Origin of the sequence: Mesorhizobium sp. B2-3-10 (assembly GCF_006442275.1) — a bacterium.
GTDB classification, from domain to species: Bacteria; Pseudomonadota; Alphaproteobacteria; order Rhizobiales; family Rhizobiaceae; genus Mesorhizobium; species Mesorhizobium australicum.
The window spans coordinates 164,930-220,986 of sequence record NZ_VFVT01000008.1 but is presented as its reverse complement, the minus strand read 5'-3'; the positions used below and the strand labels follow the sequence as shown (position 1 = coordinate 220,986).

At 65.5% G+C, this 56,057-nt stretch carries 53 protein-coding genes and 3 pseudogenes (2 of these 56 running past the window's edge); 27 read left to right on the top strand and 29 right to left on the bottom strand.

Translation table 11 applies throughout. From position 1 onward, the window contains the following. The 9 genes from FJ943_RS23460 to FJ943_RS23420 all read left to right on the top strand — a co-directional run. On the top strand, nucleotides 1-136 hold the end of the coding sequence (locus FJ943_RS23460; RefSeq protein ID WP_140725306.1) for a MurR/RpiR family transcriptional regulator. The gene continues 758 nt to the left of window position 1, outside the view; only the last 136 of its 894 coding nucleotides appear in the window; its start codon lies off the left edge, out of view; it ends in the stop codon at nucleotides 134-136. A gap of 78 nt (nucleotides 137-214) precedes the next feature. Then, complete coding sequence (locus FJ943_RS23455) at nucleotides 215-997, top strand: SDR family oxidoreductase (RefSeq protein WP_140725304.1); 783 nt, start codon at nucleotides 215-217, stop codon at nucleotides 995-997. Then, nucleotides 994-2,526, top strand: a complete 1,533-nt coding sequence (locus tag FJ943_RS23450) for a mannitol dehydrogenase family protein (protein ID WP_140725301.1) — start codon at nucleotides 994-996, stop codon at nucleotides 2,524-2,526. The genes FJ943_RS23455 and FJ943_RS23450 overlap by 4 nt, the downstream gene beginning before the upstream one ends. Before the next feature lie 35 nt (nucleotides 2,527-2,561). After that, nucleotides 2,562-3,476, top strand: a complete 915-nt coding sequence (locus FJ943_RS23445) for a sugar phosphate isomerase/epimerase (RefSeq protein ID WP_140725298.1) — start codon at nucleotides 2,562-2,564, stop codon at nucleotides 3,474-3,476. A gap of 89 nt (nucleotides 3,477-3,565) precedes the next feature. Next, nucleotides 3,566-4,600: an ABC transporter substrate-binding protein gene (locus FJ943_RS23440; RefSeq protein WP_015316972.1), complete on the top strand. Its 1,035-nt coding sequence runs from the start codon at nucleotides 3,566-3,568 to the stop codon at nucleotides 4,598-4,600. A 207-nt stretch (nucleotides 4,601-4,807) separates the two neighbouring features. Then, nucleotides 4,808-6,355, top strand: a complete 1,548-nt coding sequence (locus tag FJ943_RS23435; RefSeq protein WP_140725295.1) for a sugar ABC transporter ATP-binding protein — start codon at nucleotides 4,808-4,810, stop codon at nucleotides 6,353-6,355. Beyond that, nucleotides 6,352-7,326 (top strand): ABC transporter permease, encoded by a 975-nt coding sequence (locus FJ943_RS23430; protein ID WP_015316970.1) that lies wholly within the window; start codon nucleotides 6,352-6,354, stop codon nucleotides 7,324-7,326. Before FJ943_RS23435 ends, FJ943_RS23430 begins: the two co-directional genes overlap by 4 nt. Nucleotides 7,327-7,417: 91 nt before the next feature. Then, nucleotides 7,418-8,416 (top strand): ABC transporter permease, encoded by a 999-nt coding sequence (locus tag FJ943_RS23425; protein WP_140725293.1) that lies wholly within the window; start codon nucleotides 7,418-7,420, stop codon nucleotides 8,414-8,416. A gap of 60 nt (nucleotides 8,417-8,476) precedes the next feature. Further along, nucleotides 8,477-9,451 carry a nucleoside hydrolase gene (locus FJ943_RS23420; RefSeq protein WP_140618010.1) on the top strand — a complete coding sequence of 325 codons (975 nt, stop codon included), beginning with the start codon at nucleotides 8,477-8,479 and terminating at the stop codon, nucleotides 9,449-9,451. A gap of 114 nt (nucleotides 9,452-9,565) precedes the next feature. Here the strand turns inward: FJ943_RS23420 and FJ943_RS23415 are convergent, their stop codons facing one another. The 7 genes from FJ943_RS23415 to FJ943_RS23380 form a co-directional block, all read right to left on the bottom strand. Next, entirely contained in the window at nucleotides 9,566-9,874 is a 309-nt protein-coding gene (locus FJ943_RS23415) for a DUF1236 domain-containing protein (protein ID WP_140725290.1), read from the bottom strand. 69 nt (nucleotides 9,875-9,943) lie between these two features. Further along, nucleotides 9,944-10,168: a hypothetical protein gene (locus FJ943_RS23410; RefSeq protein WP_023782864.1), complete on the bottom strand. Its 225-nt coding sequence runs from the start codon at nucleotides 10,166-10,168 to the stop codon at nucleotides 9,944-9,946. A gap of 771 nt (nucleotides 10,169-10,939) precedes the next feature. Next, the gene (locus FJ943_RS23400; protein WP_140725287.1) at nucleotides 10,940-11,515 is read right to left on the bottom strand and encodes a cupin domain-containing protein; all 576 of its coding nucleotides are present in this window, start codon (nucleotides 11,513-11,515) and stop codon (nucleotides 10,940-10,942) included. A 105-nt stretch (nucleotides 11,516-11,620) separates the two neighbouring features. Beyond that, a complete protein-coding gene (locus FJ943_RS23395; protein WP_015316965.1) occupies nucleotides 11,621-11,929 on the bottom strand; it encodes a DUF982 domain-containing protein in 309 nt (102 codons plus the stop codon). 138 nt (nucleotides 11,930-12,067) lie between these two features. After that, nucleotides 12,068-12,292: a hypothetical protein gene (locus FJ943_RS23390; protein ID WP_015316964.1), complete on the bottom strand. Its 225-nt coding sequence runs from the start codon at nucleotides 12,290-12,292 to the stop codon at nucleotides 12,068-12,070. A 60-nt stretch (nucleotides 12,293-12,352) separates the two neighbouring features. Then, complete coding sequence (gene groL / locus FJ943_RS23385) at nucleotides 12,353-13,984, bottom strand: chaperonin GroEL (protein WP_140725284.1); 1,632 nt, start codon at nucleotides 13,982-13,984, stop codon at nucleotides 12,353-12,355. 59 nt (nucleotides 13,985-14,043) lie between these two features. Beyond that, the gene (locus FJ943_RS23380; protein ID WP_015316962.1) at nucleotides 14,044-14,358 is read right to left on the bottom strand and encodes a co-chaperone GroES; all 315 of its coding nucleotides are present in this window, start codon (nucleotides 14,356-14,358) and stop codon (nucleotides 14,044-14,046) included. Between the two features lie 386 nt (nucleotides 14,359-14,744). Here FJ943_RS23380 and FJ943_RS23375 point away from each other — a divergent pair, with 386 nt between their 5' ends. Beyond that, nucleotides 14,745-15,023 (top strand): usg protein, encoded by a 279-nt coding sequence (locus FJ943_RS23375; protein ID WP_015316961.1) that lies wholly within the window; start codon nucleotides 14,745-14,747, stop codon nucleotides 15,021-15,023. Between the two features lie 88 nt (nucleotides 15,024-15,111). Here the strand turns inward: FJ943_RS23375 and FJ943_RS29710 are convergent, their stop codons facing one another. From FJ943_RS29710 to FJ943_RS23365, 3 genes and pseudogenes are all read right to left on the bottom strand, one after another. Then, nucleotides 15,112-15,252 carry a hypothetical protein gene (locus FJ943_RS29710; protein WP_181174613.1) on the bottom strand — a complete coding sequence of 47 codons (141 nt, stop codon included), beginning with the start codon at nucleotides 15,250-15,252 and terminating at the stop codon, nucleotides 15,112-15,114. A 64-nt stretch (nucleotides 15,253-15,316) separates the two neighbouring features. Continuing rightward, on the bottom strand, nucleotides 15,317-16,819 hold the full coding sequence (locus FJ943_RS23370) for an ATP-binding protein (protein WP_015316960.1): 1,503 nt from the start codon (nucleotides 16,817-16,819) through the stop codon (nucleotides 15,317-15,319). Between the two features lie 340 nt (nucleotides 16,820-17,159). Continuing rightward, nucleotides 17,160-17,866: pseudogene (locus tag FJ943_RS23365) on the bottom strand (glutathione S-transferase family protein). 198 nt (nucleotides 17,867-18,064) lie between these two features. Here FJ943_RS23365 and FJ943_RS23360 point away from each other — a divergent pair. After that, nucleotides 18,065-18,373, top strand: coding sequence for a hypothetical protein (locus tag FJ943_RS23360; protein WP_015316958.1), 309 nt, complete (start codon nucleotides 18,065-18,067; stop codon nucleotides 18,371-18,373). 21 nt (nucleotides 18,374-18,394) lie between these two features. On the opposite strand, the gene FJ943_RS23355 is transcribed toward FJ943_RS23360, so the two are convergent. The 3 genes from FJ943_RS23355 to FJ943_RS23345 all read right to left on the bottom strand — a co-directional run bounded on the left by FJ943_RS23355 (nucleotide 18,395) and on the right by FJ943_RS23345 (nucleotide 21,199). After that, the gene (locus FJ943_RS23355; protein WP_140725281.1) at nucleotides 18,395-19,225 is read right to left on the bottom strand and encodes an aldo/keto reductase; all 831 of its coding nucleotides are present in this window, start codon (nucleotides 19,223-19,225) and stop codon (nucleotides 18,395-18,397) included. Between the two features lie 86 nt (nucleotides 19,226-19,311). Then, nucleotides 19,312-19,944 carry a PQQ-binding-like beta-propeller repeat protein gene (locus FJ943_RS23350; RefSeq protein ID WP_140725278.1) on the bottom strand — a complete coding sequence of 211 codons (633 nt, stop codon included), beginning with the start codon at nucleotides 19,942-19,944 and terminating at the stop codon, nucleotides 19,312-19,314. Nucleotides 19,945-19,978: 34 nt separating this feature from the next. Then, on the bottom strand, nucleotides 19,979-21,199 hold the full coding sequence (locus FJ943_RS23345; protein ID WP_140725275.1) for a helix-turn-helix domain-containing protein: 1,221 nt from the start codon (nucleotides 21,197-21,199) through the stop codon (nucleotides 19,979-19,981). Between the two features lie 115 nt (nucleotides 21,200-21,314). On the opposite strand from FJ943_RS23345, the gene FJ943_RS23340 reads away from it, so the two are divergent. From FJ943_RS23340 to FJ943_RS23330, 3 genes are all read left to right on the top strand, one after another. After that, nucleotides 21,315-21,494, top strand: a complete 180-nt coding sequence (locus FJ943_RS23340; protein ID WP_140725273.1) for a hypothetical protein — start codon at nucleotides 21,315-21,317, stop codon at nucleotides 21,492-21,494. Next, nucleotides 21,491-22,237 (top strand): thioredoxin family protein, encoded by a 747-nt coding sequence (locus FJ943_RS23335; RefSeq protein WP_140663351.1) that lies wholly within the window; start codon nucleotides 21,491-21,493, stop codon nucleotides 22,235-22,237. The genes FJ943_RS23340 and FJ943_RS23335 overlap by 4 nt, the downstream gene beginning before the upstream one ends. Nucleotides 22,238-22,336: 99 nt before the next feature. Continuing rightward, the gene (locus FJ943_RS23330) at nucleotides 22,337-22,600 is read left to right on the top strand and encodes a hypothetical protein (protein WP_140663353.1); all 264 of its coding nucleotides are present in this window, start codon (nucleotides 22,337-22,339) and stop codon (nucleotides 22,598-22,600) included. A gap of 42 nt (nucleotides 22,601-22,642) precedes the next feature. Here the strand turns inward: FJ943_RS23330 and FJ943_RS23325 are convergent, their stop codons facing one another. After that, entirely contained in the window at nucleotides 22,643-23,641 is a 999-nt protein-coding gene (locus tag FJ943_RS23325) for a bestrophin family ion channel (RefSeq protein ID WP_140725270.1), read from the bottom strand. A gap of 481 nt (nucleotides 23,642-24,122) precedes the next feature. Next, complete coding sequence (locus FJ943_RS23315) at nucleotides 24,123-25,496, bottom strand: MFS transporter (RefSeq protein WP_181174612.1); 1,374 nt, start codon at nucleotides 25,494-25,496, stop codon at nucleotides 24,123-24,125. A gap of 116 nt (nucleotides 25,497-25,612) precedes the next feature. Here FJ943_RS23315 and FJ943_RS23310 point away from each other — a divergent pair, with 116 nt between their 5' ends. After that, nucleotides 25,613-26,566 carry a LysR family transcriptional regulator gene (locus FJ943_RS23310; RefSeq protein ID WP_140725267.1) on the top strand — a complete coding sequence of 318 codons (954 nt, stop codon included), beginning with the start codon at nucleotides 25,613-25,615 and terminating at the stop codon, nucleotides 26,564-26,566. Between the two features lie 130 nt (nucleotides 26,567-26,696). Here the strand turns inward: FJ943_RS23310 and FJ943_RS23305 are convergent, their stop codons facing one another. Further along, entirely contained in the window at nucleotides 26,697-27,314 is a 618-nt protein-coding gene (locus tag FJ943_RS23305; protein WP_140716329.1) for a TetR/AcrR family transcriptional regulator, read from the bottom strand. A gap of 253 nt (nucleotides 27,315-27,567) precedes the next feature. On the opposite strand from FJ943_RS23305, the gene FJ943_RS23300 reads away from it, so the two are divergent. The 6 genes from FJ943_RS23300 (at nucleotide 27,568) to FJ943_RS23275 (ending at nucleotide 35,405) form a co-directional block, all read left to right on the top strand. Continuing rightward, entirely contained in the window at nucleotides 27,568-28,098 is a 531-nt protein-coding gene (locus FJ943_RS23300; protein ID WP_140725265.1) for a (2Fe-2S)-binding protein, read from the top strand. After that, on the top strand, nucleotides 28,095-29,153 hold the full coding sequence (locus tag FJ943_RS23295) for a xanthine dehydrogenase family protein subunit M (RefSeq protein WP_140725262.1): 1,059 nt from the start codon (nucleotides 28,095-28,097) through the stop codon (nucleotides 29,151-29,153). The genes FJ943_RS23300 and FJ943_RS23295 overlap by 4 nt, the downstream gene beginning before the upstream one ends. Then, nucleotides 29,143-31,401: a xanthine dehydrogenase family protein molybdopterin-binding subunit gene (locus FJ943_RS23290; RefSeq protein WP_140725259.1), complete on the top strand. Its 2,259-nt coding sequence runs from the start codon at nucleotides 29,143-29,145 to the stop codon at nucleotides 31,399-31,401. The genes FJ943_RS23295 and FJ943_RS23290 overlap by 11 nt, the downstream gene beginning before the upstream one ends. Nucleotides 31,402-31,630: 229 nt before the next feature. Further along, nucleotides 31,631-32,113, top strand: a complete 483-nt coding sequence (locus FJ943_RS23285) for a (2Fe-2S)-binding protein (protein ID WP_015316943.1) — start codon at nucleotides 31,631-31,633, stop codon at nucleotides 32,111-32,113. Beyond that, nucleotides 32,110-33,093: a xanthine dehydrogenase family protein subunit M gene (locus tag FJ943_RS23280; protein WP_140725256.1), complete on the top strand. Its 984-nt coding sequence runs from the start codon at nucleotides 32,110-32,112 to the stop codon at nucleotides 33,091-33,093. Before FJ943_RS23285 ends, FJ943_RS23280 begins: the two co-directional genes overlap by 4 nt. Beyond that, entirely contained in the window at nucleotides 33,090-35,405 is a 2,316-nt protein-coding gene (locus FJ943_RS23275; RefSeq protein WP_140725253.1) for a xanthine dehydrogenase family protein molybdopterin-binding subunit, read from the top strand. Before FJ943_RS23280 ends, FJ943_RS23275 begins: the two co-directional genes overlap by 4 nt. A 94-nt stretch (nucleotides 35,406-35,499) precedes the next feature. Here FJ943_RS23275 and FJ943_RS23270 read toward each other — a convergent pair whose 3' ends face one another. Beyond that, complete coding sequence (locus tag FJ943_RS23270; RefSeq protein WP_140725250.1) at nucleotides 35,500-36,510, bottom strand: NAD(P)-dependent alcohol dehydrogenase; 1,011 nt, start codon at nucleotides 36,508-36,510, stop codon at nucleotides 35,500-35,502. A gap of 92 nt (nucleotides 36,511-36,602) precedes the next feature. Here FJ943_RS23270 and FJ943_RS23265 point away from each other — a divergent pair, with 92 nt between their 5' ends. Beyond that, on the top strand, nucleotides 36,603-37,532 hold the full coding sequence (locus tag FJ943_RS23265; RefSeq protein WP_015316939.1) for a LysR family transcriptional regulator: 930 nt from the start codon (nucleotides 36,603-36,605) through the stop codon (nucleotides 37,530-37,532). A 35-nt stretch (nucleotides 37,533-37,567) separates the two neighbouring features. Here FJ943_RS23265 and FJ943_RS23260 read toward each other — a convergent pair whose 3' ends face one another. Further along, nucleotides 37,568-38,941: a PAS domain-containing protein gene (locus FJ943_RS23260; protein ID WP_224596809.1), complete on the bottom strand. Its 1,374-nt coding sequence runs from the start codon at nucleotides 38,939-38,941 to the stop codon at nucleotides 37,568-37,570. Here FJ943_RS23260 and FJ943_RS23255 point away from each other — a divergent pair. Together FJ943_RS23255 and FJ943_RS23250 are read left to right on the top strand one after the other, a co-directional pair. Further along, nucleotides 38,917-39,873: an AraC family transcriptional regulator gene (locus FJ943_RS23255; protein WP_140725226.1), complete on the top strand. Its 957-nt coding sequence runs from the start codon at nucleotides 38,917-38,919 to the stop codon at nucleotides 39,871-39,873. The two genes, FJ943_RS23260 and FJ943_RS23255, sit on opposite strands and share 25 nt — an antisense overlap. 221 nt (nucleotides 39,874-40,094) lie before the next feature. After that, nucleotides 40,095-40,661: an autotransporter domain-containing protein gene (locus tag FJ943_RS23250; protein ID WP_348642098.1), complete on the top strand. Its 567-nt coding sequence runs from the start codon at nucleotides 40,095-40,097 to the stop codon at nucleotides 40,659-40,661. A 60-nt stretch (nucleotides 40,662-40,721) separates the two neighbouring features. On the opposite strand, the gene FJ943_RS23245 is transcribed toward FJ943_RS23250, so the two are convergent. The 7 genes and pseudogenes from FJ943_RS23245 to FJ943_RS23210 all read right to left on the bottom strand — a co-directional run bounded on the left by FJ943_RS23245 (nucleotide 40,722) and on the right by FJ943_RS23210 (nucleotide 49,308). Beyond that, nucleotides 40,722-41,603, bottom strand: coding sequence for a DMT family transporter (locus tag FJ943_RS23245; RefSeq protein WP_140725540.1), 882 nt, complete (start codon nucleotides 41,601-41,603; stop codon nucleotides 40,722-40,724). A gap of 413 nt (nucleotides 41,604-42,016) precedes the next feature. Further along, nucleotides 42,017-43,098 (bottom strand): annotated as a pseudogene (locus FJ943_RS23235) (histidine kinase dimerization/phosphoacceptor domain -containing protein). A 251-nt stretch (nucleotides 43,099-43,349) separates the two neighbouring features. Continuing rightward, a pseudogene (locus FJ943_RS23230) lies at nucleotides 43,350-43,514 on the bottom strand (RND transporter); the annotation flags it as partial. A gap of 46 nt (nucleotides 43,515-43,560) precedes the next feature. After that, nucleotides 43,561-46,716 (bottom strand): efflux RND transporter permease subunit, encoded by a 3,156-nt coding sequence (locus FJ943_RS23225; protein WP_140725223.1) that lies wholly within the window; start codon nucleotides 46,714-46,716, stop codon nucleotides 43,561-43,563. Between the two features lie 4 nt (nucleotides 46,717-46,720). After that, a complete protein-coding gene (locus FJ943_RS23220; protein WP_140725220.1) occupies nucleotides 46,721-47,995 on the bottom strand; it encodes an efflux RND transporter periplasmic adaptor subunit in 1,275 nt (424 codons plus the stop codon). Nucleotides 47,996-48,273: 278 nt separating this feature from the next. Beyond that, nucleotides 48,274-48,504 (bottom strand): hypothetical protein, encoded by a 231-nt coding sequence (locus FJ943_RS23215; protein WP_224527071.1) that lies wholly within the window; start codon nucleotides 48,502-48,504, stop codon nucleotides 48,274-48,276. Between the two features lie 102 nt (nucleotides 48,505-48,606). Beyond that, nucleotides 48,607-49,308, bottom strand: a complete 702-nt coding sequence (locus FJ943_RS23210; RefSeq protein ID WP_140725217.1) for a hypothetical protein — start codon at nucleotides 49,306-49,308, stop codon at nucleotides 48,607-48,609. Between the two features lie 220 nt (nucleotides 49,309-49,528). Here FJ943_RS23210 and FJ943_RS23205 point away from each other — a divergent pair, with 220 nt between their 5' ends. Next, nucleotides 49,529-50,257 (top strand): response regulator transcription factor, encoded by a 729-nt coding sequence (locus tag FJ943_RS23205; protein WP_140725214.1) that lies wholly within the window; start codon nucleotides 49,529-49,531, stop codon nucleotides 50,255-50,257. Next, on the top strand, nucleotides 50,254-51,495 hold the full coding sequence (locus tag FJ943_RS23200; RefSeq protein ID WP_140725211.1) for an ATP-binding protein: 1,242 nt from the start codon (nucleotides 50,254-50,256) through the stop codon (nucleotides 51,493-51,495). The genes FJ943_RS23205 and FJ943_RS23200 overlap by 4 nt, the downstream gene beginning before the upstream one ends. 75 nt (nucleotides 51,496-51,570) lie before the next feature. On the opposite strand, the gene FJ943_RS23195 is transcribed toward FJ943_RS23200, so the two are convergent. After that, the gene (locus tag FJ943_RS23195; protein ID WP_140725208.1) at nucleotides 51,571-53,031 is read right to left on the bottom strand and encodes a hypothetical protein; all 1,461 of its coding nucleotides are present in this window, start codon (nucleotides 53,029-53,031) and stop codon (nucleotides 51,571-51,573) included. Nucleotides 53,032-53,257: 226 nt separating this feature from the next. Here FJ943_RS23195 and FJ943_RS23190 point away from each other — a divergent pair, with 226 nt between their 5' ends. Further along, nucleotides 53,258-53,905 (top strand): sulfotransferase family protein, encoded by a 648-nt coding sequence (locus tag FJ943_RS23190; RefSeq protein WP_246687316.1) that lies wholly within the window; start codon nucleotides 53,258-53,260, stop codon nucleotides 53,903-53,905. Nucleotides 53,906-53,990: 85 nt separating this feature from the next. On the opposite strand, the gene minE is transcribed toward FJ943_RS23190, so the two are convergent. The 3 genes from minE to minC form a co-directional block, all read right to left on the bottom strand. Then, nucleotides 53,991-54,263, bottom strand: a complete 273-nt coding sequence (gene minE, locus FJ943_RS23185) for a cell division topological specificity factor MinE (protein ID WP_023774842.1) — start codon at nucleotides 54,261-54,263, stop codon at nucleotides 53,991-53,993. Next, complete coding sequence (gene minD, locus FJ943_RS23180) at nucleotides 54,260-55,075, bottom strand: septum site-determining protein MinD (protein WP_015316922.1); 816 nt, start codon at nucleotides 55,073-55,075, stop codon at nucleotides 54,260-54,262. The genes minE and minD overlap by 4 nt, the downstream gene beginning before the upstream one ends. Nucleotides 55,076-55,245: 170 nt before the next feature. After that, a protein-coding gene (gene minC / locus FJ943_RS23175; RefSeq protein WP_140725205.1) for a septum site-determining protein MinC crosses the window boundary here: on the bottom strand, nucleotides 55,246-56,057 show its 3' portion. 52 nt of this gene lie beyond the right edge of the window; the window shows 812 of its 864 coding nt (coding positions 53-864); its start codon lies off the right edge, out of view — the gene reads right to left on this strand; its stop codon occupies nucleotides 55,246-55,248.

Genomic DNA, 56,057 nt, shown 5'->3' with positions numbered 1-56,057 from the left:
CTCGCCGCTGATCCGGCTGTCGGACAGCTGGCTGGAAGTGGTGGAATCCGACTTCGCCGGCTTCCGCTCGCTGGCGGCGTCGCTGGCGGTGGGCATGGCGCTGGTCCAAGGCGTCGCGGCGCGCCGCGGCACATGAGGCGCCGCTGGTACAATTGACTATCGGGAATTGGCATTCCATATTTCAGGAAATAGAAACTTTGTTCCGGGAGGAGGAATGGAGATCAGGCTCGAAGGCAAGGTGGCGCTGGTCACCGGGTCGACGCAAGGCATCGGCCGTGCCATCGCCGAGACGCTGGCGCGCTCCGGCGCTGCCGGCCTGCTGATCACCGGGCGCGACAGCAAGCGCGGCGAGGCCGTGGCTGCGGAACTGTCGGCCATCGGTACGCCGACGCTCTTCGTCGCCGCCGACCTTGGAGACCCGGAAACTCCCGCCCTCTTGGCGCAGGCCTGCATCGGGCGTTTCGGCCGCATCGACGGCCTCGTCAACGCCGCCGGCCTGACCGACCGTGCCTCCTTCCTCGACGCCACGCCGGACGACTGGTCGGCGCTGTTTGCCGTCAACGCCCGTGCGCCCTTCTTCCTGATGCAGGCCGCGATCGCCGACATGAAGAAGCGTGGCCAGGGCGGCGCGATCGTCAACATCCTGTCGATCAACGCCCATTGCGGCTCGCCGGAACTCGCCGTCTATTCCGCCACCAAGGGTGCGCTGGCGACGCTGACCAAGAACGCCGCCAACGCCCACCGCTTCGACCGCATCCGCGTCAACGGCATCAATGTCGGCTGGACCGACACGCCGGCCGAACGCATCATGCAGGCGCGGACGCTGGGCAATGGCCCGGGATGGCTCGACGCCGCCAATGCCGCGCAGCCCTTCGGTCGGCTGCTCAAGCCGGACGATATCGCCAATCTCGCCGTGTTCCTGCTTTCCGACGCGGCCGGGCCGATGACCGGCGCGGTGATCGATCAGGAACAGTCGGTGATCGGGGCGAACCGGTGAACGCCATCGAAAGGCTCGGGCCCAGACTGCTGGAGCGGCTCCCCGCGGCCGTGCAAAAGCCGTCATACGACCGCGCGGCGCTCTCACCAGGCATGGCGCATCTGGGCGTCGGAGCCTTCCATCGCTGTCACCAGGCCGAATACACCGACGACCTGCTTTCGCGACGGTTCGACCGCTGGGGCATCGTCGGCATCAACATTCGCCCGCCCGCCCTGGCCGAGACGCTTGGCCGGCAAGACGGCCTCTACACAAGGCTGATCCGCGAGAACGATGATGTCGAGGCACGCGTCATCGGCAGCATCGTGAAGGTGGTCGACAGCCAGGACAGCGCCGCACCGGCGCTCGAGGTGCTCGTCTCCGCCGACATCGAGCTGGTGACGATGACGGTGACCGAAAAAGGCTATTGCCATGTGCCCTCGACTGGCGCGCTCGACCTCGATCATCCCGACATCGTCCACGACCTCGCCAACCCGGAAGCGCCCCGCAGCGTGCCCAGCATCCTCACGCGGGCGCTGGAGCAACGCAGGGCCACGCATGGCCGGAAGCTGACGCTGCTCTCCTGCGACAACATTCCGACCAACGGCGTCATCCTGGAAAATGTCGTGCGGAGCTTTGCCGAACGGCGCGGCAATGGCCTGGCCGACTGGATCGCGGCCAATGCCGCCTTCCCCTCGGCCATGGTCGACCGCATCGCTCCGGCGGTGACACAGGACGATCTCGACGGCGTCGAGCGACGGTTCGGCTATCGCGACGCCGCCGTCGCTGTCGGCGAACCCTTCCGGCAATGGGTGATCGAGAAAAAGTTCGCCGGCCGCATGCCGCGCTGGGACCTGGCCGGCGCGACCTTTGTCGACGACGTCACCCCGTTCGAGCATCTCAAGATGCGGGTGCTCAACGGCGCCCAGACGACACTCGCCACGCTCGGCGTACTGGCCGGCCTCGAACACACGTCGGATGCCATCGCCGACCCGCTGCTTTCGGTCTTCGTCAGGCGCATGCTGGTCGAGCAAACCCTGCCGACACTGATGCCGGTGGCTGGCATGAATCCATCTGCTTATGTCGAGCAGAGCCTTGGCCGGTTGAAGAACACCGCGATCCACCATCGCAACCACCAGATCGCCACCGATGGCTCGCAAAAAATCGTGCAGCGCCTGCTCAACCCGATCCGCGACCGCCTGAACCTGGGGGCCAGCATCGGCCTGCTGTCGGTGCCGGTCGCCGGCTGGATGGCTTATCTGATCCTGGCCTCGGCGCGCTTCGGCAAGCGCTGGCCGGTGTCGGATCCCTATGCCGGCAAGGTCGCCGCGATTGCGGACGAAACCGGCCACGATGCGCGGGCGCTGGCTTCCGCCATCCTGGCCATCGACACGATATTCGACCCGGGCCTTGCCGCGGACGAGACGTTCCGGCGGGCCGTCACGTCAGCGCTTGGCGAACTGCTTTCGGGCGATCCGATGGCGGCAGTCCGTCACAGTCTCGAACAAGATGAGGTCGCGAGGTTGAAGCGATCCAAACAATCGGCATTATAGGAATCGATCGCGGGTTCGCGGCCAGGGGAGGCATGATGAAACTTGGACTGCTCACCGCACCGTTCGCGGACACGCTGCTTGGCGAGGTCGCCGGCTGGGCAAGCTCTGTCGGCTTCGAGGCACTGGAAATCGCCTGCTGGCCGAAAACCTCCGGCGCGACCCGCCGCTATGCCGGCACCAGCCATATCGATGTCGATGGCACTTCGGCCTCGCGGGCGAAAGAAATCGTTGCATCGCTGGCGGAAAAGAACCTCACGGTCTCCGGTCTCGGTTATTACCCCAACCCGCTGCACCCGGATACCGCCCATCGCGAGGCGGTCATCGGCCACCTGAAGAAGGTCATCGTCCTGGCCGCCAACATGGGCGTTCCCCTGGTCAACACCTTCTGCGGCGGCGATGCCTCCAAGACAGTCGACGTCAACTGGCAGGACGCGCTGAAAGTCTGGCCGGAAATCGTTGCCCATGCGCGCGGCCACGGGGTAAAACTCGCCTTCGAAAACTGCCCAATGATCTTCAGCCATGATGAATGGCCGGGCGGGCACAACATCGCCTATTCGCCGCAGGTCTGGCGTCGCATTCTCGAAGCCTGGGGCGGCGATGTCGGCATGAATTTCGACCCCTCGCATCTGGTCTGGCAGATGATCGACCAGGCCCGCTTCATCCGGGAATTCGGCCCCTATATGCTGCATGTCCACGCCAAGGACCTGATGATTGATCATGATGGTTTGTACGAGCGCGGAATTCTGTCGGCGGGCATAGGCTGGCAGGTGCCGCGCATGCCGGGGCTGGGCGATGTCGACTGGAGCGGCTTCTTCTCGGGCCTCTACCGCGCCGGTTATGACGGATCGGTCATCATCGAACACGAGGACAGGCGATTTGAAGGCAGCGACGAGCAGGTGAAGCGGGGCTTTCTGCTCGCCCGCGACGTGCTGCGTCCCTTCGTCAAGTAACGGCAAAGCGAGCCACTTGACTCTGATTGTGAGTGGCGCGGCCCAACAGGTTAAAACTGAACTGAAAAACAATGTGGAGGAAGACTGAAATGAAGAACTATCTGACCATGGTCCCGCTGCTTGCCAGCGCGGCGCTGCTGGCCTCGGTGGGCGTGTCGTCCGCTGCCGGCAAATACACGATCGGCATTTCCAACACCGTGCAGGGCAATGGCTGGCGCGAGGAAATGGTTTGCGCCATGAAGGCGCAGGCGCTCGCCTCCGGCGAAGTGACCAAGCTCAACATCGCCCACCGCAACACCGATGCCGCCGGCCAGCTGGAAGACATCCGCAACCTGATCAGCGCCAAGGTCGACGCCATCGTCGTCAACCCCGCCGACCCGGCCGGCATCAAGGCCGGCCTGGAAGAAGCCACCAAGGCCGGCATCGTCGTCGTCGCCGTCGACCAGGCGGTCACCGAGCCGTCGGCTTACATCATTTCCAACAACCAGGAGCAGTATGCGTATCTCGGTGCCAAATGGCTGTTCCAGCAGATGGGCGGCAAGGGCGAGGTGTTTTACATGCGCGGCGCGGCGGGCGCTTCGGCCGATAGCGATCGCGACAAAGGCTTCAAGAAGGCACTGGCCGAATTCCCCGACGTGAAGGTGGCGCAGGAGGTCTTCACCGGCTGGCAGCAGGACCAGGCCAAGCAGCAGATGCTGTCTTTCCTGGCCACCGGCACGCCGTTCAACGGCGTGTGGACGTCGGGCATCGATAACGTCATCGTCGACGCGCTGGTCGAATCGCAGGCGCCGCTGGTGCCCGTGGTCGGCGCCGACAATGCCGGCTTCGTCGGCCAGCTGAGCTCGGTCAAGGGCCTCGTGGGTGCCGCCGTCACCAACCCCGGCTCGATCGGTGGTGCCGGCGTGACGCTGGCGCTGCAGATCCTCGACGGCAAGAAGCCGGCCCAGCAGACCGTGCTGGTCGACCCGCAGCTGTGGGAGAATGCCACCGAGGAAGGCAAGGCCAAGCTGAAAGCCGCCGCCGACCCGTCGCTGAGCCCTGAATGGCCGGTCTCGATCATGATCCCCGACTGGACGACGTATACCAAGGACCAGATCGTGGCCTGCAAGGGCCCGGGCGAGTAAGCAGCGGCTTTGCTGACCATGGTCGGCGCCGCCCCTCACTGTCCTGCCGGACATCTCTCCCGGTAAAACGGGGCGAGAGAAGCTGGCCGCAACGCCGGAGGCAAGCCCCTCTCCCCGTCTCTATACGGGGAGAGGATGCCGGCAGGCAGGTGAGGGGCGGCGCTGACATTCGCGGTTATTAGGCACATAAATCGAGACCCAAATCATTTGACCACCAGTCCCCTCCTCGACGCGTCAGGCGTCGCCAAGAACTACGGCGCGGTCGCGGCTCTCCGCGATGCGTCGCTCTCCGTGCTGCCGGGCGAGGTGCATGCGCTGATGGGTGCCAATGGCGCCGGCAAGTCGACGCTGGTGAAGATCCTGACCGGCGCGATATCAGCCAATGCCGGACGCATCCTGATCCGTGGCGAGGCGCGCGACATACGCTCGCCGGCCGCCGCGCGCCGGGCCGGGCTGCTGCCTGTCTACCAGGAGCCGTCGCTGATCCCCGATCTCGATGTGCTGTCCAATCTGCGGCTGACCGGCACGCCGGTCGAGCCGTTCCGCGCCTGGGTACGCGAACTCGGCATACCTGACCTCGACCTGCGCGACACCGCGCGCGACATCCCGCTCGCCATCCTGCGCGTGCTCGACCTGGCCCGCGCGCTGGCCGTCGAGCCCGACGTGCTGCTGCTCGACGAGATGACGGCCGCACTCCCCGCCAACCTTGCCGAAAAGGTGCTGGAAGTGGTGCGCCGGCAGGGCGACGCCGGCCGCGCCGTGATCTTCATCTCCCACCGCTTCGTCGAAATCTCGGCCCTTTGCGACCGCGCCACGGTGCTGCGCGACGGCGCGACCGTCGGCGTCGTCGACATCGTGCCGGGCGTCGAGGAAAAGATCGTCGAGCTGATGCTCGGCACTCGCATTGTCAAGACCCATGTCGCCGCCCGCGGCGCCAGCGAAGAGGCCCGCCCCCCTGCTCGCCCGCGCATCGCCGTGCGAAACCTGCGCGTCGGGACCAAGCTCAGCGATGTCTCCTTCGATCTCCGCGATGGCGAGGTGGCCGGCGTCGTGGCGCTGGAAGGCCAGGGCCAGGACGAACTGTTCGCCGCCCTTGCCGGCTCGATCAAACCATCGGGCGGCACGATCGAGGTCGACGGCAGCCCGGTGAAATTCGCCCACCCGATCGACGCCATCCGATCGGGGGTCGCCTATGTGCCGGGCGACCGTTCCGAGGCGCTCGCCATGCAGCGCTCGGTGCGGGAGAACATTGCGCTCCCCTTCAGTGCCGCCCTGCGCAACTGGGGGCCTATTCGTATGCGCAAGGAGCGCGCCACCGTGGCGAGCGCCATCCAGCGCCTGCAGATCGACACCCGCGCTCAAGGCGAGGTGCAGCGCCTGTCCGGCGGCAACCAGCAAAAGGTCACCATCGCTCGCTGGATCGCGGCCGACGCGCGCACCATCCTGTGTTTCGACCCGACGCGCGGCATCGATGTCGGCACCAAGCAGGAGATCTATCGTCTGCTGCGCGAGCTCGCCGGCAACGGCAAGTCGGTTCTGTTCTACACCTCCGAACTGGAAGAAGTGCAGCGCGTCTGCGACCGCGTCATCGTCATCTTCGGCGGCCGCCTGGTCGATATTTTCCCTGTCGAGGAGGCCGACGAGCCGACGCTGATGCGCGCCGCCTACGGCCTGCCGCGCGGCGTCAAGGCGGATATCGGTATTTTGGCCGCACCCACGGCGAATGCTTCCGATGCGCCGGAGGCAACGCCATGAGCCATTTCCTGCGCCGGCAGGGCTGGGTAACAGGCCTGTTCGCCCTCCTCGTCATCCTGTTCATCGCCACCAAGATCATCCAGCCCGGCTATGGCAGCGGCGATTTCGGCTCGCTGGCGCGGGCCGTGCTACCCTACGCCTTTGCCGTCGCCGCGCAGACGGTCGTCGTCATCGCCGGCGGCATCGATCTCTCGGTCGCAGCCATGATGGCGTTGACCAGCGTCACCGCCGCCTCGATGATGGCGGGCGCGAGCGAGGAATACGCGCTGTTCGTGGTGCCTTTCGTGCTCGCCATGGGGTTCGTGCTGGGCGCCGTCAACGGGATGCTCATCGTCGTCACCCGCGTGCCGGACATCGTCGTCACGCTGGCCATGCTGTTCGTGCTGCAAGGCGCGGCCCTTCTGGTGCTCGGCGCCCCGGGCGGCGCGGCGGCCGAATGGCTGAAGGCGCTGATCTCGGGCACCGTGCCGATCCCGGGCCTGCCCGACGCCGTCGACGCGTGGCTGCCCAAGGCGCTGCTGGTGCTGATCGTCTGCCTCTGCATCGTCTGGATACCGCTTCGACGGTCGCGCCTCGGCCTTTCCATCTACGCCATCGGCTCCAGCGAACTGGCGGCGTTCCGCAGCGGCGTGCCTGTCGCCCGCACCAGGGTCATCGCCTACGCGCTGTCAGGCCTGTTCGCGGCCATGGGCGGGTTGGCGCTGACCATGAGCACGGGCATCGGCGCGCCGATCCCCGGCCCCTATCTCCTGGCCAGCGTCGCCGCGGTCGTGCTGGGCGGCGTGGCGCTCGGCGGCGGCAAGGGCGGCCTGCTCGGCCCCATCGTCGCCGTCTTCGTGCTGCGGCTGGTGCGCACGGATCTCACCTTGCTCGCCATCGACCCCAACGTCACCGCCATCATCGAAGGCCTGATCATGGTCGCCGTGGTGATGTTCGGCGCCTTCATCACGATGCGAGGGCGGCAATCATGAAATTCACCCGCAGCGCTGTACGGCGCCGTAGAGCACCATCCCTCCAGAACACCACCACCAAGCCCCCCTCCTCGCGAACGGGAGCCACTCCATGAGCACCACCGCGATCACGCCCGCGCCGGTCTCCTTCGGCCGCCGCATAAAACGCTTCATGGCCGACCGGCCCCTCATCCCGCTGATCATCCTGCTGGTTATCCTGGTGGTGATCCTGCAGATCCTGCGCCCCGGCATCGTCAACGAGCGCTGGATCGCCAACACCATCAAATTCGCCATTCCGCTGGCGATCCTCGCCGGCTGCCAGACCATGACCATGCTGACCGGCGGCATCGACCTTTCGGTCGGCACGGTGGCGACGATGAGCGCCTTCATCATGGCAACGCAGATCGTCAGCCAGGACCCGGCTGTGGCCTTCCTCCTGGCGATGATGCCGGCGGTGCTGATCGGCCTCGTCAACGGCATCGGCGTCGGTGTCTTCCGCGTCCACCCGCTGATCATGACGCTGGGCACCAGCCTGATCGGCACCGGCTGCCTGCAGGTCTACCAGCGCACGGTGATCGCGTCCGGCGCCAAGATCCCCGACTTTCTCGCCTGGCTGGGTACCGCTGTCACCCCTGTACTCGGCTTTGCCTTCCCCAACGCCCTGCTGCTGTTCGTGCCGCTGGCGGCCCTCATCGTCTTCACGCTTGCCCGCACCGGCTTCGGCCGCCTGCTCTACGCCGTCGGCGACAATGAGCGCGCGACGCGCTTGTCGGGCGTGCAATACTGGCAGGTCATCACGGCGCTCTACGTCACCTCCAGCGTGCTCGCCGGCGTCACCGGCCTGCTCTATATCGGCCTGATCAAGGCGCCGTCGCTGTCGCTCGCCGAACCGCTGGTGCTGCCCTCGGTGGCGGCGGCCGTCATCGGCGGCACCTCCATCTTCGGCGGCCGCGGCGGCTACACCGGCACCATCATCGGCGCGCTGATCCTCACGGTGCTGACGACGCTGCTGACGATTTTGCAGATGCCGGAGGGAGCGAGGCGGATACTGTTCGGGTTGATCGTCCTGTTCGTGACGGCGGCCTATCTGCGCATTGTCGAGGACAAGTAGGCGCGGGCCGACTATTGGCACGGGGCAGCCACAGGCTTTGGCGACAAGGGAGACGAAATCATGGAAAAAATCATCCTGGACTGCGATCCGGGGCACGACGACGCCATCGCCATCCTGCTTGCGGCGGGAAACCCGAATATCGACCTTCTCGGCATCACGACGGTTTCGGGAAACCACAATGTCGAGAACACCACGCGCAATGCTCTGGCCGTATGCACCGCCTACGGCATCAAGGTGCCGGTGGCGAAGGGCTCACCCGGCCCGCTCATCGGCGACCAGGTGCTGGCCGTCGAAATCCATGGCGATACCGGGCTCGACGGCCCCGTCCTGCCGCCCGCCTCGTTCGAACTCGACAAGCGGCATGCCGTCGACTTCATCATCGACACGGTCATGGCACACGAGCCGAAAACCATCACGCTGGTGCCGGTCGGTCCCTACACCAACATCGCGCTCGCCATCCGCAAGGACCCACGCATCATCGATCGAGTGAAGGGCGTCGTCGCGATGGGCGGAGCCTACACGCGCGGCAACATCACGCCAGCGGCGGAGTTCAATGTCTATGGCGACCCCGAGGCCGCAGACGTCGTGTTCCGCGCCGATTGGGATGTCACCATGGTCGGCCTCGACCTCACGCACCAGGCGCTGGCCACTCCGGACCTGCAAAACAGGGTGCGCGCCGTCGGCGGCCCGATCGCCAAGTTCATCCTCGATATCTGGGAGTTCATAGCGACCACGCATGGCGGCCTCCTGCAGATCGAGTATCCAGCCGTCCACGACGCGTGCTGCGTCGCGGCCATGATCGACCCGACCGTCTTCACCACCGAGAAGGCCGATATCCGCGTCGAAATCGCCGGGCGGTGGACCAAGGGCATGACGGTGTGCAATTTCGAGAAGATGGGCGGGATGCACCATTTTGGCGGCACTGCGAGCGAGCAGGTCGACTTCCGCCATACCGTGGCGATGAAACTTGACCATCCGAAATTCTGCGGCCTGATCGTCGATGCGCTGGAGCGGCTAACCCACGCCAAGGCCTGACGGGTGAAGGTTTCGGCGATGTTCACAGGGATTAAGTGGCTCCGCATAGAAAGCCCGCCGCGCCATTTGCGGCACGGCGGGCCGCCCCCGTTGGCCAGGGGCAAGCTACCAGCATCACTCGATGATCTGCACGACCCTGCGTGTATCGGGATCAACCAGAACCGCATGATCGCCGACAACAGTGTATTTGTATCTGACGTCGGGGACGTCGATTGTATGAAGCTCGACAGTGTCAGGGAGAGCGGAGCCGACGTTGAGTTCGACGCCGAGCAGGCTGACTGACGCGAGTTTTTGCTTGTGGATGTATTCGCGAACGACCGTCTGCTGCTCAGGCTTGAGAATTACGACGTCTCCCGCGAAGGAAGCACCAATTCCAGCCACAAGCGCGAGGGCCGCGACAGCGCCGACAAGATACCTTTTCATGACAAGTCCTTTTGTGAACTAAGACACATTTTCAGAGGCCAGAACAATTCTGGCCTCTGCCGCAGCCAATCAGCCACCATTGGCAGGTGCCGCTGGCTTCGCGGGCGCTGAAGTGGCCGGAGCTTCCACCTTTGGCGCCTCAACCTTCACGTTGATGTCCTTCCCGCCGCCGCCGCCGATGTTGATGACACCGGTAAATATCAGCAGGACAACGATGGCGATTATCGCAAGAACAATAGCGACCGCAGTGCCGCCGCCACCTCCAGAGTTAACAACAGTTGGGCCGTCAGCCATGACTTTCTCCTCTCCTATTCTTTGAGTTGTCACCGGTCAGCAACGGCTCCCGCTGCATTGCGTTCCCAGGCAAGGCTTAGGTCTAATAATTGGCAAGACTGAAGTCGTATGCGGCAACCCATTTCTTGCCGATACGTTGGGTTTCGCGCCGGAGCAACGCAGCCAATCACCCATCATCGCGGAATCCAGCTCGACCGCCGGATATTCTGAGAGCGAGGCAAGCAGTGACATCAGCCCAGAGACCGAGCATCCACGACGACAATCGCCCCGCAAATGACAATGATGTTCAGGCCCCGGAAATCCCGTCGGGCCCGCCCGTCTGTCTGAGTGAGGACGCCAACATGGTCGATCTTGTCAGGCGAACCGAGCGCTTGGCCATCGCCGTTGTCGTGGGAATGGCGATCTGCCTGACGCTTATCCCGGCGATCTATGTTGCCCTCACCTACGGAATGTAGACGGTATCAGTCGTCTGTCCGCTCCGAGGCAGGCGCAATCTCTTCACCACCTGCTTTCTCCAGGCTTGCTCCCATTGCGCCTGGCATGCCGGACATGTTCCCGCGCGCCATCAATCCCGAGAATCTCAGACAAAAAAGAACCCGCCCCGGCGTCAACCGAAGGCGGGCTCTCTCCGTTTTCCAGTCCGTTGATAAAGCATTCGACGGCTATCAACCTCCAATGCCCGAGAGCGTTCCACCGGAGTGATGAACTATGCTTCGATCTGCCCGTCGATCGTTCCGAGGCAGGGCCTGCTCTCTTTCGCCTTCGGCGAACTCAATCTTTCTTCCACGCCGCCAGCAGCGGGCCCTTGCTTCCATAGACGGGGTCCTTGCGCGGACGGCCGACCTTGGGGATCGTCACCACCGCCTTGGCGTGGTCGGCGGTGGTCGTGCATTCGTCATAGGTACCGGCCGGCGGATAGGCGCCAACGACGAGAAAGTCGTCCGAAGCGGAGATGCGCTGGTGCCCCGTGCCGGCCGGAAGAACCGCGACATCGCCGGCCTTCAGCGCCAGCGTTCGGCCCTTCTTGCCGCCAAACCGGACCTTCGCCGTGCCACGCGCCACGCCGAGCACTTCGTGGATGCGCGAATGGTAGTGAACATAATCGTAGATGCCGTTGCGCCAGCTGTCTCCCCAGCCATTGGCCGAGAAAAGCGCCTCTAACACGGCCGCGGGATCGAAGTCTTCCGGCAATCTCACTGCGCCGCGATAGACGACCAGCGGCCAGGACGGATGATTGGGCACCAGGCCATCATCGCCAAACCTGAACTCGTTCGCTTTGCGCGGCCTGACAAGGTCGGCCGCATGACGGCTGTCCGGTCTTGCGGCACCGGTCACCTGTTCGGCCACGACGTCGCCTCGCCTCGGGGAACCAACGCTGATTCAACCCGATGGCCATCGCTTGGTTCCCCGCGGGCTCGCGCCCGCCACCGCCGCGAGGCGGATCGCTGAAGATCAGGCGGACCTGCCGCCTCGCCCTGCCTGCAGCGCATTGTCCATCGCAGCGGCCGGCGAAACCATATCCGGCAGCAATATGTCGTTGCGGCGTGCGAAGGTGACCAGCGTCGCGCGCACCGTCTCCGGGTCGATCTCACCGGCGATGCCCGCCTTGCAGGCATTGAGGGCGACGGCATGAGCGCCGTTGCGGCTGGCGGCCGGCCAGTCCTGCAACAGCGCGTAGGCTTCCATCACGCTTTCGATCTTCCTCGGAAAGCCCATTCCGACCAGAATGGTCACCGGTTCTTCAAACTGCCAGCGATTCATGGCTTGTGCCTCCTCTCGATTGTGCGGACCCGCGGCGGGCCGAACACCGGAAGGCGCGGCCCGCCGCGTAAGGTTCATGGGACTGCCCGTAAGGTTCATGGGACTGCCCGTAAGGTTCATGGGACTGAACGTCAGCGCTCAGCCGCCGGCCGAGGCCTCGGACGCCTCCGACACCTGTTGCGCGGCCAGAAACATCAGCGTCGCGGCAACGGTCCGCCGCTTCCAGCCGGCGGCTTCGGCCCTGTCGAGCAGTTCCGCCAGCAGCGGCTTCAGCGCACCGCGGCATTCGCTTTCATAGGCCAGGAACTCCTTTGCCTGATGTGTCGGCGCGGGCACGGGCCCAAGGTCAGCAAGCGCATCCATATCTCTCTCCCTTCAACCGATGCCCGCTCCCTGTCGAGGAGCGGGCGGACTGGTCGGACCTCAGAAGTCCATGCCGGCGCCGGCCGGCATTGCCGGGCTGGCGGCTTCCTTCTTCGGCTTCTCGGCCACCATTGCCTCGGTGGTCACCAGCAGGCCGGCGACCGACGCGGCATCCTGCAGCGCGGTGCGCACCACCTTGGCCGGGTCGATCACGCCCTGGCCATAGAGATCGCCGAACTCGTTGGTCTGAGCGTTCCAGCCCCAGCCGAATTCGCCCTTCTCGCGCAGCTTGCCGACGATGATCGAGCCTTCAGCACCGGCATTTTCCGCGATCTGGCGGACCGGCGTCTCGATGGCGCGGCGCACGATCTCGACACCGGTCTTCTGGTCGGCATTGTCCGTCTGGACAGCATCGAGCGCCTTGGCGGCCCGAAGCAGCGCGACGCCGCCGCCGGGCAGCACGCCTTCCTCGACAGCCGCGCGGGTCGCGTGCAAGGCATCGTCGACGCGGTCCTTGCGCTCCTTGACCTCAACCTCGGTCGAGCCGCCGACGCGAATCACCGCGACACCGCCGGCAAGCTTGGCCAGCCGCTCCTGCAGCTTCTCGCGGTCATAGTCGGAGGTGGTCTCCTCGATCTGGGCCTTGATCTGCACGACGCGGCCCTGGATTTCTTCCTTGCGCCCGACGCCGTCGACGATGGTGGTGTTTTCCTTTTCGATCACCACCTTCTTGGCGCGGCCCAGCATCTCCAGCGTCACATTCTCGAGCTTGATGCCGAGATCCTCGGAGATCGCGGTGCCGCCGGTGAGGATCGCGATGTCTTCCAGCATGGCCTTGCGGCGGTCGCCGAAGCCCGGCGCCTTGACGGCCGCGACCTTGAGGCCGCCGCGCAGCTTGTTGACGACCAGCGTCGCCAGCGCCTCGCCCTCGACATCCTCGGCGATGATCAGCAGCGGCTTGCCCGACTGGACCACCGCTTCCAGCACCGGAAGCAGCGCCTGCAGGTTGGCGAGCTTCTTTTCGTGGATCAGCACGTAGGGCTCGTCAAGTTCGACGCGCATCTTGTCCTGGTTGGTGACGAAATAGGGCGAGAGATAGCCACGGTCGAACTGCATGCCTTCGACGACTTCCAACTCGGTCTCGGCGGTCTTGGCTTCCTCCACCGTAATGACGCCTTCATTGCCGACCTTCTCCATCGCTTCGGCGAGGAAGCGGCCGATCTCGGCGTCGCCATTGGCAGAGATGGTGCCGACCTGCGCGATCTCGTCGTTGCGGGTCACCTTGCGGGCGTTGGCCTTCAGCTCGGCGACGACGGCGTCCACCGCCTTGTCGATGCCGCGCTTCAGGTCCATCGGGTTCATGCCCGAGGCAACGGCCTTGGCGCCCTCCTTGACGATGGCCTGGGCCAGCACGGTCGCGGTGGTGGTGCCGTCGCCGGCAAGGTCATTGGTCTTGGAGGCGACTTCGCGCACCATCTGCGCGCCCATGTTCTCGAACTTGTCCTCAAGCTCGATTTCCTTGGCGACGGTGACGCCATCCTTGGTAATGCGCGGCGCACCGAACGACTTTTCAATGACGACATTGCGCCCCTTGGGGCCGAGCGTCACCTTCACCGCATTGGCCAGGATATCGACGCCGCGCAGCATCTTCTCGCGCGCTTCGGTATGGAATTTTACCTCTTTGGCAGCCATTGGATCACTCCTCTATCTCTAGGCAGCATTCGTTGACTGGTGGATTTTCTAAGAAGCCGTCAGGCGGCCTTCTTCACTTGCGCGGTCTGTTCGATCACGCCCATCACGTCACTTTCCTTCATGATGAGCAGGTCCTCGCCATTGAGCTTGATCTCGGTGCCGGACCATTTGCCGAAAAGGATACGGTCACCCACCCTGACATCCAGCTCGGTCAGTTTGCCGCTGTCGTCGCGCGCGCCGGGACCGACGGCGATGACTTCGCCTTCCTGCGGTTTTTCCTTGGCGGTATCGGGAATGATGATGCCGCCGGAGGTCTTTTCCTCGGCCTCGATGCGGCGGACCAAGATACGGTCATGCAATGGACGGAACGCCATGTCGTTCTCCTCTTGGGACAAACAGGTTTTCAGCTTCCTCCACACCGGACCGGCAATTCGGGCCGATGCGGAATGCGGCGACCCTTTGTCAGGCATCGCGCGCGCATATCGAGCTAGTTTTCCCTTTTTTCGGTTTCAAGAGGCCGGCCAGAAAATTTTAGCACTCACGCCGGCGGAGTGCCAACGTTATGGCGGTCTTATTCGCTCTGCGTCGGGAGCCGCCGCTTGAATTTACGCCTAGATCCGGCAAAATTATCCGAGCCGGTACCATCGCCGGCGCCGGAACCGCTCACCCTCTGAAGGAGTTGTTTGCCGACGGCGCACATCGATGGGCCGAGAGACTTTTTCGCCGTTACGGCCACGGCTGCCGCCGAAAGGAGACACGAATGATCGCAAGCGTCAGCAAGGAGTTCCGCCTCCAGATGGAAGGCTATGGCCTGACCACCGCACAAATCCATTACCGTCTGCCTGACCATCGGAGCCTGCTGCAGCTTTATGTCTGGCAGGACTACGACCTGGCGCCGGAGTTCCCCGAACTCAAGGGCTTTCTCTCCTATTGGGAGCGCGAATTGGACGGGCCGCTTCACTCCGTCCACATCGCCCACCACCGGCTCATCACCCCATCGGAATGGCGGGCGGTCGACGGTGTCATCACGGTCCAGTAAGGGCGGCGTCATCGCGCGGTGCTGACCTTACCAGAAGCCGACCAGCGACCTCAGCATCGCCTTCGCACCCGCCGTCTGCAAGCAAGCTTCAGATACGATGGTTGACCAGCGTCACGCCGAGCCCGGCAAGGATCGAGCCGCGGGTTCCCGGCACCAGCCACCCGGCGCCGCTTGCCGGGGACCGCGCAAGCGCCAGCGAGGCGATGCCGACCGCCGCCAAGTTCGTCATCGAGAACCAGCGGATCAGCGTTTGTCGATGAGATCGCGATGCGCCACGGCCGCCATGGCCGCCCTCACAGCGCCAAACTCCCCTGCTCCGCCCCCTCGGCATTGGGATCGCCGGGCGCCGTTGCCCAGGCGAGTTCGACCAGCGTCACGGTGCGCTTCCCCGTGCCGTCGACCTGGCAGACGATGAGGCCCTGCTCCTCGATATAGGTGAGCAGCCGCCGGGCGCGGCGCATGGAATGCGAGCCGTAGGCGCGGGCAATCGCGCCATCGCTCGGGCACGGCCAGCCCTCCTTCGCCGCGCGCGCGATCATCATGAACACGCCTTGCATGTCCTCCGGCAGCAGCGAAGCGCGCACCGAGACGTCGCGCCACACATCGTCCTCGCTGGCTTCGGCCCCCAGCCCGGCACGGGCGCGCGTCAACATGCGCCGGAAGGCGGGCAGATCAGGCACGACCGAGGCGAGGCCCTCGATGCGGCAGCGCACGACAAACTCCTGGTAGAGCACCCCGATCACGCGGAAGCCCGCGTCAGGTTGTGCAAGAATGGCGCGCAGCACGCGGTCCACCCGCTCGCGCCGCTCCGCCAGATCCTCGGCGCTGACTTGCGGCTCCGCCGGTTCGGGGCGGATTTCCAGCGCAGCCGACTTCGCCGCCATCAACTGGTCGAGCAGGTCCGGCGACGCCACCCGGCGCGGCGCACGCATCGTCTCGGGCGGCGGGGCGGCCAGGATGATGGCGCGGGCATCCTCGAGCGCCGCCTCCGGCAGCGGCATCAGCTTGGGCGTGCCGTTGCGCGGGCTGGTGTCGGTCGGGCCGATGCGCAGGCCGAGCGGCCGGCGCGACAGTGCCGGCCCCAGCGCCATGAACTGGCCGCGCTCCAGATCGCGGAACGCCTCCGCCTGCCGCCGCTCCATGCCTAGGAGATCGGCCGCGCGCGCCATGTCGATATCGAGGAAGGTGCGGCCCATCAGGAAATTGGAGGCTTCCGCCGCGACGTTCTTGGCGAGCTTGGCCAGCCGCTGCGTGGCGATGATGCCGGCAAGCCCGCGCTTGCGGCCCCGGCACATCAGGTTGGTCATGGCGCCGAGCGAAAGCTTGCGCGCCTCGTCCGACACCTCGCCGGCCACCGCCGGCGCGAAAAGCTGAGCTTCGTCGACCACCACCAGCATCGGGTACCAGTGGTCGCGCGCGACCTCGAATAGCCCGCCGAGAAAAGCGGCGGCGCGCCGCATCTGGTTCTCGGCATCGAGGCCTTCGAGGTTGAGCACGGTCGAGACACGGTGGATGCGCGCCCGCTCGCCGGCCGCCTGCAAGCCGCGCTCGGTATGCTCCTCGGCATCGATCACCAGATGGCCGTAGCGTTCGCCCAGGGATACGAAGTCGCCTTCCGGATCAATGATGGTCTGCTGCACCCAAGGCGCGCTCTGTTCCAGGAGACGCCGCAAGAGGTGCGACTTGCCGGAGCCCGAATTGCCCTGCACCAGAAGGCGGGTCGCCAGCAACTCCTCGAGATCGAGTTTCGCCGGCGCGCCCGCTGTCGTGTGTCCCATCTCGATCGCAACGGTCATGCCAGACTCATCAGCTCCTTCGCAGACGGGCTTAGCAATCCGATCGCGGCCCGTCGAGCGTGGCATGGCCGGCGATTCGCGTTGCGCACAGCCGAGACAACGACGATCTGGCCGCGATGGACGGCCGCGATCCGGCGGGCCGTCTGGCGTTTACGGCCCTGACCTGTGGATAGTAACCGCCTGTTCACCATGAGCCGGCGTTTCGATTGCGGCGGCCGGCCATCCGCTTAGCCTGGCCTCTGCATCGCCCCCCAAAGCGATGCACCCCAACGCCCCCAAATGGCGGCCGGCGTTTTCAAGTTTCTCTCCAAACGTATACGCCGGTCGCCACCCCTTTCGACTACAGCCTCGGCGCCTCATGCGGCTCGGCCTGTCCTGGGACTGGCGGCAATCGCGGCGCGTCCAGACCCTCGAAGGGATCACGCCAGGCGTCGATCGCTTCGAGCCGCCGGTACCAGCGATCGACCAGTCGATAGTCGCCGAGCGGCAGGCCCGCGACATCGTTGAAAGGCAGGAAGGTCGCCATGCGGAAATCGGCATAAGAGACTTCGTCTCCCACCAGCCATTGCCGGCCCGCAAGCGCGGTCTCCAGGATCGCCGCCGTCGTGCGGAACAGTTTCAGCCCATCCTCGACCAGTTGGTGATCGATCGGCCCGATGTGATAGCGCTGCTTGGTGCCGCGCTCGAAATGCACCATGTCGCAGGCCCGCATGAAATTCTCCTTGCCCCAACTCAGCCAGCGGATCATCTCGGGCTCATCGTCGCCGCTGCGCCAGAAATCGGAACCCATGTCGCGCGACAACCGGCACGCTATGGCGTCGGCCTCCCACAAGCTTCCGCCGGGCCAGACCAGTATGGGCAGGGAAAGGTTGGGGTTGAGGGGCCGGAATCGCTCCGCTTGCCCCGGCGCGAAGGGCGACGCGAATTCGAAGGTCACCCTCGCCCCGAGATGACGCGCCACCGCGACCCCAGGCGCGGATTGGGGTTGCGGCTGAAGTACAGTTTTGTCTCCAGCCCAGCCGGCACCGGCTCGACTTCGTCACTCATGAATGCCTCTCCTTGTCCCGGCGACCGTCGCCAGATCAAGGACGGATACGGCTGGTGCAATCCGACAAATCATCCACTGCCCGCGCGCCGGGCGGAACGAGCAGCCCATCGAAACAGGATGGGTTGCGCAAAGTTTGGGTTGACCGTCTCCGACGACGAGGCGACACTTCATCCCACAGCAAGGCAGGAGGAAATACGATGGACGAGCCCGACCGCTGGCGCCACATGTCGAGCGCGCCAAAAGATGGCAGCCGGATCCTCGTGACGGTCCGCCCATCCGAGCAGGGGCCGGCGGAAGTCGACCTCGCCTACTGGTCACGCGCCGATCAGTTCGGTGACGAGGGCTGGCGCGCCTCCGATTCCTCGCCCGGCCGCGTCGTCGAATATGCCGAGCCGGAGCTGAAGTGCTGGATGCCGATGCCCTCGGCCAATCTCAGCCGGGGCGCCTCGATGCCGGCGCCGTGGGAAGGCGACGACGCGCAACAGCTGGACGGCTCGGGGATTTAGCGCGCCGGCCGCTTCGTCCTCTCAGAACAGAAACGCCGCCGTCGCCGGATTCGGACCGTTACGGCCGTCAGCCGAATCCATGCCGGCGATCGTCTCCAGGTCCTGCGCGTCCAGTTCGAAATCGAAGACGTCGAAATTGGCCGCGATGCGGTCCTGGCGCACCGACTTCGGGATGACGATCAGCCCTTGCTGGAGATGCCAGCGGATCATTGTCTGCGCGGTGGACTTGCCGTGTTTGCGGGCAATGCCTGATATGGTCGGGTCGCTCAGCAGCCGGCCGCTGCCCAGCGGACTCCAGCTTTCCGTATGGATGTCGTGCCGGGCGTGAAATTCTCTCAGATCGCGCTGCTGGAAGCGAGGGTGCAGCTCGATCTGGTTGACGACGGGCGTCACGCCCGTCTCGCCGATGATGCGCTCCAGATGATCCCTGTTGAAATTCGAAACGCCGATCGACTTGACGCGGCCGGCCTGCTTCAGCTCGACGAGCGTCTTCCAGGCCTCGACATATTTGTCCTGGCTGGGCACCGGCCAATGGATCAGGAACAGGTCGAGCTGCTCGACGCCGAGCTTCTTCATCGTGTCGTCGAAGGCCCGAAGCGCCGCATCGCGCTGGTGGGCGCCGTTGCGCAGCTTCGAGGTGATGAACAGTTCTGCCGCCGGCACGCCGGCGGCGCGGATCGCCTCGCCGACCCCTTCCTCGTTCCGGTAACCCTCGGCGGTGTCGATCAGCCGGTAACCGGCCTGGATCGCCCAGCCCACCACCTGTGCCGTGATGTCGTGATCCACCTGCCAGACGCCAAGGCCAAGCTGGGGAATGGCGGTGCCGTCGTTCAGCGTGATCTGTTCGGGCATGGGAGAATCCTTTTGCGGGGATGGTCCAGCCTATCTAGGTTTGGCATCGCACGACGGCCAGTCGATTGGGGAAAATTCGCGGACCCTCATTTAGGCCGGCGCACCGCCCTCACCACGCCGGCGTTTCCGCTGCCGCAGAACAGTCGGTCGGCGCCATCGGACTCCAGCCCCGAGACGCCCATGCCGGCAGGCATGTCGAGCTTCTCCAGAACCTTGCCCGTCAGAGGGTCGACGCGGCGCAGATCGCTTTCGTCGCCCTCCCAGGTGGCGTGCCACAATTCGCCGTCGACCCAGGTCACCCCGGTGACGAACCGGTTGGATTCGATGGTGCGCAGGATCGTGCCGGTCTCGGGGTCGATCTGGTGGATCTTGCGCTCCCGGTGCTGGCCGACCCACAGCGTGCCTTCGGCCCAGGTCAGCCCGGAATCGCCGCCATTGCCGGGGGCTGGAATGGTGGAAAGCACCTCGCCCGTGTCGGGATCGATCTTCTGGATGCGGTCCTTGGCAAGCTGGAAGAAATGCCGGCCGTCATAGGCGGTGCCGGCATGTGCCGCGACATCAATCGAGCGCAGGGCCTGCCCGCTCTCCGGATCGAAGGCGTTCAGCCTGTCGCCCGAGGCGAACCAGACATTCTTGCCGTCAAAGCTTACCCCGGCCACCGTGTTGGCACCGGGAAAGGGCCCGTATTCCCTCAAGATTTCGGCTGCCGAATGTTTCATGTCCTTGTCCCTCAATGGTGGTCGTCGTCACTTTCTAGCCATTGGGAAGCGGCGCGGGGAGTAACAAGGTGGTCGTGAAACCCGCCACCGGCGGCGTCATCCACCGGCGCGCCCGGCCATGGCCGAAGGACTGTACCTTGCCGGCGTCGGCAAGCGGCTCAAGCGCCCGCTGCACGCTGCGCTGGCCGGTTCCAAGTGCCAGCGCCAGGGCCGAGCTCGACCAGGCCTCGCCGTCGGCCAGCAAGGCAAGCACGGCCGCATGCCGTTCCTCGATCGGCCGCGCCAGCACCATCACCGCATGGGCCTGGCGCGGCACCAGCGTGAAGCCATGCCTGGTGGCGTCGATGCCGGCCAATGCGCGAAGCTCGGCACGCAGCCGCCCGATCTCGACGCGCAGGCGCGCGCGATGCGATTCATCGGCATGCTTGCCGCCGAAGGCCCGCGCCACGAGTTCCCCCCGCGAAACATCACCGGGCCAGGCTTCGGCGAGCGTCCGCGCCAAGGCGAACAGCACAGGCCGGCTCGCCAGCGAAACCGTGGTCCGCCCAACGCGCACGGCGTAGCGGAAAGCATCGACGACCAGCGCCGGCGATCCCTGCAATGCCTCGACCTCTTCGAGCAGCAGCGGCTGCTCCCTGCCCTGCGCGATCAGCCGCGCCGCGGGTGTCTCCAGTGCCAGCCACGCGCTGTCGACCTCCGCGATGAGGCCGGGAATGCCGGCCTTGCGAGCGGCATGGCGCGCCCACTCCAGCGCCGCGCGCGCCGGCCTGGTCCGCAGGCGCCGCATGGCGATGCCGGCGACGGCGAGTTCGTGCGCGGCTCTTGCCGCCGGCGGCAGCGGCGCCGGGTCGAGCCCGGCGAGCACCTGCTCGGCCTCGTCGAGGCGGCCGATCAAGAGCAGGCGCCGTACCTTGAGGTGACCGGCATGCGCTGCGTTCAACCGGTCGCCATGCTTTTCCAGCGCCGTGCGGGCCGCGTCGAGCGCCTTGGCCGGCCAGCCCAAATCGCGCGAAACCAGCGCGATCTCGGCCTCGGCGACGACGCATCTGGCGCGCGCCACCGCCTCTTTCGGACTGAAGGCACGCGCGGCCCGCCGCAACAAGAGCTTGGCGCGATCGAAGTCGCCGAGCTGCGCCATGGCAATGCCGCGCAGCGCCAGCGCCGGCGCATCCTCGCGCAGGGCAACGCGGTCGAGCGCGCCGAGCGGATCGCCGGCCGCCAGCGCCAGCGCTGCCGCGGTGATCAGCGAGTCCATTCAAATCCCGTCACACTTGTAACTCCCATCTCGGCGCAGCGCCGCCCTAACTTACGTCAGTACCGTCAACCAGCAAGACGTGCCGGCAATGACGGCAGCATGGGAGAACCAGAAAATGCCTGCCTCCACCAACCTCGACCTCGACGCGGCCAATGATACGGCCAAGCGCGCCGCACGCCACCCCTGCTGCGCCGGGCCGGATCTTTCGGATTTCGCCGCGCCTGCGGCTCCCCCACACGTCCAGGCAACACCACACCGCAACGACGCCACGACCGGCAAAGGAGAAGACCAATGACCATGACCATGAACACCCCACCGATCGTCTCACAGCAGGATTGGAACGCCGCGCACGAAAAGATGCTGGTGAAGGAGAAGGCGACGATGCGCGCCAGGGACGCGCTGTCGGCCGAACGCCGGCGCATGCCGTGGACGGAAGTGGACAAGGCCTATGTCTTCGAGGGCCCTGACGGCAAGGTGAGCCTGCTCGACCTGTTCGAAGGCCGCCGCCAGCTCATCGTCTACCGCGCCTTCTTCGAGCCCGGCGTCTATGGCTGGCCCGATCACGCCTGCCGCGGCTGCTCGCTCGGCGCCGACCAGGTCGGCCACCTCGCCCATCTCAACGCCCGCGACACCACCCTCGCCTACGCCTCTCGCGCCCCGCAGGAAGACATCGAGCGGCTGAAGACACGGATGGGTTGGGAGATGCCCTGGTATACGATCACCGATAGCTTCGACAAGGACTTCGGCGTCGACGAATGGCACGGCCACAACGTGTTCATCCATGACGGGAACCGCATCTTCCGCACCTATTTCATCAACAACCGCGGCGACGAGGCTTTGGGCACCGTCTGGAGCTATCTCGACATCACGCCGCTCGGCCGCCAGGAGGTGTGGGAAGACTCGCCCGAAGGCTACCCGCAGACGCCACTCTACAGCTGGTGGAACTGGCACGACAATTACGATGCCGGAGCCGACAAGAAATGGGCCGAAGTGTCAGCTGCCGGCGAGGCCGCGTTCCGCGACAAGGGCAACCAGTAAGCTGGCGCAAGTCCGTCCAGCCTGGGTTCCTCTTCCCGCCTCCGGCAGGGCCGAGGACCCCAGGTCATGACGGGCCGCAACCATCAAGGGAATAAGATCATGAGCGATATCCCTTCCGGCATCGGCAGCGTGACCCCCGAAAATGTCGTCCCCCATGGCATAGCCGACTGGCTATGCCTCGCCGCGGCGCCGACCTTTGCGGTGATGGCGCTGCTTTCCCGTCTTCACGGCGGCGACGGGACCATGCTGTGCATGGGCGCCTCGCCGCTGGCCGGCTCGATCCTGACCGGCATGCCGGCCATGTATCTGCTGATGAGCGCTTTCCATCTGGCGCCGTGGCTGAGGGTGATGTCCCGCCGCTAGGCGCTGAGAAGGCATGGCTCTGCCCGACTCCGGCGCCCGACCTCACGTCGCGATGTCATTGACCGGCAGCAATGGCTTGGGAAGATCGCTCTCGCCGAGCCCGGCGCGCATCTCGATCTCGATGTCGCGGCAGATTTGCGAGATCGGCACGTCGTTGGCGTTGCCCTCGAAAGGGTTGGCGCTGCTCTCGCCGACCTGGTCGAGGGACATGTAGGCCCAGCCCAGCAGCGTGCTGAACGGGATCGTCAGCCAGATGCCGATCGAGCCGAGCATGCCCCCCAGCTTGCCCATGTCGGCGAACACCGGAACCACGCCGAACGGCAGCAGCGTGCAGAAGATCATGACGAACATGGAACTGACGATGGCGTATTGCCGGGGATAGGGATTGTTCTTGATGCGGTCGCAGCGCGCCTGCTGGTCGTGGAAGTCGCGGATCAGCTTCGTCAGTTCGCCATGGATCTGCGGCGGGACCTTGGCGTCCTTGAACAGTGCATTGACCTGGACGGACTGCAATTCGAGCAGGGCTATCGCCGGACGAGGCGATTTCAGGACATCCGCGGTCTGGTCGCCCAGCAGCGGGCGTAATTCGTCGGCGATCGAACCCTTGTCCTCCTGAATGTGGTAACGCCGTCGGTATTCGATATTGGCGGCGTTCCCCATGGATTCCCACGGCATCGGCCGCCGCAGCGCATATCGCAGCGCCGTCATCCAGGCGATATGGCGGTAGATGAGCTGCCTGGCCGTCGGCGCATCGAGGAAATCCCGACAGAAATTCGACCATACGCGGCTGCTGGCCGTGATCTGCGTGAAGGCCTGCAGCGCCTCACTGCTGCGGGTGAACACCTGCGAGTTCTTGAAGCCGGCGACCAGCGACACCGTGGTGCCGAGCACCAGCACCACCGACCATGGCACGGAGAACCCGGCAATGCCCGGAAAGCGGTAGGCAGCCACGGCCAGCCCACTCACCACCACCATGTAGAGGACGCTGCGCCGTGACCACAGTGCGAAATCGATCACCTTGTAGGAACGGCCTACATACATTGAAATGCCCCTCAATCACGAACGGGCGGCAATCGGACCACCGGTAGCCTGACGCCTATCATATCGTTTGCACAGGGCGAAGAGCCGTCGACCGCGGTGTGCGCAGGACGCCGCCATGGGCACGGGATCTCGCCCGCGCCCGTGATCGTTCCCCCTATCTCAATTGCACTTCGGCTTGGCGAGTTGCAGGCGTCCGCCAGTTCCGCCCGGCGAGTGGTTGTGGAAGACCGTCTTGAAGGATTCCAGCAGCACCGGACTGCACCGTCGGCAAGGCCTGGACTCCGATCGACGCCGGCGTGGGTTCACCAATAAGCGACTTCATCATGGCAAGCGCCTCGGCGACGCCCTTGTCATCGGGACGCCACGAGCCGGTAGCCTTTGGCGATCTCGATTGCCGAGCGCAGGCCGAGATCGACCGTGGTATCGGAATGTCGATGCCTTGCGCGCGAATCGAGGACAGCGTGTCGAGCGCCAGCTGGTCTCATGCCACCTTCTCGTAGCGGGCGCGGCTCAGGCTGACCAGGCAGGCGATGGCCGCGCAGATGCCGGCCAGGACCAGCGCGAGGCTGGGTGCGCCTGTCAGCGGCACGGTCGCGAAAATGATCGACATCGAAATGGCGCCAAGCGTTTGTCCCAACAGCCGTGCCGTGCCCTGCATGGCTCCCGCCGCACCGCTGCGCGCCTTGGGTGCGGAGAGAAGCAGGATGCGATTGTTCGGCGTCTGGAAAAGACCAAAACCCGTGCCCGCGACGACGGTTCCGACCAGGAAGGCAATCGCCCTTGGACCGGGCGGTGTCAGGCCCGCGATCAGAAGGCCGATCGCCAGCAACCCGCCGCCGGCGGCGCACAGCCACGCTGTCTTGAAACGATCGGCCAGCCGCCCCGAAATCGGAGCGATGATGATCGTCGCGATGGGCCATGGCATCATGTAGAGGCCCGCCTGGACCGGGCTCATGTGCAAGGTGTGCTGCAGGTAGAATGGCAGCGCGACGTAGCTGAGCATCTGCCCGGTGAAGCACGCGATCGAAGCGATGACGGCTACCCGGAAGGCTGGATCGGCCAAGAGGTCGGTCGGCACGATCGGTGCGGCACTCCTGCGTTCGAGAGACAACAAGATGACGAGGCACAGGACGGAACAACCGATCAGGATCGACCCGCTGACCGGCGCACCGGCGATGCGGTCGGCGCCCGTGAAGAACAGGATGAACATCAGTGTGTTGGCCAGCAATGCCACGAGGTTGAGGTGACGCTTCACGCCATCCAGATGCGCAAGCAACCCGCCAGACAACAGGACGATGATGCCGATCGGGATGTTGACGGCGAACAGCCACGGCCAGCTGGAAACGGAGAGGATCGCGCCGGCGACACCAGGGCCGGCGGCCGCGGAAATCGCGATCGTCATCGCGTTGAAGCCGATGACGGTTCCGAGCAGCCGCTGCGGCACCGAAACGCGCAGGTTCATCGGCCCGGTCGCCATGATGGCGCCCGCCCCCAGTCCCTGGATGGACCGGGCAGCCACAAGAACAGGCAGGCTGCCGGCGAAGGCGCAGGCGGCCGAAGCCACCGTGAACAGCGCGACACCCAGAAGAAAGACACGCCGGGGGCCGTGGATCTCGCCCAGCGCGCCGCAAGGCAAAAGAGCCACAAGGACCGCAAGCTGGTAGCTCGACACCACCCAAACGGTGCTGCTGGCACTGGCATTGAGCGAGGCCGCGATGGATGGCAGCGCGACATTGGCGATGGCGCCGTCCAGCACGACGAGCACCAGCGTCATCAGCAGGACGGCGATGGCCAGGTAGCGGCGTGGCGACGGCAGGCCGTCATGGGCGGGATTGATCGTTGCGGCTATGGACATCGCAGGCTCCGCTTCGTTGGTGTCGCCGCATCGATACCGCTCACCCCATGATTGCACCAGACGCAACGGAGTAAATTGACAGTTGCGTCAAACGCCTCATCTCGTTAGGCTCTCTCATGCTCAATCTCGACCTGAACCTTCTGGTGGCGCTTGACGCCTTGCTGCGGGAGCGCAGCGTCTCGGGCGCCGCCAAGAAACTTGGCCTCAGCACGTCCGCGATGAGCCGCACACTGTCGAGATTGCGGTTGGCGCTGAGCGATCCCATCCTGGTTTCGGCGGGACGCGCCATGGTGGCGACGCCTCATGCCGAAGCGATTGCCGAACAGGTGCACACGCTGACGTCGGCGGTCCGGTCCGTGCTCAGCCCCTCGCCGGAGATCGACATCAGCCAGGTGCGGCGCGATTTCACCATCCGGGCCAATGAAGCCTTCGTGCTGCTCTACGCCGCGCGTCTCCATGCCCTTGTCACCAGTGCCGCGCCCGGCATAAGACTGCGCTTCGCGCCCCGACCGGACAAGCGCATCGAACTGCTGAGAGAAGCCACGATCGACCTCGATATTGGCGTGCTTTCGGGTGATGGTGCCGAATTGCGCGGTCAGGCGTTGTTCGAGGACCGTTTTGTCGGCGTGGCGAGAACCGGGCATCCGCTTCTGGAGACCGAAATAACCGCTGAGCGTTACGCCGCGTGCCGGCACGTGGTCTCATCCCGGCGAGGCCATTTCATCGAACCGATCGATGAAGCACTCGCCGAACTCGGCCTTTCGCGAAATGTCGATCTGGTGGTGCCGAGCTATCCGGCGGTCGTCGCGGTCGCGGCCGCATCCGATCTCGTTGGACTGGTGCCGCGCTCGTACCATCTGGGTGCGACAGGCCGTACCCAGATGTTTGATCTGCCGGTGGCAAGCCCAGGCTTCACCATCACCCAGGCATGGCACCCCCGCATGGATGCCGATCCCGTGCATCGCTGGCTGCGATCGTTGATCTTCAAGGAGTTTCCAAGCGCGGTTCGCCGGCTCGAGCAGCCGGCGAAGGCAGGGAGTCTGGTTACGGATCGACGGCGGACTGACTGATCCTGTTCCCGGACCCGGAGCAGTCGCCGAGCTGCCATGCCGGAGCCAAATTCAGCCGCCCCCAAACACGATCGCACGATCAGCGTTTGTCATCGCTCGCCTCATGCCGGGGCAAGCGGCGTTCGCCCTCTCATCCAGCCTTCCTCGCCCCGAACCGCAACCCGTCCATCAGGAGCTTGACCAGGCGGCGCGAGCGGTCGCGCCATTCGGGCGTGTCGGGCGCCGAGTAGATGCCGCCGAGCGCATGCAGCACGTCGGAGGCATCGACATCGCCGCGGATGGTGCCGTCGGCCACCGCCGCCTCGACCAGTTGCCGCAGCGCCTGCGACACCCGTCCCGACGTGTCGGAAAACAGCGTCGAATTGGTGGTGAACAGGATGCGCAGGCTGGTCGCCAGGCCGCGCTTGGTAGCGATGTAGTCGACGAAGCGGCGCATCCATTCTTCCAGCGCCACATCGGAGGGATATCTTGCAGCGAGCTCGCCGGCCGCCGCGCACAACCCCTCCGCCTCGCGGCGGTAGACCACCTCGACCAGATGCTCGCGTGTCGGAAAATGCCGGTAGAGCGTGCCGATGCCGACGCCGGCGCGCCGAGCGATCTCCTCCAGCGAGCCGTCGATGCCGCGCTCGGCAAAGACCGCAGCCGCCACCTCGACCAGCCGGTCGCGATTGCGCCGTGCATCGGCACGCAACGGCTTGTCGGCGGCGGCGGTTTTTTGGTCAGCGGTTGTGACGGGCGCAAAAGCCAATTTTTTTTCTCCACCAGGGATATGGGGGCTTGAACCACGCCTGGCCAGCCCCCACGTAAATAAACGGAGGCACCTCCGCTTTTAGTGGAGAACCCTCATCATATAATCAGGGGAACCGGTATGTCACGTCTTTCGAAGCCGCAACCCGCCACTTTCCCAACCCGCAGGAGATTGGCCGTCGCCTGACCTTGCCCTTCCCCGCCCCTACCCCACTTCATTCCCCTCAGCGTCAAGCAACTGGAGCCAGACGCCCATGACCAGCCTTCCCATCTCGCTTACCGTCAACGGACATCGACACGAACTGGAGGTCGACCCACGCGTCACCTTGCTTGACCTGCTGCGCGAGCGGCTTGAGCTCACTGGCACGAAGAAGGGCTGCGACCGCGGCCAGTGTGGCGCCTGCACGGTGCTGGTCGACGGCAAGCGCATAAACTCCTGCCTGGCGCTGGCGGTCAGCCATGACGGCGCCGAAGTGCTGACCATCGAAGGTATCGCTCACGGTGAAGAACTGCACCCTGTGCAGGCCGCCTTCATCGCCCATGACGGTTTCCAGTGCGGTTTCTGCACGCCCGGCCAGATCATGAGCACGCTCGGCCTGATCGCCGAAGGACAGGCTGGCGCCGATCCCGAGCGCATCCGCGAGGGGCTGAGCGGCAACATCTGCCGCTGCGCGGCTTATGGCGGCATCGTCGAGGCCGTCCTGGAAGCCCAAAAAAACATGGAAGCCCAGAAAAACATGGCCGACACCGCCACCACCGAGGCACGCAGGAGGACCGCGGCATGAGAGACTTCGATTTCATCAGGCCGGCCACCGTCTCCGACGCCATAGCGGCGGCGGCCGAACCGGGTTCGGCCTATCTCGCCGGCGGCACCAATCTGCTCGATCTGATGAAGGGCGGCATCACCAGCCCCGAACGGATCGTCGACATTACCCGCCTGCCGGAACTCAATCGCATCGAAACGCTCGATGATGGCGGCCTGCGCATCGGCGCGCTGGTCCGCAATGCCGATCTCGCACATGATCCGGCCTTCGCCAGAGCCTATCCGGCGGTGGCCGAAGCGCTGCTTTCGGGCGCCTCTGCGCAGCTTCGCAACGCCGCCACTGTCGGCGGCAATCTGTTGCAGCGCACGCGGTGCAGTTACTTCTACGACACCGCCAGCGCCTGCAACAGGCGCGAACCCGGTTCCGGCTGCTCGGCGCTTGGCGGCGAGAACCGCCTGCATGCGGTGCTGGGCTGGAGCGATGCCTGCATCGCCACCCATCCCTCCGATTTCTGTGTGCCGCTGGTGGCGCTGGACGCCGTCGTCGAGATCGAGGGCAAGGGAGGCCGGCGCCACGTGACCTTGGAGGAATTCCACCGGCTTCCGGGCGACACGCCGCAGCGCGAAACCGTGCTGCAGCCAGGCGACCTGCTCGTTGCGGTGCGCCTGCCGGCGGAAGCAGCGTCCTTCGCCGCCCACGCCCGCTACCTGAAGCTACGCGAACGCACCTCCTATGCCTTCGCCGTCGTTTCGGCTGCCGCGGCCCTGACCGTCGCCGACGGCAAGATCCGCGCCGCGCGGCTGGCGCTCGGCGGTGTCGCGGCCAAGCCATGGCGGGCGCGCTCGGCGGAAGCGGTGCTGCTCGGCGCCGATGCCAATGAAGCGAGCTTCGTTCGGGCCGCGGATGCGGCTCTGGCCGACGCCAGCCCCTCCGGCGACAATGCGTTCAAGATCGAGCTTGCCCGCCGCATTGTCGTCAGGGCGCTGATGTCCGCACAGGCGGGAACGCCCGCTCTGATGCCCGCTTTGCCTGCTTCCCCTTTTTCCTCCCTTCCCGGAGTGCGTCATGACGCTTGAACTCGGCCTCAACCAACAGCCTGCCCATACGCGCCAGGGCTCCAGCATCGGCCAGCCGCTGACGCGTCGCGACGGATTTTTGAAAGTCACCGGGGCCGCGCGCTTTGCCGCCGATAACAATCCGCCCGGCATGCTCTATGCCGTGCTTGCCGTCTCCAGCATCGCACGCGGCCGGGTTGTCTCGCTGGATGTCGAGGCGGCCAAGGCGCATGCGGGCGTGGTCGAGGTGATGACGCCACTGAACCGGCCGGCGCTCGCCGTCGATCCGGATGCCAAGGACCATCCCTTCATGTTCCGGCTCGACCTGCTGCAGAACGATGGGGTTCGCTACCCCAACCAGAGCATTGCCGTGGTGATCGCACAGACGCTGGAAGCGGCGACCGAAGGGGCGGCACTGTTGTCGCCTCGCTATGAGGAGTTGCCGGCGCGCGTTGGTCTGGACGGCGCCAAAAGCTTCGTGCCGCGCGGCGTCGGCGTCGGCAATCCGGCTGTGCAGGAGAAGGGCGATGTCGAGGCCGGCCTCAAATCGGCAAGGACGCGGATCGAGGCGACCTACGAGACGCCGGCCCAGTACCACAACGCCATGGAGCCCCACGCGATCGTCGCTGCCTGGGATGGCGACCGGCTGTCGATCGACACGCCGAGCCAGGGCCTGGCCATGGCGCAAGGCCGCATCGCCGGCCTGTTCGGCATCGCGCCGCAAAACGTCCATATCCGCAGCCCATTCCTGGGCGGCGGCTTCGGCTCCAAGGGCATGATTTCCGGACCGCAAGTGCTCGGCATCCTGGCGGCGCGTCTCGTCGGCCGCCCGGTCAAGCTGGTGCTCCGGCGCGAGCAGATGTACGGCCCGGTCGGTCACCGTGCCCCCACCCGCCAGACATTGCGCATGGGCATGGATGGCGAAGGGCTGCTGACCGCGATCTCCCATCACGCCAGGACCACGTCGAGCACGTTCGACGATTTCTTCGAACCGGCGGCCGATGCCTCGCACACGCTCTATGCCAGCCCGGCCATCGCCACCTCGCACGATGCCGTGCGGCTCGACACCGGCACGCCGCTGTTCATGCGGGCGCCAGGCGAGGCCACCGGATCGATCGCGCTTGAGAGCGCCATCGACGAGGCGGCCCATGCCTGCGGCATGGACCCGCTGGAATTCCGGCTCAGGAATTACGCCGAGGTCGAACCGATGACCGGCAAGCCGTTCTCCTCCAAGGCGCTGCGCGAATGTTACGAACAGGCCGCCGAGGCGTTCGGCTGGGCGAGTCGCCCGCTGCAGCCGCGGCGGATGCGCGACGCCGACGGTTTCCTCACCGGCTGGGGCATGGGCACGGCGACGTTCCCTGCACTCATGTTCCAGGCAGAGGCACGCGCGGTGCTGAGGGCCGACGGCACCGGCTTGATGGAGACCGGCGCCCAGGACATGGGCCAAGGCGCCTGGACGGCTTTTGCCCAGATTGCAGCAGACGGGCTGGGGCTCGACATCGACCAGGTCGATTTCAGGGCCGGCAGTTCCGACCTGCCCAATGCGGGCATCGCCGGCGGTTCGGGTCACACGGCGACGGCCGGCATGGCCATCCACAATGCGGGTGCGGCCGTCATCGCCAACCTTGCCGGTCTCGCCACCGGCGACGAAGGCTCGCCGCTGTTCGGCGCCGGCAATGAAGGCGTTGTTGCACGCGGCGGACGCCTTTACCGGCGCGATGACGAAAGCCGCGGCGAAAGCTATACCGAGATCCTCGTCCGCGCGGGCCTGACCGAAATCGAGGGCCGGGGCAAAGGCGCTCCGGACCCGGCCTCCCAGGAGACGTACGCCAAGCACGCGCATGGGGCCGTCTTCGCCGAGGTGAAGGTCGACCCGGATCTCGGCCAGATCCGCGTCACCCGGCTGGTCGGCGCATTCGCCGCCGGACGGGTCATCAATCCGCGGCTGGTGCGCAGCCAGTATTATGGCGGGATGATCTGGGGCGTTTCCTTCGCGCTGCATGAGGAAGCCGTCACGGACCGGCGTTCCGGCCGCATTCAGAATGCCAACCTGGCGGACTATCATGTCCCGGTGAATGCCGACGTGCCCTCGGTCGAGGCGCTGCTGGTTCACGAGGACGACCCTTACGTGAACGCCCTCGGCATCAAGGGCGTTGGCGAAATCGGCATCACCGGCACTGCCGGCGCCATCGCCAATGCGGTCTGGCACGCGACCGGCGTGCGCCCACGGCGCTTTCCGATCCGGATCGAGGACCTGCTGGGGTGACGAGCGGTCCGCCCGAAACGACAGGCCTGCGCCAGAGCATGATGCCGAAAAGTGGGAACCGGTTTTCGGACGACATCATGCTCTATCTCTTTGATTTAGACGCGGATTCAGATTTCAGGTCGAACGGACCTGAAATCATCCGGCTCTAGGGCAGGCAAGCGGTCGGTTGGAGCGCCCTGCCCAGTTTCAATTCATTCTCCCAGCGTCAAGCAACTGGAGCCAGACGCCCATGACGAGCAAGACCACGATTCCCGTCCATCTCGATATCAACGGCCAGCATCACACGCTAGAACTCGAGCCGCGTGTCACGCTGCTCGACGCCTTGCGTGACAGGCTCGGCCTGACCGGCACCAAGAAGGGCTGCGACCACGGCCAGTGCGGCGCCTGCACCGTCCATGTCGACGGCGAGCGCGTGCTGGCCTGCCTGACGCTGGCCGCACAGGCCGAGGGCCGCGCCATCACCACCATAGAGGGGCTTGCACGGGAGGGCGAACTGCATCCCGTGCAGGCTGCTTTCCTCGAGCAGGACGCCTTCCAGTGCGGCTACTGCACGCCAGGCCAGATCATGTCGGCGGTGGCCTGCATCCGCGAGGGCCATGCCGGCTCGGACGAGGAAATCCGCGAATACATGGCCGGCAATCTCTGCCGCTGCGGCGCCTATCCGCACATTGTCGCCGCCGTGCGCCAGGCGGCGCTGGAGGCCGCGTCATGAGGGATTTTTCCTATTTTCGCGCCACCTCGGCTGATGCCGCCCGCCAGGCGGCCGCGCTGCCCGGCGCCATGCTTCTGGCCGGCGGCACCACGCTGATCGACCTCGCCAAATGCGGTGTCGCCGAGCCCGACACGCTGGTCGATATCACCCATCTCGAGGGGTTCGACCAGATCGAGATCGACGAGCGCGGCGCCGTCATCGGCGCGCTCGCCAGGATGGGCCATGTCGCCGACCATGACGACATCAAGAGCCGCTTCCCCGCCATCTCCGAAGCGCTCTGGCAGGCAGCCTCGGCGCAGATCCGCAACATGGCGACCATCGGCGGCAATCTGATGCAGCGCACGCGTTGCCCCTATTTCCGCGATCCCTCGAACTTTACCGCCTGCAACAAGCGCGAACCAGGCAGCGGCTGTTCGGCGATCGGCGGCGTTACCAGGGGCCATGCCGTGCTTGGCACCAGCGAGGCTTGCATCGCCATGTATCCCGGCGACCTCGCCACCGCGCTCGTCGCCTTCGACGCAACGGTCCATCTCGGCGAACGGCGCGTGCCGGTGGAGGACTTTTTCCTGCTGCCAGGCACGACGCCCGACAGGGAACACGCGATCGGACCGGGCGAGATGATCACCGCCATCGAAATCCCTTCTTCCGCCGTCGCCCGCCGTTCGACCTATCTGAAGATCCGCGACCGGCAGTCCTATGAGTTCGCCGCGGCCAGTGCCGCTGTCGGGCTCGAACTGGAGGCCGACGGGCGCACCATCCGCGACCTGCGCGTGGCGCTCGGTGGCGTCGCGACCAAACCCTGGCGGGCGCGAGCCGCGGAAGCCGCGCTGAAAGGCAAGGTGCTTGAGCCGGAAGCTGTTCGCACGGCCAGCCTGCTCGCCGTCGAAGGGGCCGTCGACCATGGCGCCAACCGCTACAAGATCGAACTCGCGCCGCGCGTCGTCGCACGCGCCATCCTCAAATTGGGAGAAGCGGCATGACCGTTCACATCGCAAGCACTGTTTACGTCGGAAGACATGGCGACGCGTCCGACGGCGCGCAGGTGGAGGCCGTCGGCGGCCGGCTGTCGCGCGTCGACGGCCCGGCCAAGATCACGGGTGCGGCGAAATACGCCGTCGAGCAGCAGCTCGAAGGGCTCGCCTATGCCGTGCTGGTCGAAAGCACCATCGCATCCGGCAAGGTGCGCGCCATCGAGACGGCGGAGGCCGAGACTGCGCCGGGCGTCCTCAAGGTGTTGACACCAGACACGATCATCAGCCTGAAAACCGCCTCGGACTGGTTCGGCACGCCACCGCCGGACAAACCCTATTGTCCGCTGGCGCGCGACGTCACCTTCTCGGGCCAGCACGTCGCCGCCGTGGTCGCCGAGACCTTCGAGCAGGCCGTGGCCGCCGCGACGATGGTCAAGGTCAGCTATGATGAGGCTCCGGCCATCGTCGACCTCAGCGACGGCAAGGCCGGTGACGGCGTCCCGGTCGACGCCATGACCAAGGAATGGGGCGACGCGGCCGCCGCCTTCGCCTCCGCCCCGGTGCGCGTCTGCGCCGCCTACAACACGCCGCGCGAATACCAGGCGCCGATGGAGCCGCATGGCCTGATCGCCCGCTGGGAGGGCGACCGTCTCACCGTGTGGGAGCCGAGCCAATGGCTGGACGGCATGGCGCGCACCTATGCCGAATGGTTCGGCGTGCCGTTCGAGAATGTGCGGCTGGTATCGCCCTATGTCGGCGGCGGCTTTGGCTCCAAGGCGCTGGCGCTCAGCCATGGCGCGATTGCCGCAAGTGCCGCGAAAATGCTCGGCCGGCCGGTGCGGCTGGTCATGACGCGGCCGCAGACCTTCACCGGCTATGGCGGTCGCGCCGCGACGCGGCAGACGGTGACGATCGGCGCCGACCATGACGGAAGAATCCAGTCGATCGTGCATCGCGGCGTCAACGAAACCTCCATCGACGGCATGTGGGTCGAGCCGCTGGGCTCGGTCACCTCGATCATGTACGCGACGCCGAACTTCTCTTCGAAACAGAATGTCGTGCGGGTGAATTCGGTGGTACCGGGCGCCATGCGCGCACCGGGTGAAAACCCGTCCGCCTTCGGCATCGAAAGCGCCATCGACGAGCTCGCTTACGAGGTCGGCATCGATCCGCTGGAAATCCGGCTGCGCAACTACGCCGAACAGGATCCGCACGCGAAAAAAGCCTGGTCGACCAGGCAGTTGCGCGAGGCTTTCGCAGCGGGTGCCGAACGCTTCGGCTGGGCCAGGCGCACGCCTGAGCCACGCTCGATGCGCGACGGCAACCATCTGGTCGGCTGGGGCGTGGCCGCCGGCACCTATCCGGTGCGGCGCGCCTATGGCGAGGCGATCGTGCGCATCCTGGCCGACGGCTCGGTCGAGGTCGAAAGCTCCTCCATCGACATGGGCCAGGGCACCTACACCATCCTGGCGCAGACGGCCGCCGAAACGGTCGGCGTTGCGGCCGACGACGTGGTGGTGAAGCTCGGCGATTCGCGCTTCCCCCGCGCCGGCGTCGCCGGCGGCTCGCGGCTGGCCGGCGTGATGACGGGCGCCGTCCACAAGGCCGCGACCTCGGCGCTCGACCAGCTGGTCGGCCTGGCGATCAGCGATCCGCGCTCGCCCTTGCATGCGCTGCAGGCCAACACGCTGGTCGTCGTCAATGGCCGCATCACCGCGCCGCGGGGCGACGGCCCCGACGTCTCGATCGCCGAACTGCTCAAAAGCGTTGGCCGCGACCGCATCGAGGCGACGGGCGACACCATGCCGGCCAATTCGAGCGTCGAGGATCGCTACAAGAACTACACCACCATCGCCATGGCGCTGCCACACACGGAGGGTGACTATTCGCGCCATTCCTGGTGCGCGCATTTCGTCGAGGTGCGCGTCGACGAGGATTTCGGCACGGTGCGTGTGTCGCGCGTCGTGTCGGCGCTGGATTCGGGCCGCCTCTACAATCCGAAACTCGCCGAGAGCCAGTGGAAGGGCGGCATCATCATGGGCATCGGCCAGGCGCTGCTCGAAGAAGGCATCGTCGATCGCCGCCACGGCCGCATCGTCAACAACAACCTCGCCGACTATCTCATCCCCACCAATGCCGACATCCCCGACATCGAGGTGATCTCGGTGGGGATTCCCGACCCGCACTCCTCGGTGCTCGGCGGCAAGGGCGTCGGCGAGCTGGCGATCGTCGGCATGGCGCCGGCCATTGCCAACGCGGTGTTCCATGCCACAGGCAAGCGCGTGCGGGATCTGCCGATCACGCTGGAGAAGCTGATCTGACGGTGAGGCTGCCAATCTTCCCCCTCGTGGGGGAGATTGGATGTCGCGGCGGTTCCGCCAATTTTCAACATTGAAAAAAAAGCGCCTGCGCCGATCACCACTCCAGCCCGAACACCAGCTTGCCGAAGTGCAGGCCGCCGGCGGCCATGTGGGCGTAGGCTTCGGCCGCTTCGTCGGGCGAAAACACCTTGTCGACCACCGGCTCGATCCGGGCCGCGCCGACGGCGCGGGCGGCGTCGCTGAGATCGGACACCGATCCGGTGTTGTTGCCGACCACCTTCAGCGCCTTGATGATGATCGGCAGCAGATTGATCGTGGCTTCGGCACCGGTGACGAAGCCGATGGTGAACAGCGTACCGCCGGGCGCGGTGGCGTTGACGGCGCGGGCGAAGGTGGCGCTGCCCCCGGTCTCGACGACAAGGTCGGCGCCGAGGCCGCCGGTCAGCTCCAGCACCTTGCCATCCCACTCGGGCGTCGCGCGGTAGTTGATGAGATGATCGGCGCCGAGCGCCTTCGCCCGCTCCAGCTTTTCGTCCGACGACGAGGTGATGATGACGGTCGCGCCGGCGGCTTTGGCGAGCTGCAGGGTGAAGATGGAGACGCCGCCAGTGCCAAGCAGCACGACGACCGAGCCCGGCCCGACATCGGCGGCGCAAATGGCGTTCCACGCGGTGGTGCCGGCGATGGGCAGCGTCGACGCCGCCTCGAAGGAAAGATGCGCCGGCACCGGCACCAGCGAATTGGCCGGCAATGCGACATATTCGGCCAGTGACCCCGGCAGCGAAATGCCGCGCATCTGCGTCATCTCGTAAGGCCGCGGCGGCCCACCGATCCAGCGCGGCTTGGCATGGGCGATGACGCGATCGCCGATGGCGAATCTCGCAACGCCCTCGCCCAGCGCGACGATCTCGCCGGCGCCGTCGGCTACGGGGATGAGCGGAAAGCTCGGTCCGGGATAATTGCCGCTTGCCACCGCCACATCGACGAAATTGAGGCTCGCCGCACGCTGGCGGATCAGCACCTCTCCGCGCTGCGGTTCGGGGGTTGCAACGGTGGCGGCGCGGAAGGCGTCCAGCCTGGGCTGGCTGAGTTCGATGGCTTTCATGGTTTCACTCCGGTGGACGATTGGTGGTTGAGTGAACCTATTTGCTGCGTTATCTCTGGATAATCCTCGTTTCGCGAAATTGAGAACTGTGAATGATGCAGCAATCTCACGAACCCGCTGCCCTTGCCGAGATGGCTGCGTTCGCGGCCATCGCCGAGGCGCGCTCCTTCACCAAAGCGGCGGCGCGGGTCGGGCGCGACGCGACCATTCTGTCGCGGCGCCTGCAATCGCTGGAAACGCGGCTGGGGGTGAGATTGCTCTCGCGCACGACGCGCAGCGTCTCGCTGACCGAAGCGGGCGCCGAATTCCTGATGCGCGTGCGCGCCATCCTTGCATCCGTCGACGAGGCCGAGGCCGTCGCGTCCGCGCATGCCGGAGGCCGCCCGCGCGGCGTGCTCAGGCTGGCGCTGCCCGGCACGTTCGGGCGCATGTGGATCGGGCCGCTGCTGCCTCAATTCCTCGCCGAATTTCCCGATGTCCGCATCGAGGCCGAATTCTCCAACCGCTTCACCGATCTGGTCGCCGAGAATTTCGACGTCGCCGTGCGGCTGGGCAGCCTGGAGGATTCGCGCCTGGTGGCACGCAAGGTGGCGACGCGACGCAGGCTGCTCTGCGCGGCTCCCTCCTATCTCGCCCGCAGGGGCACGCCGGAGACGCCGCAGGCGCTGCTCGATCATTCCTGCCTGGGCTTCTCGGGCTTCCAGACCTTTCCGGCCTGGGAGATGACCGACCGCGAGGGCCGGCGCGCGCGCGTCGAGGTTTCCGGGCCGTTGGTCAGCGACGATGCCGAGGTGCTGGTCGAGGCCGCCGTGCAGGGGCTCGGCCTGATGATGAGCACCGACTGGCTGGTCGGGCGCGAGCTTGCCGATGGACGGCTGGTGCCTGTGCTGGAGGAGTGGACCTTGGCGGATGAAGGCGCCGTCTATGTCGTCACGCCCTCGGCCAAGGGAAAAGCCGCCAAGACCCGCGCCTTCACCGACTGGATCGGCAAGCGCTTCGCGCCGGAACCGCCCTGGCGGTAAAGCCGCTGACCCGCTCGCGGTAGAGACTGCGCGCTTCAGGGCCCATGAGCCGCCAGCGGCATGCCGATGTCCGACACGAGTTTGACGAGGTCGGCCTGGCGTCTCGTGCCGGTTTTGGCAAAGATTCGGTTGAGGTGGGTCTTCAAGGTGTTTTCGCCAATGCCGAGCGCCAACGCGCTCTTGGACGCTGACAATCCGCTGCCGATCCGCAGCAGCACCCGCGCCTCCGAGGGCGTAAGATCGAACAGCGTGGTCAGAACGGCCTCCGGGAGGGGAGAAGCCGATGTCGTCGTCGATATGAACACAGCCGCGCATGCCGGCCGGAAAACCGCGCGCGCCGTTCCTTCAGTCAACGGCAACACATAGGCAACGGCGGGCGGCTGGCCTTGGGCCGAAACCGGCAGCCCTATGCCGCGCGCGCCAAGCGAGGCATCCGCGCTCGCCGTGCTGGCGATCGCGTCGAGCAGGGCGCGGGCCACGACCCGATTCTGTGCCTGGAGCAGGCCGTTCCTGGAGAGAATGGGCCCCTGCACCGAAAACATCTGTTCGGCGGCCGCATTCGCATGGAGGATTGCTCCATTGGCGTGGGTAAGCACGACAGGCACAGCCAAATGATCGAGCGCCTGACGATAAAGATCGATGGTGATGCGGCCCTGGTCGAGCAGATCGCCGATCAGCGAAGCACGGCGCAGATGCGGCGAGAGCAATGCCAGGAAATGCTGCTCTTCGATCGAGATGCCTCCCCTGCTGGCTCGCGTGGTGCAGCCCAGAAGCCCGATTCGGTCCGGCGTATGAACGAATTTGGTGATGCAAGCCTCGCGCAGTCCCTGCGGTTTGGCCCAGTTCTGAAAAAACGGCGTCAGTTGGAGTTCGCTTTCGCTCATGAGCGACAGCGTCGCAACGGGCCGGTCGACATCGCCGACGACCGCTGCCTTCAGCCCGGGAATTCCATCAAAGTCATAGTCTTCCTCGAGGGCCCGCATCCGTACGGGATCCCAGGGCGACTGAGCCGCGAAACGGCCACTATTATGGGCGGTGCCGGCAAGCGCGATGGTGGTATAGGCCGCGTCGACAGCTTTCGTGACGCGGGTCATGACTCCGGCCCAGCCTTCCGGGTTCAAAACGCAATCGTAGATATCGCCGATAATCGAACTCAGGACTTCGCTGCTCAGCCTTTCCATCACACCTCCAGGCACGCCCCGATCTCGCCTCGGAGGAATTTGTGACATCATACTTTTGGATGACGCAAGTCGCGGCCGCTCTCGACTATGGGTTGAACTTGGTCGCTTGAACGCCGGGCCGCCACTGTTGCCGGTTATTGTCGCAATGGAAAGCATCGCGTTCGATATTTTTTTAAGCCGTGGACAGTTGTCGAGGTTCCCCATTGTCGCGAAAGACGGTGCTTTCATCGGCTCGGTTGCCACCGCATCTTGATGAACGAGAACGATTTTCCCCGTGGCAAGACATCCCTGTCGCGGAAATACGGTCGGCCGAATACGACAGTCCGGAAAACCTGCACTTCGAAGCCATCGAAGCCACGGCCGTCGGTTCAGCGGTTCTCTGCCAGATGTCCGGACCCGTCAAGCATGCCACACGCAAAGCGAGCAACATCGCCAATGACGACAAGGACGGCTATCTGCTGATGATCAACAAGGCCGACACCATGCTGCCAGGGGTACATGCCGGCCGCGAATATGCCGTCGGCCGGGGAGAGGCCGTGCTTGTCACCGCATCGGAAGCTCTGAAAATGAACGGTGCCGACAGCAATGTCTGGACGAATGTGGTGGTCCCACGCGCGATCCTCCTGCGCGCCTTCCCGCAGATCGATGACAGGCTGGGGCTGAAGATCGGCGCCGACAGCGAAGCCCTCGAGCTTCTCAAACGCTATTGCCTGCTTCTTGAAAGCGGCAGCCCGCTTGCCTCCGCGGATCTGATCACGCACGCGACGGACACGATCGTGGATCTGATCGGCCTGGCGACCGGCGCAAAAGGTCGGGCTGCCGAACTGGCCGGGCTTCGGGGCCTGCGCGCTGCCAGGCTGGAGGCCGTCCTCGCAAGGATCGCCGAGGATTTTATCGACCCCGGCATCTCCGCCCAAAGTGTCGCTCTACAACTCGGCCTGTCGGTGCGCTACGTCCACGACCTCCTTCAGGAGACGGGAATGAGCTTCTCCGAACGCGTTCTCGAATTGCGTCTGCAGAGCGCCCACAGGATGCTCTCGCACAAACACAGCGACATGCGGGTCAGTGACATCGCCCTGACAAGCGGATTCAGCGACGTATCGTACTTCAACCGCTGCTTTCGTCGCCGTTTCGGCTATACGCCGACAAGCGCCAGATAAGTTTTGCAGCCTTCGCCAGCAGTCCGGTACCGCCCGTGCGAGGCCGTTCCGCAGCGGCTTGCGCCACCGATGACGCCGAACTGCCACAATGCGCGCAAAACACGCTGCTTTTCACTCCAGTCCAATTCCGGTGCGGCCCTGCCCAAGACAAGGCCGGGCTCCAATGACATGTCAGCCTCAGGGTGAAACGACTGTCATGTCAGGGGATCGAATGCCGCGGAATGCATTTGGAGGCCGTAAGGAGCAGCCTCTCGACCAAGCGGTCCGTCGCCTTCACCGGTTTTGCCGATCAGCTCTCGGCCGACTATGATGCCGGCACCGCGCAGATGTTCGGCGAACTCGCCTACAAGGCCGAGACCAGCGGGGGCTTCAAGTTCGAACCCTTCGCTAACCTCGCTTATGTCAGCCTGCACACTGACGGCTTCAGCGAAACCGGCGGTGCGGCGGCCTTGACCAGCGCCGGCGCGAGCAGCAACGCCACCTTCACTACGCTCGGCTTGCGCGGCTCGACCGATTTTGCGCTTGGCGGCGTCAATGCCACCGCGCGCGGCATGCTCGGCTGGCGCCACGCTTTCGGCGACGTCACGCCGACCTCAAGTTTCGCCTTCGCCGGCGGCGACGCCTTCACCATCGCCGGCGTGCCGATCGCCAGGGACGCGGCGGTTATCGAAGCCGGCATCGACATGAAAGTGTCGCCCAATGCCACGCTCGGCCTGTCCTATTCCGGGCAGTTCGGTGGTGGCGCCTTCGACAAGGGCGCCAAGGCAAACCTCAGCGTCAAGTTCTGACGACAACAGGCCGCCGGCTCGCGCCAAATTGACGTCGCGGGCGGTCCTGGCGTCTGTCCCCTACTCCGGCGACGGCACCGGCGGTTTCGAGGTCAGCGCGGTGCCGGCGGCGGCCACGATCACGGCGGCGATGCCGGCCAGTTGCGGCGTGGTCAGGCTTTCCCGCAGGAACAGGAAACCGGCCAGCGCGCCGAGCCCCGGCTCGAGGCAGGTCAGCGTGCCATAGATGCGCGCCGGCATGCGGGTCAGCGCCACCATTTCCAGGAAGAACGGCAGCGCGCTGGAGAACAGGCCGACGAGCAACGCGCTGACCAGGATCGACGGCGCGAGCAGGCCGCTTCCCGCCTCGGCAATGCCAAAGGGCAGCACCAGCACAGCGGCGATCGCCATGCCATAGGCGGTGGTGCGGGTGCCGAGTTCCGCGCCCGCCTTCTGCGCCAGAACGATGTAGAGCGCCCAGAACCCGCCGGCCGCCAGCGCCAGCATCACGCCGATCGGGTCGAGCGGCTTTAGCGAGTGGATGAAGGGCGACAACAGCACGATGCCGGCGACCGCAAGCGCGATCCAGGCGAAGTCGCTGGCCCGCCGAGAGGTCAGGGTCGCCACAAGCAGCGGACCGGAAAACTCCAGCGCTACCGCGACGCCAAGCGGGATCCTGGCAAGTGCCGCGTAGAACAGAAGGTTGAGCGCGCACAGCGTCACCCCATAGGCGACGAGCCACGGCATGGTGGCGCGCGAGGGCCGTACCTGCCAGGGCCGCAGCACCGCGATCAGCATCAGCGCGCCGATGACCAGCCTGAGCGTCGTCGTGCCTTGCGCGCCGATCACCGGAAACAGCGTCTTGGCGAAGGTGGCGCCGATCTGGATCGACACCATGGCCCCCATCAGCGCCGCGACCGGCAAGGGTGCGGCTTCGCGGCTGGCAACCGGCATTGATGTCACTTGTGCTTCATCCCTCCATGCCCCGAGGCGAAAACCTGCCCGGCAGCAATGCAATAGGATGAACCGGCCTGGCTGTCGTGAGACAGCGCGGATGCCTCGATGGGGGCACGGCCAGAGACGGCCGATGCCGTAGGGCGATTCCGCCACCGACAGGGCATCCGGCACCGGCGCGACACCGATGGCCGCCGGCCCACGGACGCGTCGCTGGCGGCGGCCTGGTTGAGTTCGACGACGGTCCCTGCCCTGAGCAGATGCGCCGTAGTCGGTCAGCGTGGTGGGCGAAAGCGCCGTGCGCCGCGCCAGTTCGGCACGACTGCGGACCGTCGTCGCGCAGCACGCGCAGGATCGCCGCTCCAGACTGGATTTGGCAGAACGCCGAACCCGCCCTAACCAGTTGGTTTCCTGGAATTGCCCTAGGCCGCGGCGGCGGAGCGCTTGAACACGATCGTGACCCGGGTGCCTTCGTCGGCGCTGGAAGTCACGTCGAACTCGGCCTTGGCGTTCTCTGTCAGCGATTGTGCGATGAGCGCGCCGAGCTTGCCTTGCTTGGGCCAGCTCTCGCCTTCCGGCAACCCGATCCCATCATCGGCGACGACGACGCGGCAGCCATCCCCGTTCACGACGCTGTGCAGCGTGATCGTCCCGCTGTCACGCCCGCGAAATGCATGCTTGAGCGCGTTGGTCAGCAATTCGTTGACCACCAGGCCGGTGGGCATGGCAACGTTGATCGAAACCGGGTAGGTGTCCACCTTCATGTCGAGGCGAATGCCCTCGACAGCATGCGAACTCATCACGGCTGACGCGATCTGGCTCAGATAGACGCCGAGATCGACCTCCTCCTTGTGCTCCTCGCCCGATAGCGTTTGATAGAGGATGGCCAAGGCGTCGACGCGGCCGGCCAGTCTTTCGAAGCGTTTCCGGTCCGGCTCGGTCGCATTGCGCGTTTCGAGGCGGATCAGGGCGGTGATCATCTGCAGATTGTTCTTCACCCGGTGCTGCAACTCCCGCAGCAGCGTGTCTTTCTCGCGGACGCGCTCCTCGATCGAGCGCGCATCTTCAGTCTCGCCATGCGCCGAGACGTCGACCAGTGCCACCAGCCGGAAGCAGGCCTTGCCATTGTCATCCTCGATGACGTTGGAATAGACGTCGACGATTGCAGGCTTGTCCTCGGCCCGCTCGAGCCGAAACGTGCCGACGAAATCGGTCCCGTCGACCACCGCATGGGACAGCGCGCTGTCCTTCTGCTGGTGCAGGCCAATGCCGGAAAGTGCCGCCCAATGCTTCTGGCGAGGCTCGCCGCCTTCAGGCCCGACAGTTTCTCGAACTCCGGATTGGCATAGACGACACGTTCCTGCCCGCCGAGGTCCGAAACGGCGATGGCAATCGGCACCTGGTCGAGGAACTTCTTGAACTGTTCGCTTTCCAGCGCGCTGGCAAGGTCGGGCGTTTCCAGCAACTGCTCGACCGTTTCCGCCTTATCTGAATTCGATGTCATCTCTTGCATCCAGGAATTTTCTGGACGCCACCAATATCAGCGAAGCGATGCGCGAGCTATCGCCAAAAGTGCCACTTTCACCGGCATCAGGACTAGGCCCGCGCCGGCCTGGTCCCGCGCAACGGCAGCGCCATGGTGAAATCCAGGCCGTCGCCAAGATAATTCAGCTTGATGATGGCATCGCATTGCAAGCGTTCCCCAGCCTGGAACCCTGCAGGAACCCGAACCGGTCCACTCTGGCCGGCCACCTTCGCCAGCCGCGGACCGGTCTTGCCGTCGACAATTTCGGGCCTGGCGCTGTCGACCGCGCCGTCCCAGCCGCCGTAGAGCGCCTTGTTGAGGGCGATGTAGTCGGTCGCCAGAAGGACGCGGCTCTGCAACAGCGAATCCTCGGCCGAGTAGAGCGAGCGCTGGGCCGCCTCGGCCACCGAGCCACGTTCAAAACCTCTCATGCAAGAACCCTTACTGCTGGTTGGCCGTCACCGGCATTTCGCCCTTATCCTGCCCGGGATCTGGTTTGGCCACCCTGCCCTTGAAGATGCGCCGCACCGTGACGAACAGCAGCGGCACCAGGAACACACCGATCACGGTCGCGGCGATCATGCCGCCCATCACGCCGATGCCCACGGAGTTCTGCGCGCCCGAGCCGGCGCCGCTGGCGATCGCAAGCGGCGTGACGCCGAGGATGAAGGCCAGCGACGTCATCAGGATCGGCCGCAACCGCTGTCGCGCCGCCTCGAGCGTTGCCTCCACCAGCCCCATGCCGGCCGCCTGCCGTTCGATGGCGAACTCGACGATCAGGATGGCGTTCTTGGCGGCGAGGCCGATCGTGGTCAGCAGGCCGACCTTGAAATAGACGTCGTTGGTCTGGCCGAACAGGCTTGCCGCCAGCAGCGCGCCGAAGATGCCGATCGGTACCGACAGCATCACCGCGAACGGGATCGACCAGCTCTCATAGAGCGCGGCCAGGCACAGGAACACGACCAAGGCCGAGATCGCATAGAGCGACATCGCCTGGTTGCCCGAAAGCCGCTCCTGATGCGACAGCCCGGTCCATTCATGCGAATAGCCGGCCGGCAGTTGCGCGACGAGTTTGTCGATCTCGTCCATCGCCGCACCCGAGCTCACGCCCGCTGCCGCCGCGCCCTGAATCTCGACCGCGGCCGAACCATTATAGCGTTCGAGCCGGGGCGAACCGAATGTCCAGTGGCTGGAGGCAAAGGCCGAGAACGGCACCATGGCGCCGCTTGAATTGCGGACCTGCCATTTGTCGAGATCCTCCGGCTGCATGCGGAAATTCGCGTCCGATTGCATGTAGACCGGCTTCACCCGTCCCCGATCGATGAAGTCGTTGACGTAATCGCTGCCCCAGGCGCTGGACAACGTGTTGTTGATGTCGGCAAGGCTGACGCCCAGCGCGCTCGCCTTCTCCTGGTCGATGTCGACCGAGAATTGCGGCTGGTCCTCCTGGCCGTTGGGACGCGTGTTTGCGAGCACCTTGCTCTGCCCAGCCAAGGCCAGAAGCTGGTTGCGCGTCTGGATCAGCGCGTCATGGCCGGCGCCGTTGACGTCCTGCAGGTAGAAATCGAAGCCGTTGGTGTTGCCGAAACCCTGGATGGCCGGGGGCGCCAGCGCGAAGACCTGCGCATCCGTGATCTTGGAGAACGCGCCCATGGCGCGGCCGGCGATCGCCTGCGCGGCCATTGCGGACGACTTGCGCTGGGCGAAATCCTTCAGCCGCACGAAGCCGATGCCGACATTCTGCCCGGCTCCGCCGAAGCCGAAGCCCGACGCGGTGAAGACCCCGTCGACGGCGTCCTTTTCGTCGTTGAGATAGTGGTCGGTGACTTGCTTCAGCACGCGCTCCGTGCGGTCCTGTGTGGCGCCGACCGGCAATTGCACGCTGGTGATCAGGATGCCCTGGTCTTCTTCCGGCAGGAACGAGCTCGGCAACCGCGCAAACATCCAGCCCATGGCGACGACAATGGCGAGGAAGATGGCAAGAAATCGCCACGATCGGTTGATGATGCCATGCGAGCCGTCGCGATAGGCCGTCGTGCCGCGATCGAACATCCTGTTGAACCAGCCGAACGGACCGGTCTGCGTGGCATGGTCCTTCGGCCGCCGCAGGATCGTGGCGCACAATGCCGGCGTCAGCACCAGCGCCACCAGCACGGACAGCACCATGGCCGAGACGATGGTCACCGAGAACTGCCGGTAGATGATGCCCGTCGAGCCGCCGAAGAAGGCCATCGGCACGAACACCGCCGACAGCACGGTGGCGATGCCGACCAGCGCGCCGGTGATCTCGTTCATCGATTTTCGCGTCGCTTCTTTCGGCGACAGATCTTCCTCCTGCATGACGCGTTCGACATTCTCGACCACGACGATGGCGTCGTCGACGAGCAGGCCGATGGCCAGCACCATGGCGAACATGGTCAGCGTGTTGACCGAATAGCCGAACAGCGACAGCACGCCGAACGTGCCCAGCAGCACCACCGGCACCGCGATGGTCGGGATGATCGTCGCCCGCAAGTTCTGCAGGAAGATGAACATCACCAGGAACACCAGCACGATCGCCTCGGCTAGCGTCTTGACCACCTCCTCGATCGACAGCCGCACGAAGGGCGAGGTGTCGTAGGGATAGACGACCTCGACGCCTTGCGGGAAGGTCGAGCTCAGCCGGTTTATCGTCGAGCGCACCGCTTCGGCGGTGCTGATCGCGTTGGCACCGGTCGCCAGGTTGACGGCGACGCCCGCCGCCGGCTTGCCGTTGTAGTTGGCTTGCGTCGTATAGCTTTCGGCGCCGAGTTCGACGGTGGCGACGTCGTTCAGCCGGACCAGCGAGCCGTCCGTCTGGCTCTTCAGGATGATGTTGCGGAACTGTTCGGCGGTTTGCAGCCGGCTCTTGGCGGTTACCGTGGCGTTGAGCTGCTGGCCCTTGCGCGCCGGCAGGCCACCGAGCTGGCCAGCCGAAACCTGCGTGTTCTGCGCCTCGATGGCACTCGCCACGTCGCTTGGCATCAGCGCGTATTTGGCCAGCTTGTCGGGGTCGAGCCAGATCCGCATCGCATAGCCCGAGCCGAAGAGCTGCGTCGAGCCCACGCCTTCGACGCGCTTCAGCGTGTCGTTGACGGTGGCGTCGACATAGTCGGCGAGGTCGGTCGAGTTCATCTTGCCGTCGCTGGAGACGAAGCCGATGACCATCAGGAAGCCGGTCGAGGATTTGGAGACGGTGATGCCGTTGCTCTGCACCACCTGCGGCAGTTGCGACTGCACCAGCTGCAGCTTGTTCTGCGTCTGCACCTGGGCGGTGTCGGGGTCGGCCGAACTGGTGAAGGTCAGCGTGATCGAGGCCGAACCGGTCGAGGTCGAGGTCGCCGTCATGTAGTCGAGATTGTCGATGCCGGTCATGCCTTGCTCGATGACCTTGGTCACCGAGTTCTCGACCGTCTGGGCGTCCGCGCCCGGATAGGTGGCGCTGATATTGACCGTGGTCGGCGCGATCTGCGGATATTGCGAGATCGGCAGCGTGGTGAGTGCGAGCAGACCGCCCAGCATGATCACGATGGCGATCACCCAGGCGAAGATCGGCCGGTTGATGAAAAATGCTGACATCGTCTCAGTTCCCGGTCGACGCGGCGGGTTGCCGGCCGGTGCTGGCCATCTTGGATGGGGCCGGCAAGGCGGAGGTCTGGCCGCGATCCTTGATCTCACCGGTCGCCTCGTCGATCGTCACTTCGACGCCGGTCGCATCGCCGCCGGGGCGCACGAGCTGCAGGCCCTCGACGACGACACGGTCACCATCGCCCACGCCGCTGTCGACCAGCCAGCTGTTGCCGACGGTGTTGCGCACGGCAAGCACGCGCGTCTCGACCTTCCCCTGCGCATTGATGACCATGGCCGTCGCCTCACCCTTCGTGTTGCGGGTGACGGCGCGCTGCGGCACGAGAAAACTGTTCTGGGCAACGCCCTCCTCGACCAGCGCCCGCACATACATGCCCGGCAGAAGCAGGCGGTCGGGGTTGGGGAACTCGGCCCTGAGCGCGAACGTGCCGGTGGTCTGGTCGACATTGGCGCCGGCGAATTCCAGCTTGCCGGTCTGCGCGTAGATGGTGCCGTTCTCGAGCTTCAGCTTGACGCTGACATTGGGGCCGCTGAACTTCAGCCGCCCTTCCGAGATCGCCTGGCGCAGGTTGAGCAAATTGGTGCTCGACTGCGTGACGTCGACATTGATCGGGTCGAGCGAACGGATCGTGGTCAGCACCGTCTCCTGGTTGGCGGTCACCAGCGCGCCCGGTGTCAGCGTGGACTTGTCGATGCGGCCTGCGATCGGCGCGGTGATCGAGGTGCGGTCGAGGCTGATGCGCGCGGTTTCGGCGCTCGCCTTGGCGGAAGCCACATCCGCCTGCGCCTGCGCAAGCGTGGCGGCGGCGTCATCATAATCCTGTTTGGAAACAACGTTCTGCTTCAACAGGCCGGCGTATCTGTCGAACTTGGCCTGCGCGGTAGGCACCGCCGCCGCCGCCTTCTGCTGCGCCGCGACCGCGCTGTCATAAGCCGCCTTGTAGCTCGCCGGGTCGATGAGGTAGAGCGGCTGTCCCGCCGCCACCTCGCTGCCTTCCTTGAACAGCCGTTGCTGGACGATGCCGTTCACTTGTGGACGCACCTCGGCGATCAGCGAGGCCGCCGTGCGCCCCGACAGTTCGGCTGTGATCGCCACCGATTGCGGATGCAGCGTGACGACGCCGACTTCCGGTTTGCCGACGCCGCCCATGCCTGCGGGAGCCTTGCCGCCCTCCTGTGAGCAGGCCGCCAGGAGAAGGGCTGCGGCAAGCGCCGTCCAGGACGCGAGCCGGCGAACCGGCGGGGAGGACTGGCTAGACTGCATGGACATGGCTGAATGATCTTTCGCTGGGGGTGCGGTGACCGCATGGGCATTGGCCAATACAAAGCGAGGGCGAACGCCGGCGGTCGCAGGTGAGGCTTGAGACGGACGATGTCGTGACGAGGGGTCGCGCCCACTTGCGGGCGGCGTCGAGCAGTGCTTCGAAGCGGCTCATGTCGCGCTCCTTCTTCGTGGCTGGAGCGCACCCGAGGATCGGATGGCTGGCCGCGATGCCCTCCGCGCCATTATGCCGATCAGCACCGACATGCCAAGCGCCTTGCCAGGTCTCACGCGATCTTGCGGTCATGATTTCCGTGGCCATCGGCGTGCCGCGAGATCGGCAGCGACAGGCGCCAGGCGGCGAATTCCAGCCGGATCGCGCCTTGCAGCGTGTCGACCGGCAAGGCCGGCGGCGTTGCGGCATGATCGATGCGCCGGCCGAACGAATATTTCGGGCTGGCCGATGCGATCAGCCGCAGCAGCATCAGGGCTTCCCACATTGTCGTGCCTTGTTGCATGGGGTGAATCCGGGAAGGCGCGATCCGCCATCCCGGAGAAGGAAACCCGGCCGGCCCGGGAACGGGTTGGGTACCGGGGCCGGCCGGCGCAGCCGGTCGTTGTCAGCCGTTCCCGGGCTGGGGCGGCGGCATCGGGCCATCATTGGGCGGGCCTGCCGGACCGACTGCGTCATTCGGCGGGCCGCCCCATGGACCGGGGGGTGGTCCATATGGGCGTTCCGCCGAAACGAGGATTTCGAGCTGTTCAGGCGTGAGCTTGGCGCGCAGCTCGGCGATCGCGTCCTTCAGCTTGGCGGCCGAAGCCGCACGCGCCGTGACGTCGTCTGCCAGCCTTTCCTGGAAGGCGAACGGATCGGGCTTGCCGGCCGGCCCTGCATCGGGGCCTTTCGCCTGCGGCCCGCCATCCGGCCCTCCAGGCCCGCCAGTGCCACCCGGACCACGGTCCGGCCGCGGTGGCGAAAGCACCGCCTGCAGCGCGCTGGTGTAGTCGCGCCAGGCGTCGAGCTGTTCGCTGCGGATGCCGACGCGTGTTTCGAGCGCGGCGAGCCGGGCGGCCAGCATGAATTCCGGCGGCGGCCCCACGCGGCGGGGGCCGAAGCCTTGCGGGCCGAAACTGTGCGGGCCAAAACCTTGCGGACCCCATCCTTGCGAAGGATGCGGCATCGAGCCATGGTCCGTTCCATCCTGCATTGCCATGGCAGGCGGCGGCCCGCCTGGCGCCGCGCCCGGGTCGGGCTGCGCCGCCAGCGCGGGGTGGATGGCGGCGGCGGAAAACAGGCCGAGCGCAAGAAGTCTGCTTCGCATGACGGTATTCCTTTCATCCCTGCTTTGGACGTCAGGAGGATAGGAAGCGTGTTTGTCTGCTTCGCGTCGGCATGTTGCCGAAGGTTTCCGCAAAAGGGCAATTTGTTTCCGAATGTTTCCATCCCCCGGCCAGAAACATTGGGTTGCAATTTTCCATGCCGCTTGCGCGCGCGCTCCCTATAATCAGGACAAGCCCGGGATCATGGGCAAGGGCACGATAATGCAGTCACAACCCCATATCCTCGTCGTCGACGACGACCGCGAAATCCGCACACTGCTCGGACGCTATCTCGATGGCCAGGGTTTTCGCGTCTCGGTGGCGGCCGACAGGCGCGAATGCGAGCAGAAGCTGGCCACTGGCCAGTTCGACCTGGCCGTGCTCGACGTCATGCTGCCGGATGGTTCGGGGCTCGACATCTGCCGGGCCTTGCGCGACCGCAAGCCGCATATTCCCGTCATCCTGCTGACGGCGCTGAAGGAGGATGTCGACCGCATCATCGGGCTGGAACTCGGCGCCGACGACTATCTCGGCAAGCCGTTCAACCCGCGCGAGCTCACCGCCCGCATCCGCGCCGTGCTCAGGCGCTCGACGCCGGAAGAAGCGGCGCCCGCGCCTCCGCCCCGCGCCTACCGCTTCGCCAGCTACAGGCTGGAGCCGGACACCCGCAAGGTGACGGATGCGCAGGGCGCGGCCGTCGATCTCACCGGCGCCGAATTCGACCTGTTGCAGGTGTTCCTCGACCGCCCCGGCCGGCTGCTGTCGCGCGACCAGCTGCTTGATCTCACGCAAGGCCGCGAGCGCGACCCGCTCGAACGCTCGGTCGACGTGCTGATGAGCCGGCTGCGCCGCAAATTCACCGACACCGGCGACGGGCCGCTGTTCAAGACGGTGCGCAATGGCGGCTACCAGCTGACCGCGCGCGTCGAGACGGTGGAGGCGCAGGCGTGAACTCGCTGCGCCGCCGCCTCATCCTGTTGCTGGTCGCCTCGATCGTCGGCGTCGTCGGCCTGGCGACGGCGGCGGTCCTCAGCGTGCGCGGCGGCGGGCCGCCGCCGGAACTCGTCGTGCCATGGGTTGCCCAGCAGATGGAACTCGTCGTGCGGCTGCTGCCGGGGCCCATACCCGATGTGCTGCGGGTGCAATTCAGCGACGGGCCGGCGGATGGCAAGGTGGACCGGCAGGAGACGGCGATGCTCAATGATCTGCTGCGCCGCCGCGGTTTCGACGTGCTGGCCATCGTCAGCGACAAACCGGGTGAACCCAGCCAACGTGCCTCGATGCGCCTGCCCGACAGCCGGTGGGCGATCCTCGAAATTGCGCATATCGACCCGCCCAGGCGAGAATGGCTGGTTCTGGCCGGCTGGATCTCGCTGATCGTTGCCGGCGCCACCGCCGTCTCTGTCTATTTCACCTCGGTGCTGATCCGGCCGCTCGAAATGCTGGAGGCCACCGTCTCCAAGATCGGCAGGGACGGCGTGCTGGCGCCGGTGCCGGAGGTGGGCTCGGCCGAGGTCAAGGCCACGGCGCACGCACTGAACCAGCTCTCGTCCAGGCTGAAGACCGCAATGGAAAGCCGCATGCGGCTGGTGGCCGCCGCCGGCCACGACCTGCGCACGCCGATGACGCGCATGCGGCTGCGCGCCGAATTTCTCGACGAGGAGCGCGACAAGTGGCTGCACGATCTCGATGAGCTCGACCGCATCGCCGACAGCGCCATCCGCCTGGTGCGCGAGGAGGTGAACCAGGATGCCGTCGAACCGCTCGACCTGGAAAAGATGGTGCGCGACATATCCGCCGAGATGGTCACGCTCGGCCATTCCGTCTCGATCGGGCATCTGGACAGGGTTGCGGTCCGCGCCGGCGCGCTCGGCCTGCGCCGCGCCCTGCGCAATCTGGTCGTCAACGCCGCCACCCACGGCAAGGCCTGCACGATCGCGCTCGACCTCGCCGACAGGCGCGCCGTGCTCTCCATATCGGACGTCGGCCCGGGCATTCCGCCCGACCTCATCAACAAGGCCTTCGAGCCCTTCTTCCGCGTCGACCCCGGCCGCCAGCAATCCATTCCAGGCGCCGGCCTCGGCCTCGCCATAGCCAAGGAGATCATCGAGCGCTACGGCGGCACCGTGACGCTGGAGAACCGCCAGGGCGGCGGGCTGGCGCAGACGGTGGTGTTCGCGGCGGTGTGATTGGGTCAGGCCCGTCCACATCGCGAAAGGCAGCCCAATGCTGGGACTGCCAAGCAACGAGGTCTGCGAAGCGCGCTACGACGTGGCGCGCAGATTCCTGCGGATGGGACGCCTGCCCGTTGCACGGGCTTTCTCGGCCACCACGGCAGCGATCTCCACCACCTCGCCCTCGCGCGATTTGCCGTTGGTGGCCTTGTGGAGCCGCTCGTAGGGCAGCAATTCCTTGATCCGGGCATTGAGCGACGCGATTTCGGCCCGCAAATCCTCGCATTCCTGCCGCTGGACATCCCGTTGTATGTCCTCCGATGCCTGTTGCAGCGCAAGTTGCGAAAGATTGGCGTTCGCTTTCGAAAGGCTCAGCTTGTCGGCTTCGTTCTCGTCGGTGAGCGCGGACAATCTTTCATCGGCGATTTTCTTTTCGGCCACTGCGTCGTCCAGATCGGTCTTGAGCCTGGCGATTTCGGCGGCGGCCGCACTGTTCTCGGTCGAGGCCCGCTCCAGCCGCGTTTCCAAGTCTTGTATCTCGGACCGCAATCCGCGCATTTCGGTCTGGCCGCGCGCCCGTTCCGCTTCCCAGTCGCCTTGCATCAGACTGGCCGTTTCGGTCTTTTCCGCCAGCTTGGCCTGTGTGGCCTCCAGCGCCTTCTGCAGCCGGATCTCCTCTTTCTCGCTCTTGCCGAGCGCCGCCATCAGTTCGGCAAGGCGCGCCGCTTCGCTGGCGTGGACTGCCGAAAGCTCGTCCAGCCTGTGGCGCGCCTGGCTCTCCCGCTTCAGCACCTTGTCGAGTTCGACCGACAGGCTGACATGTTTTTCCCGCAGCATCTTGCTCTCGCGCAAGCGCCTGTTGGCCTCGACCGTCCTTGCCGTCAGCCGGTTGGCGATGTCGCCGAATTCCGCGTCGCGTTTGGCGCTGGCATTGCCCATCTCGGCGAGCTCGAGCCTTGCCGCCGCGAGCGCTGTGCGAAGCGCGTCCCGGTCCTGGACCAGGTCTGTCTCGCGCTGCTGCAGCACTTCGCACGTGCTGTCACGCTCGCGCAGCTTCGCCGCCGTGTCGTGCAGCTTTTCCGACAGCGCTCTTTGCTCGGCGATCAGGCCGGCGTTTGCGAGCTCCAGCTCATTGGCACGAAGAATGTCGGTGTGGAGGATGTTGAGGAATTCGCGCGTCAGATGGTGCGAGGTCGAGATCTCCGACAATTTGCCGTTGATCTCATCCAGATAATCCCTGGCGTCGTGGAACATTCCTTCGAAGGCGTTCAACGCCGCGAGCCGGGTCTGGGCATGAGGCGTCAGTCGTGGCGTGGTTTCGGCGGTGTCGGTGTTGCCCGCATCGTCGGGATTGTCCGCGCCCTCCGCTTGCGCTGCATCGGCTTGGGGTGGCGAGACGGTTGACGCGTTATCGGGGACATCGTCGCCCTGTGGCGGTGCCTCGAATTCGCTGTCGAGGCTGGCATCCAGGGCGTCTGCCAGATCGTCCTGCAATTCCTGGAGTGCGTCGTCTACGTCTTCAGCACGCTTGATCAGGCTCTTGAAGTTCATACGGAACTCCCTCTTACGCAATCAAAACCAGATATTTAACAAACTGCTAATATGTATCCTTACATCCGCTTATTCCGCAGGGGAAGCCCCCCTAGGGAAATGTAAATTTCGGACATTTGGGGATTTGCACCGCCGCGACAGCAAGTGCCCAGCCTCGGGTTGGCGCAGACCGTAGTGTTCGGCGCGATGTCAACGCTTCTCGTGCATATTCGGTGTGCAGCCTGATATGCTGCCAGCAAACGGCTTGCAGGTCGAACGGGAGGGGATGGAGATGTCGATCAAGGTGATCGGAACCGGCTTTGGCCGAACGGGCACGGATTCGATGCGCGAGGCGCTGGCCATTCTCGGCTACGGCCCCTGTCATCACATGCATGAAGTGATCGGCAACGAGGAGCAGAAACGGATGTGGCGTGCGCTGGCCCAAGGTGCCGCGCCGGATTGGAACCAGCTGCTGTCGGGCTATGTCTCCTGCCTGGACTGGCCTTCGGCGTACTACTGGCGCGAACTGATCGAATTCTATCCGAATGCCAGGGTGATCCTGACCTACCGCTCGGCCGAAAGCTGGTGGGAGAGTTTTGAAAAAACGATCGCGGCGGGACTTGAGCAAAGCGTGGATCAAGAATCGCTGGGCCTTGCCCTGATCGCCAGGCAGGTGTTCGGCGGCCGGCCCGGCGATCGAGCGCATGCCATTGCCTGCTACGAGGCCAATGTCCGTGCGGTGTACGCCGAAGTGCCACCGGAGCGGCTGCTGGTCCACGCTCTTGGCGATGGCTGGGAACCGCTGTGCACTCATCTGGGCGTTGCGATACCGGATCAGGATTATCCCAATCGCAACAGCGCCGCGGGCTTCAGGTCGAGATTTTCGCTGAACTGATCTGGACGAAAACCGGCGGTGCCGGCCCGGCAATCCGGGTTCCTCGCCCCCTGTGGAGCGGGGCGAGGAAAAGGCGCACCGTTTTTTACCCCGCCATGGCTAGCGGCACGGCGCTCTTGTTGGGGATCTGGATGTCGATTTCCAGCGTCGACATGGTCTCGCCCCGATCCATCGACACCTGGAGATAGTCCTGGTCGATCTGCACATGCTTGGCGATCACAGCCATGATTTCCTCGCGCAGAATGGAGACGAGGTCGGGCTGGCCACGGCTGCGGCGCTCATAGGCGAGCAGCACCTGCAGCCGCTCGCGCGCCACCGGCGCGCTGGTGCGCCGCTTGAAGAGGTCGAGGATGCTCATGCGGCCCTCCTTCCGAGCAGACGGTCGAGGAAACCCTTGCGTTCGAAGGGCACCACCACCGGCAAGTCTTCGCCTTCAAGCCGCCGTGCCGCTTCGAGATAGGCCTTGGCGGCGTTGTTGAGCGGTTCCGACAGCGTCACCGGCGAACCGAGGTTGGAGGCGCGCAGCACATCCTGGCTTTCCGGGATGATGCCGAGCAGCGGCACCGACAGGATTTCCAGCACGTCGTCGATCGAGAGCATTTCTCCCCGCGCGGCGCGCGCCGCGTCATAGCGCGTGACCAGCACATGCTTGGCGATCTGCTCGCCCTGTTCGGCGCGCATGGTGCGGGCGTCGAGCAGGCCGATGATGCGGTCGGAATCGCGCACCGACGACACTTCCGGATTGGTGACGATGACGGCCTCGTCGGCAAAGCGCATGGCGAGCTGCGCGCCGCGCTCGATGCCGGCCGGGCTGTCGCAGAAGACATAGTCAAAGACCGAACGCAGCTTGTCGATCACTTCGCCGACGCCGTCCTCGGTCAGCGCGTCCTTGTCCCGCGTCTGAGAGGCCGGCAGCAGGAACAGCGTGTCGACGCGCTTGTCGCGGATCAGTGCCTGCGACAGCTTGGCCTGACCCTGGATGACATTGACGAGGTCGAACACGACGCGCCGCTCGGCGCCCATGATCAGGTCGAGATTGCGCAGGCCGACATCGAAATCGACCAGCGCCACCTTCTTGCCGGTCTTGGCGACCGCGGCACCCAGCGCGGCCGTCGAGGTGGTCTTGCCGACGCCCCCCTTGCCCGATGTGACGACCACTACCTTGCCCATGGAAAAAGCCTCCGTTGCCTGTTGTCGTTTGTTGTGCCGTGCGCCGCACGGCTGTTGTCAGAGCCTGCCATCATGCCATCCCAAACCGGTCCGAGGCTTGCGCGCGGCGATGGTGCCTCGGCGCTTGTCCGGGCCGGAACCGTGAAGCCGGGCGTCAGCATCGCGCCGCCCTAGTTCAGCGGCACGACGGCGAGCATGTCGCCTTCGAGGAAGGCCTGCACGGCCTTGCCGCGCGAGACGCCTTCCATCTCTTCGGCGGTGGTGTACCAGCCGTCGACCGAAATCAGCTCCGCCTCGTTCTTGCGGCAGAAGATGCGTGCCGAGCGGTTGCCCTGCGAGCCGGCGATGGCGCGGCCGCGTAAGGTGCCATAGACATGGATAGAGCCCGCCGCGATGATTTCGGAGCCGGACGCGACCGAGCCCAAAACGATGACATCGCCATGCGGATGGAAGATCGACTGACCCGAGCGGATCGGCGACTTGACCATAAGCGTGCCGGCCTGGACAGTTTCGATCGCGCCGGCTTCGGCGGCCTTGGCCGCCTTGCCCTTGCCGGCCTCGGCCCTGGCTTCGCCTGCCTTGACTTCGCCGGCCTTTACTTCGCCGGCCTTGCCGGCATCCTTGCCGCGATCCGAAAACACCGTTTCCAGCTGGCCGGCTTCATCAGCCGCCTCCGCCTTGCCCTTGCGGCCGGGCTGCGACAGCAGGCCATCCGTGGTGGCCTCCTTGGCGCCGCCAAGCAACGGCGGCAGGTCAAGCCCGATCGAGGCGCCTTCAAGCTCGATCGCATAGACCCGGATACCTCGCGCACCGAGCGAAGCAACCAGCAGCCCGATGTCGGCGACGTCGGGCTTCAGCACGTTCAGATCGAGCACCACCGGCCGTCCCGCAAAATACCCCGGCGAATTGCCGATCCAGTGATCCAGCCCCTCCAGCCAGGCGGAAATCGGCGCCTCCGGCGTGAGCGTAAAGGCCACGAAAG

Coding starts and splice junctions, on each gene's coding strand:
- FJ943_RS23455 (WP_140725304.1), top strand. CDS start 215: ATGGAGATCAGGCTCGAAGGCAAGGTGGCGCTGGTCACCGGGTCGACG.
- FJ943_RS23445 (WP_140725298.1), top strand. CDS start 2,562: ATGAAACTTGGACTGCTCACCGCACCGTTCGCGGACACGCTGCTTGGC.
- FJ943_RS23440 (WP_015316972.1), top strand. CDS start 3,566: ATGAAGAACTATCTGACCATGGTCCCGCTGCTTGCCAGCGCGGCGCTG.
- FJ943_RS23430 (WP_015316970.1), top strand. CDS start 6,352: ATGAGCCATTTCCTGCGCCGGCAGGGCTGGGTAACAGGCCTGTTCGCC.
- FJ943_RS23425 (WP_140725293.1), top strand. CDS start 7,418: ATGAGCACCACCGCGATCACGCCCGCGCCGGTCTCCTTCGGCCGCCGC.
- FJ943_RS23420 (WP_140618010.1), top strand. CDS start 8,477: ATGGAAAAAATCATCCTGGACTGCGATCCGGGGCACGACGACGCCATC.
- FJ943_RS23415 (WP_140725290.1), bottom strand. CDS start 9,874: ATGAAAAGGTATCTTGTCGGCGCTGTCGCGGCCCTCGCGCTTGTGGCT.
- FJ943_RS23410 (WP_023782864.1), bottom strand. CDS start 10,168: ATGGCTGACGGCCCAACTGTTGTTAACTCTGGAGGTGGCGGCGGCACT.
- FJ943_RS23395 (WP_015316965.1), bottom strand. CDS start 11,929: ATGAATCGCTGGCAGTTTGAAGAACCGGTGACCATTCTGGTCGGAATG.
- FJ943_RS23390 (WP_015316964.1), bottom strand. CDS start 12,292: ATGGATGCGCTTGCTGACCTTGGGCCCGTGCCCGCGCCGACACATCAG.
- groL (WP_140725284.1), bottom strand. CDS start 13,984: ATGGCTGCCAAAGAGGTAAAATTCCATACCGAAGCGCGCGAGAAGATG.
- FJ943_RS23380 (WP_015316962.1), bottom strand. CDS start 14,358: ATGGCGTTCCGTCCATTGCATGACCGTATCTTGGTCCGCCGCATCGAG.
- FJ943_RS23375 (WP_015316961.1), top strand. CDS start 14,745: ATGATCGCAAGCGTCAGCAAGGAGTTCCGCCTCCAGATGGAAGGCTAT.
- FJ943_RS29710 (WP_181174613.1), bottom strand. CDS start 15,252: ATGACGAACTTGGCGGCGGTCGGCATCGCCTCGCTGGCGCTTGCGCGG.
- FJ943_RS23370 (WP_015316960.1), bottom strand. CDS start 16,819: ATGACCGTTGCGATCGAGATGGGACACACGACAGCGGGCGCGCCGGCG.
- FJ943_RS23360 (WP_015316958.1), top strand. CDS start 18,065: ATGGACGAGCCCGACCGCTGGCGCCACATGTCGAGCGCGCCAAAAGAT.
- FJ943_RS23355 (WP_140725281.1), bottom strand. CDS start 19,225: ATGCCCGAACAGATCACGCTGAACGACGGCACCGCCATTCCCCAGCTT.
- FJ943_RS23350 (WP_140725278.1), bottom strand. CDS start 19,944: ATGAAACATTCGGCAGCCGAAATCTTGAGGGAATACGGGCCCTTTCCC.
- FJ943_RS23345 (WP_140725275.1), bottom strand. CDS start 21,199: ATGGACTCGCTGATCACCGCGGCAGCGCTGGCGCTGGCGGCCGGCGAT.
- FJ943_RS23340 (WP_140725273.1), top strand. CDS start 21,315: ATGCCTGCCTCCACCAACCTCGACCTCGACGCGGCCAATGATACGGCC.
- FJ943_RS23335 (WP_140663351.1), top strand. CDS start 21,491: ATGACCATGACCATGAACACCCCACCGATCGTCTCACAGCAGGATTGG.
- FJ943_RS23330 (WP_140663353.1), top strand. CDS start 22,337: ATGAGCGATATCCCTTCCGGCATCGGCAGCGTGACCCCCGAAAATGTC.
- FJ943_RS23325 (WP_140725270.1), bottom strand. CDS start 23,641: ATGTATGTAGGCCGTTCCTACAAGGTGATCGATTTCGCACTGTGGTCA.
- FJ943_RS23315 (WP_181174612.1), bottom strand. CDS start 25,496: ATGTCCATAGCCGCAACGATCAATCCCGCCCATGACGGCCTGCCGTCG.
- FJ943_RS23310 (WP_140725267.1), top strand. CDS start 25,613: ATGCTCAATCTCGACCTGAACCTTCTGGTGGCGCTTGACGCCTTGCTG.
- FJ943_RS23300 (WP_140725265.1), top strand. CDS start 27,568: ATGACCAGCCTTCCCATCTCGCTTACCGTCAACGGACATCGACACGAA.
- FJ943_RS23295 (WP_140725262.1), top strand. CDS start 28,095: ATGAGAGACTTCGATTTCATCAGGCCGGCCACCGTCTCCGACGCCATA.
- FJ943_RS23290 (WP_140725259.1), top strand. CDS start 29,143: ATGACGCTTGAACTCGGCCTCAACCAACAGCCTGCCCATACGCGCCAG.
- FJ943_RS23285 (WP_015316943.1), top strand. CDS start 31,631: ATGACGAGCAAGACCACGATTCCCGTCCATCTCGATATCAACGGCCAG.
- FJ943_RS23280 (WP_140725256.1), top strand. CDS start 32,110: ATGAGGGATTTTTCCTATTTTCGCGCCACCTCGGCTGATGCCGCCCGC.
- FJ943_RS23275 (WP_140725253.1), top strand. CDS start 33,090: ATGACCGTTCACATCGCAAGCACTGTTTACGTCGGAAGACATGGCGAC.
- FJ943_RS23270 (WP_140725250.1), bottom strand. CDS start 36,510: ATGAAAGCCATCGAACTCAGCCAGCCCAGGCTGGACGCCTTCCGCGCC.
- FJ943_RS23265 (WP_015316939.1), top strand. CDS start 36,603: ATGATGCAGCAATCTCACGAACCCGCTGCCCTTGCCGAGATGGCTGCG.
- FJ943_RS23260 (WP_224596809.1), bottom strand. CDS start 38,941: ATGAAAGCACCGTCTTTCGCGACAATGGGGAACCTCGACAACTGTCCA.
- FJ943_RS23250 (WP_348642098.1), top strand. CDS start 40,095: ATGCATTTGGAGGCCGTAAGGAGCAGCCTCTCGACCAAGCGGTCCGTC.
- FJ943_RS23225 (WP_140725223.1), bottom strand. CDS start 46,716: ATGTCAGCATTTTTCATCAACCGGCCGATCTTCGCCTGGGTGATCGCC.
- FJ943_RS23220 (WP_140725220.1), bottom strand. CDS start 47,995: ATGTCCATGCAGTCTAGCCAGTCCTCCCCGCCGGTTCGCCGGCTCGCG.
- FJ943_RS23215 (WP_224527071.1), bottom strand. CDS start 48,504: ATGCAACAAGGCACGACAATGTGGGAAGCCCTGATGCTGCTGCGGCTG.
- FJ943_RS23210 (WP_140725217.1), bottom strand. CDS start 49,308: ATGCGAAGCAGACTTCTTGCGCTCGGCCTGTTTTCCGCCGCCGCCATC.
- FJ943_RS23205 (WP_140725214.1), top strand. CDS start 49,529: ATGCAGTCACAACCCCATATCCTCGTCGTCGACGACGACCGCGAAATC.
- FJ943_RS23195 (WP_140725208.1), bottom strand. CDS start 53,031: ATGAACTTCAAGAGCCTGATCAAGCGTGCTGAAGACGTAGACGACGCA.
- FJ943_RS23190 (WP_246687316.1), top strand. CDS start 53,258: ATGCTGCCAGCAAACGGCTTGCAGGTCGAACGGGAGGGGATGGAGATG.
- minE (WP_023774842.1), bottom strand. CDS start 54,263: ATGAGCATCCTCGACCTCTTCAAGCGGCGCACCAGCGCGCCGGTGGCG.
- minD (WP_015316922.1), bottom strand. CDS start 55,075: ATGGGCAAGGTAGTGGTCGTCACATCGGGCAAGGGGGGCGTCGGCAAG.